The organism is Streptomyces sp. NPDC050423, assembly GCF_040655445.1.
Classification (GTDB): Bacteria; Actinomycetota; Actinomycetes; order Streptomycetales; family Streptomycetaceae; genus Streptomyces.
Map to the genome: position 1 here is coordinate 1 of NZ_JBFAJY010000015.1, position 57671 is coordinate 57671.

41 protein-coding genes, 3 pseudogenes and 1 riboswitch (1 of these 45 running past the window's edge) are annotated in these 57671 nt (G+C 71.6%); of the genes and pseudogenes, 4 read left to right on the plus strand and 40 right to left on the minus strand.

The features are described from left to right. Nucleotides 1-82 precede the first annotated feature (82 nt). From AB0I52_RS13630 to AB0I52_RS13670, 9 genes and pseudogenes are all read right to left on the minus strand, one after another. Nucleotides 83-1387, minus strand: a complete 1305-nt coding sequence (locus tag AB0I52_RS13630; protein ID WP_363072058.1) for a cyclopropane-fatty-acyl-phospholipid synthase family protein — start codon at nucleotides 1385-1387, stop codon at nucleotides 83-85. 364 nt (nucleotides 1388-1751) lie between these two features. Next, entirely contained in the window at nucleotides 1752-3140 is a 1389-nt protein-coding gene (locus tag AB0I52_RS13635) for an NAD(P)/FAD-dependent oxidoreductase (RefSeq protein ID WP_363072060.1), read from the minus strand. Nucleotides 3141-3638: 498 nt separating this feature from the next. Further along, on the minus strand, nucleotides 3639-4580 hold the full coding sequence (locus AB0I52_RS13640) for a Ppx/GppA phosphatase family protein (RefSeq protein WP_363072062.1): 942 nt from the start codon (nucleotides 4578-4580) through the stop codon (nucleotides 3639-3641). A 49-nt stretch (nucleotides 4581-4629) separates the two neighbouring features. Continuing rightward, nucleotides 4630-5169: a DUF501 domain-containing protein gene (locus AB0I52_RS13645; RefSeq protein ID WP_362954982.1), complete on the minus strand. Its 540-nt coding sequence runs from the start codon at nucleotides 5167-5169 to the stop codon at nucleotides 4630-4632. A 64-nt stretch (nucleotides 5170-5233) separates the two neighbouring features. After that, nucleotides 5234-5704: a septum formation initiator family protein gene (locus tag AB0I52_RS13650; RefSeq protein WP_363072065.1), complete on the minus strand. Its 471-nt coding sequence runs from the start codon at nucleotides 5702-5704 to the stop codon at nucleotides 5234-5236. 117 nt (nucleotides 5705-5821) lie between these two features. Then, nucleotides 5822-7108 (minus strand): phosphopyruvate hydratase, encoded by a 1287-nt coding sequence (gene eno, locus AB0I52_RS13655; protein WP_363072067.1) that lies wholly within the window; start codon nucleotides 7106-7108, stop codon nucleotides 5822-5824. Between the two features lie 274 nt (nucleotides 7109-7382). Then, nucleotides 7383-8129: a transglycosylase family protein gene (locus AB0I52_RS13660; RefSeq protein ID WP_363072069.1), complete on the minus strand. Its 747-nt coding sequence runs from the start codon at nucleotides 8127-8129 to the stop codon at nucleotides 7383-7385. Between the two features lie 4 nt (nucleotides 8130-8133). Next, a riboswitch (cyclic di-AMP (ydaO/yuaA leader) is annotated at nucleotides 8134-8305 on the minus strand. A gap of 312 nt (nucleotides 8306-8617) precedes the next feature. Then, a complete protein-coding gene (locus tag AB0I52_RS13665) occupies nucleotides 8618-9598 on the minus strand; it encodes a transglycosylase family protein (protein WP_363072071.1) in 981 nt (326 codons plus the stop codon). Between the two features lie 105 nt (nucleotides 9599-9703). Then, nucleotides 9704-10184 (minus strand): annotated as a pseudogene (locus AB0I52_RS13670) (cytochrome P450); the annotation flags it as partial. 1078 nt (nucleotides 10185-11262) lie between these two features. Between AB0I52_RS13670 and AB0I52_RS13675 the strand changes: the two are divergent. Further along, a complete protein-coding gene (locus AB0I52_RS13675) occupies nucleotides 11263-12543 on the plus strand; it encodes a cytochrome P450 (protein WP_363072073.1) in 1281 nt (426 codons plus the stop codon). Here the strand turns inward: AB0I52_RS13675 and AB0I52_RS13680 are convergent. The 11 genes from AB0I52_RS13680 to AB0I52_RS13730 all read right to left on the minus strand — a co-directional run bounded on the left by AB0I52_RS13680 (nucleotide 12518) and on the right by AB0I52_RS13730 (nucleotide 25378). After that, complete coding sequence (locus AB0I52_RS13680; protein ID WP_363072075.1) at nucleotides 12518-13504, minus strand: nucleoside triphosphate pyrophosphohydrolase; 987 nt, start codon at nucleotides 13502-13504, stop codon at nucleotides 12518-12520. The genes AB0I52_RS13675 and AB0I52_RS13680 overlap by 26 nt on opposite strands. A 31-nt stretch (nucleotides 13505-13535) precedes the next feature. Then, the gene (locus tag AB0I52_RS13685) at nucleotides 13536-14192 is read right to left on the minus strand and encodes a SurA N-terminal domain-containing protein (RefSeq protein ID WP_363072077.1); all 657 of its coding nucleotides are present in this window, start codon (nucleotides 14190-14192) and stop codon (nucleotides 13536-13538) included. Nucleotides 14193-14491: 299 nt separating this feature from the next. Beyond that, nucleotides 14492-14893: a GtrA family protein gene (locus AB0I52_RS13690; RefSeq protein WP_363072079.1), complete on the minus strand. Its 402-nt coding sequence runs from the start codon at nucleotides 14891-14893 to the stop codon at nucleotides 14492-14494. Next, nucleotides 14890-15858: a glycosyltransferase family 2 protein gene (locus tag AB0I52_RS13695; protein WP_363072081.1), complete on the minus strand. Its 969-nt coding sequence runs from the start codon at nucleotides 15856-15858 to the stop codon at nucleotides 14890-14892. The genes AB0I52_RS13690 and AB0I52_RS13695 overlap by 4 nt, the downstream gene beginning before the upstream one ends. Before the next feature lie 92 nt (nucleotides 15859-15950). Continuing rightward, entirely contained in the window at nucleotides 15951-17483 is a 1533-nt protein-coding gene (locus tag AB0I52_RS13700) for a serine/threonine-protein kinase (RefSeq protein WP_363072083.1), read from the minus strand. Then, nucleotides 17480-18103 (minus strand): hypothetical protein, encoded by a 624-nt coding sequence (locus AB0I52_RS13705; protein ID WP_363072085.1) that lies wholly within the window; start codon nucleotides 18101-18103, stop codon nucleotides 17480-17482. The genes AB0I52_RS13700 and AB0I52_RS13705 overlap by 4 nt, the downstream gene beginning before the upstream one ends. A gap of 170 nt (nucleotides 18104-18273) precedes the next feature. Next, complete coding sequence (locus AB0I52_RS13710) at nucleotides 18274-19353, minus strand: NlpC/P60 family protein (protein WP_363072087.1); 1080 nt, start codon at nucleotides 19351-19353, stop codon at nucleotides 18274-18276. 9 nt (nucleotides 19354-19362) lie between these two features. Beyond that, nucleotides 19363-19845: a poly-gamma-glutamate biosynthesis protein PgsC/CapC gene (locus AB0I52_RS13715; RefSeq protein ID WP_073738471.1), complete on the minus strand. Its 483-nt coding sequence runs from the start codon at nucleotides 19843-19845 to the stop codon at nucleotides 19363-19365. Further along, nucleotides 19842-21551, minus strand: coding sequence for a poly-gamma-glutamate synthase PgsB (gene pgsB, locus AB0I52_RS13720; RefSeq protein WP_363072089.1), 1710 nt, complete (start codon nucleotides 21549-21551; stop codon nucleotides 19842-19844). The genes AB0I52_RS13715 and pgsB overlap by 4 nt, the downstream gene beginning before the upstream one ends. Before the next feature lie 6 nt (nucleotides 21552-21557). Continuing rightward, entirely contained in the window at nucleotides 21558-23843 is a 2286-nt protein-coding gene (locus AB0I52_RS13725; RefSeq protein ID WP_363072091.1) for a cache and HAMP domain-containing protein, read from the minus strand. A gap of 401 nt (nucleotides 23844-24244) precedes the next feature. Next, the gene (locus AB0I52_RS13730) at nucleotides 24245-25378 is read right to left on the minus strand and encodes a CapA family protein (RefSeq protein WP_363072278.1); all 1134 of its coding nucleotides are present in this window, start codon (nucleotides 25376-25378) and stop codon (nucleotides 24245-24247) included. A gap of 104 nt (nucleotides 25379-25482) precedes the next feature. Between AB0I52_RS13730 and AB0I52_RS13735 the strand changes: the two genes are divergently transcribed. Further along, on the plus strand, nucleotides 25483-26484 hold the full coding sequence (locus tag AB0I52_RS13735) for a hypothetical protein (protein WP_363072093.1): 1002 nt from the start codon (nucleotides 25483-25485) through the stop codon (nucleotides 26482-26484). A gap of 172 nt (nucleotides 26485-26656) precedes the next feature. Here the strand turns inward: AB0I52_RS13735 and AB0I52_RS13740 are convergent, their stop codons facing one another. From AB0I52_RS13740 to mfd, 6 genes and pseudogenes are all read right to left on the minus strand, one after another. Beyond that, a complete protein-coding gene (locus AB0I52_RS13740) occupies nucleotides 26657-27937 on the minus strand; it encodes an MFS transporter (protein ID WP_363072095.1) in 1281 nt (426 codons plus the stop codon). Further along, nucleotides 27934-28542, minus strand: a complete 609-nt coding sequence (locus tag AB0I52_RS13745) for a helix-turn-helix domain-containing protein (protein ID WP_363072097.1) — start codon at nucleotides 28540-28542, stop codon at nucleotides 27934-27936. Before AB0I52_RS13745 ends, AB0I52_RS13740 begins: the two co-directional genes overlap by 4 nt. A gap of 140 nt (nucleotides 28543-28682) precedes the next feature. After that, nucleotides 28683-29438 carry an HNH endonuclease family protein gene (locus AB0I52_RS13750; protein ID WP_363072280.1) on the minus strand — a complete coding sequence of 252 codons (756 nt, stop codon included), beginning with the start codon at nucleotides 29436-29438 and terminating at the stop codon, nucleotides 28683-28685. A 174-nt stretch (nucleotides 29439-29612) separates the two neighbouring features. Beyond that, nucleotides 29613-29975: pseudogene (locus AB0I52_RS13755) on the minus strand (GntR family transcriptional regulator). Further along, nucleotides 29972-30361: pseudogene (locus tag AB0I52_RS13760) on the minus strand (UTRA domain-containing protein); the annotation flags it as partial. The pseudogenes AB0I52_RS13760 and AB0I52_RS13755, both read right to left, overlap by 4 nt. Before the next feature lie 179 nt (nucleotides 30362-30540). Beyond that, nucleotides 30541-34071, minus strand: coding sequence for a transcription-repair coupling factor (gene mfd / locus AB0I52_RS13765; protein WP_363072099.1), 3531 nt, complete (start codon nucleotides 34069-34071; stop codon nucleotides 30541-30543). Between the two features lie 377 nt (nucleotides 34072-34448). Between mfd and AB0I52_RS13770 the strand changes: the two genes are divergently transcribed. Beyond that, nucleotides 34449-35447: a helix-turn-helix transcriptional regulator gene (locus tag AB0I52_RS13770; RefSeq protein ID WP_363072281.1), complete on the plus strand. Its 999-nt coding sequence runs from the start codon at nucleotides 34449-34451 to the stop codon at nucleotides 35445-35447. Between the two features lie 529 nt (nucleotides 35448-35976). Here AB0I52_RS13770 and AB0I52_RS13775 read toward each other — a convergent pair. After that, nucleotides 35977-37254 (minus strand): amidohydrolase, encoded by a 1278-nt coding sequence (locus AB0I52_RS13775; RefSeq protein ID WP_363072101.1) that lies wholly within the window; start codon nucleotides 37252-37254, stop codon nucleotides 35977-35979. Nucleotides 37255-37486: 232 nt separating this feature from the next. On the opposite strand from AB0I52_RS13775, the gene AB0I52_RS13780 reads away from it, so the two are divergent. Next, the gene (locus AB0I52_RS13780; protein WP_073790073.1) at nucleotides 37487-37663 is read left to right on the plus strand and encodes a thiazolylpeptide-type bacteriocin; all 177 of its coding nucleotides are present in this window, start codon (nucleotides 37487-37489) and stop codon (nucleotides 37661-37663) included. 95 nt (nucleotides 37664-37758) lie between these two features. On the opposite strand, the gene AB0I52_RS13785 is transcribed toward AB0I52_RS13780, so the two are convergent. The 13 genes from AB0I52_RS13785 to AB0I52_RS13845 form a co-directional block, all read right to left on the minus strand. Beyond that, the gene (locus AB0I52_RS13785; protein WP_363072103.1) at nucleotides 37759-39747 is read right to left on the minus strand and encodes a TOMM precursor leader peptide-binding protein; all 1989 of its coding nucleotides are present in this window, start codon (nucleotides 39745-39747) and stop codon (nucleotides 37759-37761) included. Continuing rightward, the gene (locus AB0I52_RS13790; RefSeq protein ID WP_363072105.1) at nucleotides 39744-40499 is read right to left on the minus strand and encodes an ABC transporter permease; all 756 of its coding nucleotides are present in this window, start codon (nucleotides 40497-40499) and stop codon (nucleotides 39744-39746) included. The genes AB0I52_RS13785 and AB0I52_RS13790 overlap by 4 nt, the downstream gene beginning before the upstream one ends. 96 nt (nucleotides 40500-40595) lie before the next feature. Continuing rightward, nucleotides 40596-41576: an ABC transporter ATP-binding protein gene (locus tag AB0I52_RS13795; protein WP_363072107.1), complete on the minus strand. Its 981-nt coding sequence runs from the start codon at nucleotides 41574-41576 to the stop codon at nucleotides 40596-40598. 43 nt (nucleotides 41577-41619) lie between these two features. Further along, entirely contained in the window at nucleotides 41620-42762 is a 1143-nt protein-coding gene (locus AB0I52_RS13800) for a M50 family metallopeptidase (RefSeq protein ID WP_363072109.1), read from the minus strand. Beyond that, nucleotides 42759-43817, minus strand: coding sequence for a lantibiotic dehydratase C-terminal domain-containing protein (locus AB0I52_RS13805; protein ID WP_363072111.1), 1059 nt, complete (start codon nucleotides 43815-43817; stop codon nucleotides 42759-42761). The genes AB0I52_RS13800 and AB0I52_RS13805 overlap by 4 nt, the downstream gene beginning before the upstream one ends. After that, entirely contained in the window at nucleotides 43814-46534 is a 2721-nt protein-coding gene (locus AB0I52_RS13810) for a lantibiotic dehydratase (RefSeq protein WP_363072114.1), read from the minus strand. The genes AB0I52_RS13805 and AB0I52_RS13810 overlap by 4 nt, the downstream gene beginning before the upstream one ends. A gap of 48 nt (nucleotides 46535-46582) precedes the next feature. Further along, nucleotides 46583-48169, minus strand: a complete 1587-nt coding sequence (locus tag AB0I52_RS13815) for a SagB family peptide dehydrogenase (protein ID WP_363072116.1) — start codon at nucleotides 48167-48169, stop codon at nucleotides 46583-46585. 28 nt (nucleotides 48170-48197) lie between these two features. Continuing rightward, nucleotides 48198-50177: a TOMM precursor leader peptide-binding protein gene (locus tag AB0I52_RS13820; RefSeq protein ID WP_363072118.1), complete on the minus strand. Its 1980-nt coding sequence runs from the start codon at nucleotides 50175-50177 to the stop codon at nucleotides 48198-48200. After that, the gene (locus tag AB0I52_RS13825) at nucleotides 50167-52383 is read right to left on the minus strand and encodes a TOMM precursor leader peptide-binding protein (protein ID WP_363072120.1); all 2217 of its coding nucleotides are present in this window, start codon (nucleotides 52381-52383) and stop codon (nucleotides 50167-50169) included. Before AB0I52_RS13825 ends, AB0I52_RS13820 begins: the two co-directional genes overlap by 11 nt. Nucleotides 52384-52387: 4 nt before the next feature. Then, nucleotides 52388-54169, minus strand: a complete 1782-nt coding sequence (locus AB0I52_RS13830; protein ID WP_363072282.1) for a BTAD domain-containing putative transcriptional regulator — start codon at nucleotides 54167-54169, stop codon at nucleotides 52388-52390. Between the two features lie 9 nt (nucleotides 54170-54178). Next, nucleotides 54179-54310, minus strand: coding sequence for a hypothetical protein (locus tag AB0I52_RS13835; RefSeq protein WP_363072122.1), 132 nt, complete (start codon nucleotides 54308-54310; stop codon nucleotides 54179-54181). A 206-nt stretch (nucleotides 54311-54516) separates the two neighbouring features. After that, entirely contained in the window at nucleotides 54517-57096 is a 2580-nt protein-coding gene (locus AB0I52_RS13840) for an FtsX-like permease family protein (protein ID WP_363072124.1), read from the minus strand. Then, nucleotides 57093-57671, minus strand: partial view of an ABC transporter ATP-binding protein gene (locus AB0I52_RS13845; protein ID WP_363072126.1) — the 3' portion only. The gene runs 210 nt beyond the window's last position; the window shows 579 of its 789 coding nt (coding positions 211-789); its start codon lies off the right edge, out of view; it ends in the stop codon at nucleotides 57093-57095. The genes AB0I52_RS13840 and AB0I52_RS13845 overlap by 4 nt, the downstream gene beginning before the upstream one ends.

Here is a 57671-nt window from a genome sequence, read left to right on the forward strand (position 1 = left end):
GCGTCACCGTGCTCCGCGGCGCTCTCCCCCAGCATCTCCAGGGTGCGCGCCTGCCCCGGCCCTCTGCCGTGTCACGTCCGGCTCAGCCGGTCGCGGACGCCTTCCAGTCGCGGGCGCGCAGCGGCATCCGGGCGGTTCCGCCCGCCGCCGGCCGCACGGCCAGGATCTGGTTGACGCCGATCTTGTTGTGCTCGAAGGAGAGCGCGGAGGCGGCCATGTACAGGCGCCAGACCCTGGCCCGGCCGGGTGAGGTCATCTTCACCGCACGCGGCCACTCCTTCTCCAGGTTGGCGACCCAGCGGCGCAGGGTCAGTGCGTAGTGCTCGCGGAGCGACTCGACGTCGCGGGCCTCGAAACCGGCTTCTTCGAGGGTCGCCACGGTCCGGCCCAGCGGGGCCAGCTCACCGTCCGGGAAGACATAGGCGTCGATGAACTCGTCCACGTGGTACGCGGACTCGTCCTTCTCCGGGCGGCGGGCGATCTGGTGGTTGAGGAGGCGCCCGCCGGGCTTGAGGAGCGCGTAGACGTCGTCGGCGTACTCGCGGTAGCGGACCGAGCCGACGTGTTCCGCCATACCGATGGAGGAGATGGCGTCGTACGGGCCGTCCCTGACGTCCCGGTAGTCCTGGACCCGGATCTCGATCCGGTCGGTCAGTCCCTCTTCGGCGATGCGCTTCCTGGCGAAGGCGGCCTGTTCGGTGGAGAGGGTCACGCCGGTGACCCGGGCGCCGTACTCGCGGGCGGCGTGGATGGCCATGGAGCCCCAGCCGCAGCCGACGTCCAGGAGGCGGTCCCCCTCCTTCAGCGCGAGCTTGCGGCAGACCAGGCCGAGCTTGTCGCGCTGGGCGTCCTCAAGGTTCCCGCCGTCCTCCCAGTAGGCGCAGGAGTAGACCATGGACGGGCCGAGGACCAGTTCGTAGAAGTCATTGCCCACGTCGTAGTGGTGGCTGATGGCCTCCTTGTCACGGCGCTTGGTGTGCAGGGCGCCGGTGCGGCGGCGTACCTCCTCCGGCGGCGGAGGGGGCGGCGGCCAGGGTCCGGCCAGTTGCAGCAGCCCCTTGGCCGCGGCTCGCACCTTCGGGTCGCGGACCGGGTGGACGCGGTCCTTCGCCTCCGCACCGCTGTCCCAGATCAGCCCGGCCACCAGGTCCAGGGCCTCGTACAGATCGCCCTCGATGTCGAGCTCCCCGGCCACCCAGGCGCGGGCGAGGCCCAGTTCGCCCGGTTTCCACAGCAGCCGGCGCAGGGCGCGACGGTTCCTGATGACGAGGGCGGGAGCATCGGGCGGTCCGGATTCGCTGCCGTCCCAGGCCCGGATGCGGACCGGTAGGGGTTCTCCCAGCAACTCCTGGGCGAGAGCGGTCAGCCGCAACGCGGCGTCTGCCATGGCGCACACCTCCGTGATGGTGTTTCCCAACGTGCCCAGACATGCCCACACATGTCTCGGACCACGCCCCGGCACCCGTTGGCACCGCGGCGAGGTACACCCCCCTCAACAGTTTCCGGCGACCGGGCCATCCCGCTACTGCGCAATGGAACGGCAAAATGCCTGTACGAACCATGCATCCGCCGGGCCGCTGGCCCCGGCCCCCCTGTACCGTGCCCCGCCCCGCGCCGTACCGATACGCCGAAGGGGCCGCCCGCACCACGGATGGCGGACGGCCCCTTCGGGCGTTGTGCGACTGCTCCGCGCGGATACGGGTATCCGCGGGCGGACCGGGAGGTGTTGGGCCTCCGGTCCCGGGTGCGCGCTAGGAGGCGGCCTTGGCCTTCTCGCCCACCGGCTGGGCGGCTGCGGGGGCCGGAGCCGGCTTGGCGGCCTCGTAGAACTCCTCGCGCGGCGTCTCCATGGCGCCGAGCGAGACGACCTCGCGCTTGAGGAACATCGCGAGGGTCCAGTCGGCGAAGACCCGGATCTTGCGGTTCCAGGTCGGCATCGCCATGCCGTGGTAGCCACGGTGCATGTACCAGGCGAGGCGGCCCTTGAACTTGATCTTCATCTTGCCGACGACGATCATCGCGACGCCCTTGTGCAGGCCCAGACCGGCGACCGCGCCCTTGTTGGCGTGGCTGTAGTCGGCCTGCGGGAAGCCGCGCATCCCGGAGATGACGTTGTCGCCGAGGACCTTGGCCTGACGCAGTGCGTGCTGGGCGTTCGGCGGGCACCAGGCGTTCGGGTTGCCGGCCTTGCGGCCGACCAGGTCCGGAACCTGGGCGTTGTCGCCCGCGGCCCAGATGTAGTCGGTGCCCTGCACCTGGAGCTTCTCGGAGGTGTCCACGTGACCGCGCGGACCGAGCGGCAGGCCGAAGCGGGCCAGCGCCGGGTTCGGCTTCACGCCGGCCGTCCACACGATGGTGTTGGAGTCGACCTCCAGACCGTTCTTCAGCACCACGTGACCGTCGACGCAGGAGTCCATGGAGGTCGAGAGGAAGACCTCGACACCACGGGACTCCAGGTGCTCCCGGCCCCAGGCACCCAGCTTCGGGCCGACCTCGGGAAGGATCTTGTCGGCGGCGTCGACGAGCACGAAGCGCATGTCCTCGCGCTTCACGTTCGTGTAGTACTTCGCCGCGTCGCGGGCCATGTCCTCGACCTCGCCGATGGTCTCCGCACCGGCGAACCCGCCACCCACGAAGACGAAGGTGAGCGCCCGGCGGCGGACCTCCTCATCGGTGGTCGAGTCAGCCTTGTCGAGCTGCTCCAGAACGTGGTTGCGCAGGCCGATGGCCTCCTCGATGCCCTTCATGCCGATGCCCTGTTCGGCCAGGCCGGGGATCGGGAAGGTGCGCGAGACGGCGCCCATCGCGATGATCAGGTAGTCGAAGGGCAGCTCGTAGGCCTCGCCGACGAGCGGCGCGACCGTGGCGACCTTGCGGTCCTGGTCAATGGTCGTGACGCGGCCGGTGAGGACCTCGGCCTTCGGCAGCACGCGCCGCAGCGGGACGACGACGTGCCGGGGCGAGATGCTGCCGGCAGCAGCTTCGGGGAGGAAGGGCTGGTAGGTCATGTACGAACGGGGGTCGACGACCGTGACGGTCGCCTCTCCGTAGCGCATCTTCTTCAGAATGCGCCGAGCTGCGTACAGGCCTACGTACCCACCGCCTACTACGAGGATCCTGGGACGCTCCGTGGTGCTCATGCCATCGAGTATCCACCCCACCCGGGGGGATACCTCGTGAGCCCCTTCACAAGGTATGCCCCACCCTCTGCTACACTTCGCCGCCCACGTGACCCAGGTCATGCTCCCGGAAGGGAACCACGACACCGTGGCGAACGTTGTTCACCCCCTGTGAGCTGGCCCTTGAGCCGCCGGGCCAGGTGGACCACCCCCTCGGTTCACACTCCCGCAACACCCCCGGAACCGCCCCGTTCCGGCCGCTTGTGACCCCGCACACCCTCCCGGACGCCCGTCCGGAGGAGAAGTCCGCCCCCAGGGGCGCAATTCCTTGTGAAGAAGTTCACGAAGTTCGTCGCGACGTGCCCCGGACCGGGTCCCCCGGGCGGCCCTCAGCGACTCAAAGGTGCAGGCAGGAATGCGTATGAGCGACGTTCCCGCACCTCCCGGCACGGGGCCCCGGGAGCCCCGCGCGGGGGCCCCAGAAGGGCGCTGTGCCGCCCCGGCCCCCGAGGGGGCGCACTACGCGATGGACCAGCCGATCCCGTCGAGGATGTCGTGCTCGCTGACCACGACCTCATGGGCCCCGGTCCGCTCCATGACGGCCAGCAGGATCAGCGCGCCGGAGGCGATCACGTCGACCCGTCCCGGATGCATCGCACCGATCGCGGCACGCTCGGCGTGGGTCGACGACAGGAGCCGCCCGGCGATCGCCCGGACCTGCTCCAGGGAGAGCCGGGAGTGGTGGATCGCCGCGGAGTCGTACTCCTCCAGGCCCAGCGCGATCGCGGCCACGGTGGTGACCGTGCCGGCGAGCCCCACGAGCGTGCCCGCCCCGGTGAGCGGGACGCTCTGCCCGGCCAGGTCCAGGGCGGCGGCGACGTCCGCGCGGATCGCGTCGGCCGCGTCCGGCGTGGGCGGGTCGACGACCGCGCCGTCCCGCGAGAGATGGCGCTCCGTCATCCGGACGCAGCCGATGTCCACGGACCGGGCGGCCCGCACCCGGTCGTCCCCGAGGACGAACTCGGTGGAGCCGCCGCCGATGTCCACGACGAGATACGGCTTCGCGAGGTCGTCGCGGCCGGTGAGCTCCTTGGTGGCCCCGTCGAAGGAGAACTCCGCCTCCTGGTCACCGGTGATCACCTCGGGCTCCACGCCCAGGATGTCCAGCACCCCGCGGACGAACTCGTCCCTGTTCTCCGCGTCCCGGGAGGCGGACGTGGCGACGAAGCGGACCTTCTCGGCGCCGTGCTCCTTGATCACCGCCGCGTACTGCCGGCAGGCGGCGAACGTCCGCTCCAGCGCTTCGGGGGCGAGCCGTCCGGTCCGGTCGACGCCCTGCCCGAGCCGGACGATCTCCATCCGCCGGTCGAGCTCGGCGAACTCCCCGGTGACGGGGTCGGCATCCGCCACCAGCAGACGGATCGAGTTGGTACCGCAGTCGATGGCGGCCACGCGCGTCATGTCTTCAAGCCTCTCCGGCGATTGAGGAGCGGGGGTCCGGGGGGGAACCTCAGCTCTCGTCCCCGCCCGGCGCGCCGCAGGGCGACACGCACGGCCCCTTGCGCCACCACTGCGGCAGCATCGCGATCGCCTCGTCCCCCAGCGGGTTCACCCCAGGACCCGCGGCCAGCGAGTGCCCCACGAGCACGTGCAGGCACTTCACCCGGTCCGGCATTCCGCCCGCGCTCGGGAAGCCCTCCAGCACCTCGATGGCGTCACGCCGCGCGAGGTAGTCCTCGTGCGCCGCCCGGTAGGCGGCCGCCAGCTCGGGGTCCGTACCGAGGCGCTCGGTCATCTCCCGCATGACCCCGTTCGCCTCCAGCGTGCCGATCGCGGACGCCGCACGCGGGCACGTCAGGTAGTACGTCGTCGGGAACGGCGTGCCGTCCTCCAGCCGGGGCTGCGTCTCGACCACGTCCGGGTTTCCGCACGGACAGCGGTGCGCGATGGCCCGCAGCCCGCGCGGCGGGCGCCCCAGCTGCTGCTGGAACGCGGCGATGTCCGCGTCGGTGGGCGCGGTGGACTCGGTCTGAGGAGGGGGCGTTTCCATGCCTGCCTAGGTTCTGATCGGGCTGCTTGAACTGCGGTCGCGCAGATGAACGAGGGAGTACGGGTCAGCCGCGGTCGGCGCTGTCGACGCCGTCCCACAGGTTGGAGTGCCACGGCCGGCCGGACTCGCCCGGCTTTCCGTTGCGCTCCTTGACCGCGTCGGGGTCGACCACCGTGTAGCCGGTCTCTCCCGGAAGAAGGTAATGCAGGTGCTCGCGGGCCAGCCGCTTGACGTAGGCGTCGTCCTGGAGACGCGACTTCTCGTCGCGCAGCTCCTCGGTGCGTGCCTCGGCCTCCTGTGCGAGCCGCTCCTGGTCGGCGATCTCGTCGCGCTGCGACACGTACTGACGCATCGGGTACGCGAGGGCGACGACCAGGGAGCAGACGATCAGGGCCAGGAAGGCCGCCCGGCCGGTGAGCCGGGAGCGGTGCGCCTGACGGCGGTTCTGGGACCTGTAGACGCGGGCTGCGGTCTGCTCACCGAGCAGCCTCAGCCGGGTCGCGGTGGAGAACCGGTCCCGGTCCTTCGCGGCCATGTCTCCGCCTCCCCATTACGCACGTCCGTCCCCGCACACGGTACGGGACCGAGTGCGGGGACGGACGGAGGCCGGGGCGTCGGTCCCGGTCGAGCTTGTCAGCCCTTGCCGTGTTCGTCAGTTCGCGGAGCGGAACCGCGGGAACGCCGAGCGGCCCGCGTACACCGCGGCGTCGTCGAGGATCTCCTCGATGCGCAGCAGCTGGTTGTACTTGGCGACACGGTCCGAGCGGGCCGGGGCGCCGGTCTTGATCTGGCCGCAGTTCACGGCGACCGCGAGGTCGGCGATGGTGACGTCCTCGGTCTCGCCGGAACGGTGCGACATCATGCACTTGAAGCCGTTGCGCTGGGCCAGCTCGACGGCGTCCAGGGTCTCGGTCAGCGAGCCGATCTGGTTGACCTTGACGAGCAGGGCGTTGGCGGAGCCCTCCTCGATGCCGCGGGCCAGGCGCTCCGGGTTGGTGACGAAGAGGTCGTCGCCGACGATCTGCACCTTGGCGCCGATCTTGTCGGTGATGACCTTCCAGCCGGCCCAGTCGTCCTCGTACAGCGGGTCCTCGATGGAGACCAGCGGGTACGCGTCGACGAGCTCCTCGTAGTACTCGGTCATCTCGGCGGCCGAGCGGGACTTGCCCTCGAACTCGTACTTGCCGTCCTTGTAGAACTCGGACGCGGCGACGTCGAGCGCGAGCGCGATGTCCTTGCCCGGGGCGTAGCCGGCTTCCTTGATGGCCTCGACGATGAGGTCGAGCGCGGCGCGGTTGGACTCCAGGTTCGGCGCGAAGCCGCCCTCGTCACCGAGACCGGTGGACAGGCCCTTGGTCTTCAGGACCTTCTTCAGCGTGTGGTAGACCTCGGCGCCCCAGCGCAGGGCCTCGGAGAAGGACTCCGCGCCGATCGGGGCGATCATGAACTCCTGGATGTCCACGTTGGAGTCGGCGTGCGACCCACCGTTGAGGATGTTCATCATCGGGACGGGCAGCAGGTGCGCGTTCGGGCCACCGAGGTAGCGGAACAGCGGCAGGTCCGAGGCCTCGGACGCGGCGTGGGCGACGGCGAGCGAGACGCCGAGGATGGCGTTGGCGCCGAGCGAGCCCTTGTTCTCGGTGGCGTCCAGGTCGAACATGGCCTGGTCGATCAGCCGCTGCTCGGTCGCGTCGTAGCCGACGAGCTCCGGGCCGATCTGCTCGATCACGGCGAGGACCGCCTTCTCGACGCCCTTCCCGTGGTAGCGGTTGGGGTCACCGTCGCGAAGCTCAATGGCCTCGAACGCACCGGTGGAGGCTCCGGACGGAACAGCAGCACGACCCGTGCTGCCGTCGTCGAGGCCAACCTCGACCTCGACCGTGGGGTTGCCCCGGGAGTCGAGGATTTCCCGGGCTACGACGACGTCGATGGACGGCACGAGGCATCTCCTTCTGGGATATGACGCTGGTTGTGCAGGGTCACTTTGGCCTTGCGACAAGAGCCTAACCGGCCCGGCCGTCTCAGTCGGCCGTCCGCCCGTCCCCTGGGACGAAAAAGGACCCAAGAGCAGGCACAGCAGGGCAAACGGCCAGAAATTTACTGGCCAGTAACTACAACAGTTGAACAATCGACGCGGAAAGCGGTGAGCCCCGGCCCGGCCGCACGGGGGGAGGTGCGGCCGGGCCGGGGCGCTCAGCGAGGAGAGTGCCGAACTACTTCACCAGGTGGAGCTGCTGACCCGGGAAGATCATGTCGGCGTCCTTGACGATGTCCTTGTTCAGCTCGAACAGCTTCTCCCAGCCGCCCTTGACGTCGTGGTCGGCCGCGATCTGGCTCAGCGAGTCGCCGGTGACGACCTTGTACTCGCCGTCGCCCTTCTTGACCTTCTCGCCGGTCGGGGTGGTGACGGTCTTCTTCTGCCCGGCCTCGGGGGCGGTCGAGCGGTCCGAGCGGTTGGTGGCGGGGGCCTCGGTGCGCTCGGCCTTCTTCGGCTCGGCCTGCTGGGCCGGAGCCGACTCCTGCTTCGGAGCGGTCTCGGTCTTGGGGGCGGTGGAGCCGGTGTCGACGCCCGGGTCGACACCGTCGTTGCTCAGGTTGCCGGCGCCGGCGCAGGCCCAGGCGCCCGGTCCCTGCATGTCGAGGAGCTTCTCGGCCACAGCGATCTGCTGGGACTTGCTGGCCAGGTCGGCGCGGGCCGCGTACTGCGTACCGCCGGCGGCGGCCCAGCTGGACTGCGAGAACTGCAGACCGCCGTAGTAGCCGTTGCCGGTGTTGATGGACCAGTTGCCGCCGGACTCGCACTGGGCGACCGCGTCCCACGTGGAGACGGAGGCCGCGGAGGCGCCGGTGGCACCCATCAGGGGCACGGCGATGGCGGCACCCGTCACACCGGCGAGCGTGGCGAAACGGACGGCCTTGGACGGGCGGCGGTGCTTGTTGCCCTTGCTGTTCAGCAGCATCGAGACTTCTCCTCACCGACGCCTACGAGGTGAGCTGTCGGGTTCGGGCCAAGTGAGTTGCCCGGTCGCACGTCCTAGCGCACGACTTAACCCCAAGCCGGTCCTGATGCGTCTTGCGACGATCGGGCCCGGCACTTACCTGGGTCCCCCGCTCCTGCCTACGGCGCTTTACGCGTCTGTTCCCTTCGACCGACGGCAGGATTCGGCGTGACGATCGACGGGGCCCGCGGTGCGAGCGGTTCCGACCGTAAACACACGCAACCCCCACATTCAAAGAAGGACATACCGGATAAGCGGTCCATAATTGCATCTGAAAAACACATGTTTGCGCAGGTCGGAAGGGCTGCGGGGGGAGCTCCCGAACAAGACGCGCCAGTTCACGCGAAGAGACCCATGTCTCACTTAGTCAAAAGTGGGACATAGGCCTCTTAAGCGCCCCGGATTTGAGGCGTTTTCGGCTGTTGATCAGACCGCTTCCGCGGCCGCCCTCATCCGGCCTGCACGCCGAGATCGAGGCTCTGGCCGGGAAGGATGAGGTCCGGGTCGGAACCGACCGTCGCCTTGTTGGCCTCGTACAGCTCGGGCCAGCCGCCGGGCAGCTTCTGTGCGTCAGCAATCGCCCAGAGGTTGTCGCCCGGCCGGACGGTGTACGTACCGTCAGCAGCCGGTGCGCCCTTGTCGCGTGCGTCGCCTTCGCCCCGCGAGGCGTGCCGCCCCGAGTCCCGGTCACTGCCCGCTCCCTCCGGGGCGGGCGCGCCGCGGTGCCTGCCGCCCGCTTCCCCGTCCGAGGAGGACCCGTCCGGGGCGTCCGAGGCGTCCGGGGTGCCCGAGGGGGCGGTCGCGCCGGAGGAGCCGGATGCCGAGGGCGTGGCGGACGGGGAGGCCGAGGCGTCCGGCGTACGGTCCTTGTCGGCGGTGTCGGCCGTGGCGTCGTCCGACGGGGCCTTCGTCGCGCCCTTGGACGCGTCGTCCGAGGGGCCGGCGCTCTTTGACGGGGCGGCACTCGCGGACGGGTCCGCACTCTCGGCCGGGTCCGCGCTCTCGGCCGGGTCGGCGGACCGCGTGCTGCCCGGGTCGACGCCGGGCAGGGACCCGTCGACGGCGAGGCCGGAGATGACCGCGCAGCTGGGCCACGCCTTCGGCCCCTGGGCGTCCAGGACCTTCTCCGCCACGGCGATCTGCTGCGAGCGGCTGGCGAGGTCCGCGCGCGGGGCGTAGGACTCGCCGCCGTACGACTTCCAGACCTCCTGCGAGAACTGCAGGCCGCCGTAGTAGCCGTTGCTGAGGTCGGCACTCCACATGCCGCCGCTCTCGCACTCCGCCACCCGGTCCCAGGTCGAGGCGTCGGCGGCGTGCGCGCCGGCCGCGCCGAGCAGCGGGATGGCAATGGCCGAGCCGGTCACGCCTGCGGCGACGATGATCGCGGGTGCCTGCCGAGGGCGACGGTGTCTGCCGTTCGCGGAGCCCATGGGAATGCCTTCCGTGTGACTGACGAGTGACGGGTGAGTCGAACGGTGAACCTAGCGGGACTCGAACGTGTGTCACAAGTCGATGCAGCAGAGATCACGTAAAAGTCACAGAGTTGACAGCGTGTCACCTTCCCTGGAAGTGGGCCCGGGGGTGAACTCCACCGGAAGCGCGCGCAGTCCGCGCATGATGAGCCCGCCACGCCGGCACAAATCGCCAGGTTCCACCGCAAGCCGCAGGTCCGGAAGGCGTTTCAGCAGCGTGGCGAGCGCGGCCTGTCCCTCCAGCCTGGCGAGCGGTGCTCCCAGGCGGTAATGGATGCCGTGCCCGTAGCCGAGGTGCTGATTGTCACGCCGTGCGAGGTCCAGCGTGTCCGGAGCACCGAAGCGTCCGGGGTCCCGGTCGGCGGCCGCGAGGGACCACGAGGACGGGGTCCCCCTCGGCGACCCGCTGCCCGCCGATCGTCAGCGCCCCGTTGGCGAACCGCCAGGTCGCCAGCTCCACCGGGCCGTCGTGACGCAGCAGTTCCTCGACGCCGGTGGCGAGCAGCTCGGTCTCCCCCGCCGCCAGGGACCGCTGGAGCCGCTGGGAGGTCACGGCGTCCCCTTGTCCTTGGGAGCCTCGCTTCCACCAGAAGAGCCGGCGTTCCCACATGGGATTGATCGGGCCCCAGGCAAGGGGCATGCCGGCCCATGACAGCCCCTGCCGGAGCCTGTGGAGCATGCCGGAGAACTGCGCGCGGATGTCGTACTTCGAAGTGAAGTGATTCTTCGACTTCCCGGATGTCGAAGATTTCCTTGCGCTCCAACAGCGTCATGCTGTCGAGGGGCTGGCCGGCGTTGTGCGCGATGCCGACGAGGTTGCGGGCCTGACGCTCGTGCTCCGCGTACGCCTGCAACCACTCTTCGGCGAAGCCCAGCTGCTTGCGGTACTCGGCCGGCTCCTGCTGCATCTCCTTCAACCCCGCCTTGAGTACGAGGGGGTCGACGCCGGCCTTCATGTACGCGGGGACCTGCCGGTGGATGAGGTCCTCCTGCTTCGCGATTTTCCCGGCGAAGTCGGTGACACGCTTCTCGTACTTCTCCCTGTCCCCCGGCCGGCTGCTGACCCACTCGGACGCCCTCACCAGGAGTTGGGATTCGTCTTTCACGAGTTCGGCCAGCTCGGTCCGGACGACGCCTTCGATCTCTGCCGCGTTGGAGTACGGCTCTCCGCAGGACTCCCCCCTTCTTGGTGAGGAGCTCGGCACGCTCCTCGGACAGGATGGGCGGGACGCCGATCTTGACCTGGTCGCCGTGGACGGGGCTGCCGTCTTCTCGCACACTGGACATGATCAGTCCTCCGAGACTGTTCCGTCCCCGGGGTGTTGACGCACCGCCGGGAAGGTTCCGGCCTCATTGCGCTCTACCGAGCGCTTTGGGGCCGGTGCCGTTTTTTGGGAAGCAGCCCACAGGAGTCTTCCCTGTTACTCGTCTGAGTGTTGCGGACAGGACGAGGCGCCCGGGGCCGGGCCCAGGCCGGCCGAGGGCCGCTCAATGGTCCGGGTTACGCCTCGGCTTCCTGCCGTCCGTGTTGCTGCCGCATCCGCCGATGGGGCCCGATACCGACGGCCGGCGAGAAACGCGACGGCGCAGGCCGAACCGCGGACGCCCGATACCGTCGTCACGTGAACCACACCCCGCCGCCAGAACTCTTCACCTGGGAGTTCGCAACCGACCCGTACCCCGCCTACGCCTGGCTGAGGGAGCACAGTCCGGTACACCAGACGATATTGCCCAGCGGTGTCGAGGCGTGGCTCGTCACCCGATACGCAGACGCCCGGCAGGCCCTCGCCGACGGCCGCCTTTCGAAGAACCCCGCGCACCACGCGAAGGACGCCCAGGGAAAGAGCAAAACCGGCATCCCAGGCGAGCGCAGCGCCAACCTCATGACGCATCTGCTGAACATCGATCCGCCCGACCACACACGACTTCGCCGACTGGTCTCCAAAGCGTTCACGCCCCGGACGATCGCCGCTTTCGGACCCCGCGTGCAGGAGCTGGCTGATCGGCTCATCGACGATTTCGCGGAGAAGGGGGAGGCCGACCTGATCCACGCCTTCGCCTTCCCGCTCCCCATCTACGCCATTTGTGATCTGCTCGGCGTACCCGAGGAGGACCAGGACGACTTCCGGGACTGGGCGGGCATGATGATCCGGCACGGCGGCGGGCCGCGCGGCGGGGTCGCCCGGTCCGTGAAGAAGATCCGCGCCTACCTTGCCGAGCTGATCCACAGAAAGCGGCAGAACCCCGGCGACGACCTGATCTCCGGCCTGATCCGGGCCAGCGACCACGGCGAGCACCTCACCGAGAACGAAGCCGCGGCGATGTGTTTCGTGATCCTCTTTGCGGGTTTCGAGACCACCATCAACCTGATCGGCAACAGCGCCCACGCGTTCTTCCGTAACCCCCCGCAGCGTGCCATTTTCCAGAGCGCGGTCCAGCGAGGCGACAGGCACCTCCTGGACAGCGCCGTCGAGGAGCTGTTGCGTTTCGACGGCCCGGTGGAGCTGGCCACCTGGCGCTACGCCACGGAAGCGCTCGAAATCGGAGGACAGCGGATCCGCGAGGGTGATCCAGTGCTCGTGGTCCTCGCAGCGGCTGACCGTGATCCGGCCCGTTTCGCGGAGCCGGACACGCTGGATCTGTCCCGCCGGGACAACCAGCACCTGGGGTACGGGCACGGCATCCACTACTGCCTGGGCGCTCCCCTCGCACGCTTGGAGGGCAGCACCGCACTGGAGACCCTGTTCCGCCGTCTGCCGGACCTCCGGCTGGCTGTGGACCCCGTCGACCTGCGGTGGAGGGGCGGACTCATCATGCGTGGTCTGCGGACACTCCCGGTGGAGTTCACCCCCACGACCGTGTCCGCCGGCCCGGACGTCAGCCGTTGCCCTCCGCCGCCCTGATGGCGTCCCGGTAGGCGCGGCCCGCGGCCCGCAGGGCGGCCTCCGGGTCGATGCCGTCCTCCTGCGCGCGCACGGCCAGCTCCAGGAGCCGGTAGCCGATGCCGTCGGCCTGGCCCTCGTTCTCGCCGTGCGGCTGCGGCAGCGGGACGTCGAGTCCGGCGGTACGGGCCCGGCCGGCCAGCTTCGCCGCGAGTGCCAGGGCGGGCTGGCCGAGCGGCACCCCGTCGGTGACCGACTCGCGCTGCTTCTCGATCGCCTTGGTCCGCAGCCAGTGCGCGTGGACGTCCTCCGGGGTCTCGGCGGTCTCGTCGCCGAAGACGTGCGGATGGCGGTGGATCAGCTTCTCGACGAGCGTGGCGGCGACGTCGTCCACCGAGAACGGCTCCGTCTCGTCCTCCTCGGCGATGCGCGCGTGGAAGACGACCTGGAGCAGTACGTCGCCGAGCTCCTCGCGCAGCTCCTCGCGGTTGCCGTCCTCGATGGCCTCGACGAGTTCGTACGCCTCCTCGATGGCGTACTTGGCGAGGCCCTCGTGGGTCTTGCGCGAGGTCCAGGGGCACTCGATCCTGATCCGGTCCATGACCTGGACCAGATCCAGCAGCCGGGCACCCGGCAGGTCGTACGAGCCGGGCAGCAGCTCCAGGTTCGGCATCCGCACCCGCCCCGAGCCCGCCAGCCTCGCCAGCCCGTCGGTCAGCGGCTGGTTCCCCTCGCCGCCGCTGAGCACCACCACGGTCCGGCCGCCGGCGCAGGCGCCGACGAGCTCCTGTGCGTCGGGGACGGCCGGCTCGACCGTGATGCCCGCCTCGCGCAGATACGGCAGCTGCGGCTGGTCCGGCTCGGCGCACAGCACCCGGTCGGCGGCGTGCAGCGTCTGCCAGGCGGGCCAGGACAGCAGTCCCGGCGCGACCCGGTGGCTGGCGGTGAGCAGGACGATACGGCCGGGGTCTTCAGCGTTCACGCTGCGAATCTACCCGGCCGCCCGGCCGCTGCTACGCCCCGGCCTCCGCGGGCGCCTGGGCGGGCCTGGTGACCTGGTTGATCCAGGGGGCCTTGTAGTCCGCGAGCTGGATCTGCTTGTTGTTCCAGGTGCCGTAGCGCGGGTTGACGTCGACCTTCAGCGCCTTGGACGCCTTCGTCAGCGCGTCGCCGAGGACCTTCGTGCCGGCGGGGGTCGACGGGTCGGCGCCGAGTGCCTGGGAGAGCTTGGTCAGCTGGATCTGCTCGCGCAGGAAGGAGTCGATCTGGCCGGGGGAGATCCAGCGCTCCTGGAGCACCGCGGCCCGCAGCCCCTTCTCGCCCTTGTACTGGGCGACGGCCGACTGGCGCATCTGCTGGATCTCGGCGCGGCTGACGGTGACCCCGGCGTCCGCCGAGGCCCGGTCCAGGACCCGGTCCAGGATGATCCCGTGCAGCTTGGCGCGGGCGAGCTGGCCGGACTGGTCGGCGCCCTGGGCAGGCTGTGCGGAGCTGTCCTGTGCGTCGCGCACGTCCGCCACCTGGGCCTGCACGGTGGATACCGCGATCCGGTCCCCGCCCACGACGGCTGCCGCGCCGGGGCGGGCCTGGCTGCCGCAGGCGGAGAGAAGTGGCGCTGCGAGGAGAGCGGCGGCGGAGACGGTGAGCGCGGTGCGACTGCGGCGGTGCAAAGGAGCCTCCCGAGGAGATTGTGCGGCGGTGCACAAAGCCTTGCGGTGATCGATGCTAGAGCATCCGGCACTTGGGGGGTGGGAAAAGGAGCGGGTCCGGGTGCGTGCAGCTGCAAGGCGGAGGATTGAGGCAACGCGGAGCGTTGTTGATTGACGACAACGCGGCAGATGTGCGTGCCCGGACCCGCGACGCCGCCCCCCGAGTGCCGGATGCTCCAGGGCAGTGGAACCGGTCCGGGCCACTGCTTCGACCAACGATTCGGAAGGAGTTGGGGATGTGGTCTCCCCCGGAGCCCCGGTCAGCGCACCGGCAGGGCCGATTTCGGCGGTTCGTCCGGCCGCAGCATGATCGTGCGCGAGACCACGAAGGTGATCGGGACGGCGGCGGCGGCCGCGGCCAGCGGGGCGTACCGGCTGCTGAATCCGGCCAGGTCGACCAGCAGGTAGACCCCGCCGGTGGTGATGACGAAGTTGGCGGCGTTGGTGAGCGGGAAGAGCAGGAACTTCCGCCAGGTGGGCCGGGTCCGGTAGGTGAACCAGCAGTTGAGGAGGAACGACCCGGTCATGCTGAGCGCGAACGCGGCCACGTGCGCCGCTATGTAGGGCAGCCGGGTCAGCAGGGCGAGGTAGCAGCCGTAGTACGTGCCGGTGTTCACGACGCCCACGAGTGCGAAGCGTGCCAGCTGTGCCTTGACCGTCATCGGCGTACGGACTCCAGGGGTTCCGGCTCCGGGGCCGGCCCGCGGGGCCGGGTGTTGGTGTCCTGCACCAGGTAGTGCGGGCGGCGCTTCACCTCGTAGTAGATCCGGCCGACGTACTCCCCGACCACTGCGACCATCACCATCTGGACCCCGGCGAGGGCGGTGACGACGACGAGGAGGGTGACGTATCCGGGGGTGTCGACCCCCTTCACCAGGGCGACGCCGACGATCCATCCGGAGTGGACGAGGGCGAGGGAGAGCAGCAGCAGGCCGAGGTAGAGCGCGGCGCGCAGCGGCTTGTTGTTGAAGGAGAGCAGCCCGTCGAGTCCGTAGTTCAGCAGATTCCCGAAGGTCCAGGCGGACCGGCCCTCCTCGCGGACGGCGTTCTCGTAGCTGAACGTCGTGGTGGGGAAGCCGACCCAGGCGAAGAGCCCCTTGGAGAACCGGTTGTACTCGGTGAGTTCGAGTACGGCGTCGGCGGCCCGGCGGGAGAGCAGCCGGAAGTCGCCGACCCCGTCGACGAGTTCCACGTCGACGAGGCGGTTGATCAGCCAGTAGTAGGCGCGGGCGGTGAGCGTGCGGGTGACGCGGTCGCCCTTGCGGGTGCGGCGGGCGATCACCTGGTCGTAGCCGTGGGCGTGCTCCTCCAGCATGCGGGCGACGAGCTCGGGCGGGTGCTGGAGGTCGGCGTCCATGATGACGACGGCGTCGCCCTCGGCGTGCTGGAGGCCGGCCAGCATGGCGGCCTCCTTGCCGAAGTTGCGGCTGAAGGAGACGTAGCGGGTCCGTGGATCGGCGGCGGCCAGCTGCCGCAGGATCGGCAGGGTCCGGTCCGCGCTCCCGTCGTCGACGTAGACGAGCTGGAACGCGTGACCCAGGCGGGTCATCTCGTCCGTCACGCGTTCATGGAAGCGTTCGAGAATCTCTTCCTCGTTGAAGCAGGGCACCACCAGCGAGATCAGCACCCATGCAGATCAGCCGGTCAATGTGTCGGGAGCGGATGCCGGGTGTGACCGAGGGGCGGCCATTGGGTGAACTGGCCCGTGGCGCCCGGGATTCAGCCGCCCCGGACCTTCCGGCGGCGGTCCAGTTGGCGGCGCAGTTCGGTGGGCAGCGGGTGGTTCGGCCCGTAGCTGCGCTCGGTGTCGTAGAGCAGCGACTGGAGTCCGCCGATGGCCGCCGCGTGGTCCCCGAGCGCGAGCAGGAGGTGGCCGATGCGGTGGCGGATCTCGTAGGAGCGGGCCGGGTCGTCGCCCGTCGCGTAGCGGTTCTCGTAGTACGGGAGGACGGCGCGGTACTCCGCGAGCGCGGCGGCGGGCTCGCCCAGTTGCTCCAGGCACTGCGCGGTGTCCTGGCGGAACTGGAGCGTCTGCGGGTCGGCGGGTCCGGCCTCGGCGGCGCGGTCGTCCGCGAGGCGGCGCAGTTCGGGCAGGGCGCGGCGGTACTGGCCGTCGTCCATCAGGGTCGCCGCGTACTGCTTGCGCAGGATGCGGACGACCGGGGAGCTCTCGCCGTGCTGTTCCGCGGCGGCCGGGAGGATGCCGCCGAGCAGGTCGACGGCGTGGGTGATCCGGCCCTCGCCGAGCAGTTTCTTGACCTCGTCGACGGCGGCGGCGACATCGGGCCGCGCGGGCGCCGGTGCGGGGCTGCCGGCGGGCGGGGTGGTGACGCGGTCGGGCCACGGGGCGTGCGGGCGCAGGAAGGGGCGGGTCGGGTCGAGCGGTCCGCCGGGCAGTCCGTCGCCCCGGACGGGGAGCAGCGGGGCGAGGCTCTCGTAGACCTCCTGGACGCCGGACGGGCGGTGCTGCGGGTCCTTGGCGAGCAGCCGCAGCACGAGCGCTTCGAGCGCCTCGGGGATGTCGCGCCGGATCTGCCGGACGGGGACCGGCGCTTCGTAGAGGTGGCGGTGGAGCACGCCCAGCGCGGTGGAGCCGGCGAACGGCACGTCGCCGCTGAGGAGTTCGTGCAGCAGGACGCCGAGTGCGTACAGGTCGGTGTAGGGGCCGACGGCACCGCCCATCGCCTGCTCGGGGGCCATGTAAGCCGGGGAGCCGATGGGTGAGCCGGTGTGGGTGAGGCGGGTGGTGTCGGTGTCCAGGACGGAGGCGACCCCGAGGTCAAGGACGAGGACGGTGCCTTCGGGGCGCACCATCACGTTGCGGGGCTTCAGGTCGCGGTGGACGATCGGCACCGCGTGCACGGCGCTCAGGACGGCGCAGAGCTGGGCGGCGACGGCGACGGACCACTGCCAGGGGTACGGGGCGTGCTCGGCGAGATGGTCGGCGAGGTCGGCGCCCTCGACGTAACTCATGACGAGGAAGAGCTCGTCGCCGTCGCTGCCCGCGTCGTGGACGGTGACCAGGCCGGGGTGGTCGACCTGGGCGGTGACCCGGCACTCGCGGACGAAGCGGCGGCGCAGTTCGGCGGCCGCTTCGCTGCCCATGGGGCCGGTGACCCGGTCCGGGCGCAGCAGCTTGACGGCGACCCGGCGGTCCAGTCGCTGGTCGTAGGCCGTCCAGACCTGCCCCATGCCTCCCTGGCCGAGGATGGCCGACAGCTCGTACCGCCCGCCGATGAGGCGGCCGTTCACCGGCCTTCCTCCTTGCGCAGGTAGTCGCTCAGCTCGTCGAGTTCGGCGCGGACCTGGTCGATGCGCTGGGGCTGCGGGTGGGGCTGCTGCGGGTACGGGGTGGGCGGCGGGGCCGGCTGCTGCCCGTACTGCTGTTGCGGGAAGGGCTGCTGCGGGAAGGTCTGCGGCTGGTGCGGGGGCTTCGGGGCGGGGCCCGGCATACCGGTCACCGGGGTGGTGGTCGCGTACGGGTACCCGGGCGCCGGCGGCACGTACCCGCCCATGGCGTGCTGCTTCGCCCCGTGCGGCCCGTAGTGGCGGATGTCCGCGACGAGGTAGTACACGGGAGCGGCCACCATGCTCAGGAGCAGCAGGGGGATGAGGAGGAAGTCGATGCCGTGGGCGTCGCCCTCGTCCCGGCCGATGACCATCAGGATCGCGACGACGGCCGCAAACGCGCCGCCGGTCAGCCACCAGTCGAAGGCCCTGCGGCGCACGATCGCCAGCCGGAGCAGCGGGGCCCAGAGCAGCATCCCGATGGAGAACACCGAGAGCGCGCAGAACAGCACCCGCATCGACACGATCCAGGCCCGCCCCGGGACTCTGGGCGGAGCGGTCGGCGGATAACCCGGCGCGTACATGGCTGCTCCTGGATACCTGGTCGTGGAAGGTCCGCGCACACGGGCGTACGCGCAGCTCCGAGGGTAGAGGGCGGCACCGGCCGGCGGACCGGGGTTGTGCGGAACCGTTGTGGTTCCGCACAACCCCGCGTCCGCTTCCGGACGCTCCCTGGAGCCGCTTCGCGCTGTCCCTAGAGCCGCTTCGCGCTGCGCAGGGTCGCCGCGTAGTAGCCGTTGCCGTCGAGGCGTGAGGTGCCGCCCTTGTCGCCGATCGTCGGGCCGTTCACTTCCTCCCGGCTGGAGACGAAGATCAGGTGGCCGTCCGAGTCGTGGCCCATGTACATGCCGATGTGGTCCAGCCGCTGGCCGGTGCGCTGGTCGAGCTTGAAGAAGACCAGGTCGCCGGGTTGCAGCACGTCGATCGAGGTGGGCCGATCCGCGGGCGCGATGCCCTTGAGCGGTATGACGTCCGCGCCGAGCTTGGAGCGGGCGATGCCGTTGGCGGTGCGGGGCAGTCCGTCGCCCTGGCCGTCGAGGGGGGCGAGCGGGTAGCGGGCGCGGTAGCCGAAGATCGTGCGCATGAAGCCCGAGCAGTCGATGGCCCGGTAACGGGCCTTGTCGGGCTGGCGGGTGACACCGTTGCGGAAGGTGTACGGGATGCCCAGGTAGTCGAAGAAGTCCGACTCCTCCAGGCGCAGGTCGTTGCCCTCGCTGCCGACCGGGTTGAGGGGTCCGAACTGGGCGTCCCCGGCGTAGGAGACCCCCTCGTCGTCCTTCTTGACCGGCGCCCCCTCGACGTACTGGAAGGCGAAGGCGAACAGGTCGTCCTCCTCGCTGCCGAAGTAGGTCTTGAACCAGTCCTTGAACCACTGCTGCTTCTCGGCGCCCTTCTTCCACTTCTCCGGCATCAGCCGCACCCAGCTCTCGGTGATCACCCGGGACTTGGTGCTGGTGGGTTCGGCGAAGGTACGGGAGGGGCCGGTGAGTGTGGCGGTGCGGGCGTGGTCGGTGAAGGTGGCGATCACCTTGCCGCCGGCGTCGCGCAGGACCGTACGGGCGGGTGCGTTCAGCCGTTCCCAGGTCTGCTTCCCGGACGCCAGCGCGGCTCCCGCCGGCTTGTCCGTGATGGCCTGGACGGCGGGTGCCTTGGCCTGTTCGTCCTTGCGGAGTTCGACAGTGAAGTACGCACTGGCGGCGAGCAGTCCGACCACCGTGACGGCGTGCAGGATCTGGCGGGGGCGCTTGGACTGCTTGGTACGGGGAGCGGTCATGAGATCACCTCAGGCAGACGGAAGGGCGCCGAGCAGGATGCCGGCGGTCAGGACGACGTAGGCGAGCAGCGAGACCGAGCCGGTGGCCAGCAGCGTCGCGCCCTTCGGCTGGCGGACCAGCTGGTAGGCGATGAGACCCGGGACGATGAAGCCGAGGGTCTGGTTGGCGTACATCAGCGGGAACTCCACCTGGAGCACGATCATCACCGTCGCCTGGAGGATGACCCCGGTCAGCACCACCGCGGAGAACAGCCGCTTCCCGTAGAGGATGACGACCTTCTGGAGCAGCAGCACGGAGACGTAGGTGAGGACGGTGACGCCGACCACCATGGCCGCGCGCTGGAGGTCCTCGACGAGGGTCAGCGCGAGCCAGCCGGGGGTGATCATGCCGCCGGGTGAGAGGTTGGTCGTCAGATAGCAGACCAGGGAGAACATCAGGCCGAGCGCGATGCCGATGGCGGCGATCTCGGGCGTCAGGACGGTGGGGATCAACGGGGGTCTCCTGCGCTGTTCTGCCGGCTCTGCTGGTAGGGGTCCTGCGGCGGGTACGGGGCCGCGTACGGGCCCTGCTGCCCCGGGGGCTGCTGCCCGTGCTGGTACGGCTGTGCGGGCTGCTGGTGCTCCGGCTGGTGCTGTTGCTGCTGGTGTTCCGGCTGTTGCCGGCGTTCCGGGGGCTGGCTGTCCGGGGGCAGCGCGGGCTCGAACATGCCGCGCTGCCGGGGCTGTGCCGGCACCGGTGCCGGGGCCTGGACCGGGGTCTGGACCGGTGCCGGGGCCTGGACCTGGACCGGGGTCTGGACCGTGGGGTGCGGCTGGTAGCGGGTCTCGTACGCCTCCGGGTAGGGCGCGTACGGGTCCAGATGCGGCCGGTACTGCTGGAGCGGCAGCGTCTCGTCGTGGCGGACGTGCTGCGGGGCGGGCGGGGCCGGCTGCTCGTCCGGGGGCTGCGTGCCCCGCTCGTCCGGGATCTCCTCGGCCTGCTCGTCCGGGGCCCGGTCGAGCTGCTCGTCCGGGGTCTCGTCGGGCGGGAGTTCGCTGAGGTGCTCCAGCAGCAGTTCGCCCTGGCCGTGGATGTTGCCGATGGCGATCAGCGACGAGTCGGGCCCGAGGCCGCCGAGCAGCTCACGCATGAACTCCTCCGGGTCGCGGCGGTCACCGCCCAGGTCCACCGCGCGGCTGCGCCACTCGGAGGGGATCGCGTCGATGGCGCTCTTGGCCGGGTGGCCGATGACGAAGACCTTGTCGGGCTGGAGGTCGGGGATGATCTCGCCCATCTGGCCGTTGCGTTCGACCCGGTCCGGGCGGCAGTTGATGACGACGTTCAGCGGACGGTGGACGGCGCCCAGGTCCAGCAGCTGGTTGACGTTCATCAGCGTCGACTCGGGGTCGTTGGCCGCGAAGACGTTGGCGAAGCGCAGCTTCTTGCCGTCCGGCGTCACATACCTCTCGACGGAGAGGACGCCCGGGTCCGGCGGGGCGTCGTACATCCCCTTCAGCGCGGTCTCCCGCTCCACGCCGAGCAGTTCGGCGACCTTCAGCGCGATGGCCACGTTCTCCTTGAAGGTGAACCAGCTGAAGCCGCGCAGCTCCGCGTCGCTCACGGTCTCGGGGTCGGCGTAGATGAGCTCGCAGTCGCGGGCGTCGGCCTCCTCCTGGAGGATCGCGAACCGTTCGACCTCGGCGGTCACACAGATGCCGCCCTCCGGCATGGAGCGGCAGAGCGAGCGCGCCACGTCGTCGAGGGTCGGGCCCATCTCGGCGAGGTGGTCCTCGCGCACGTTGCAGAGCACGCCGATCGTGGAGCGGATCAGTTTGGACTGGTTGATCTCCTGGAGCGCCGGCATCACCGCCATGCACTCGATGACCAGGGCCTGCGGCTCGTACGAGGCGGCGCGGCGCACGATGCCGATCTGCTCGACGACATTGGCCAGGCCGAATTTGCGGTAGACGGGTTCCTCGGTGGCGTCCGGGTGGATGAACCGGGCCGCCGTACCGGTGGTCTTGGCGACGGTCACCAGATCGCCGCCGCGCAGGGCGCCCGCGCAGAGCCGGGTGATGGAGGACTTACCGCGGATGCCGTTCACCAGGACCCGGGCGGGTATTCGCTCCAGGTTGATGAAGTGGCGTCGCTGCTCGACGATGCCCGCTGTCAGCAGGATCGCGCAGCACACCACCAGCACGGTGTAAAGGAACAGCACGGCCGGTCAGGTCCTTTCGGCGTAGGTCGTGGGCGCCGTCGGCGCGGGCTCGCGCTTCTGCTGCGCCGGGAGCTGCTGGCGCAGCAGCTCCAGGGAGCGGGTGACGGCGCCGACCTCGTCGTGGTGGCGCGGATAGAGGACGGTGCGCCGGTCACCGCCGGCGAGCGCCTCGGCCTGGTCGGCGAGGGCGCGCAGCGGGCGTACGACGACGATGTGGAGCCAGCCCAGGCAGGCGATGGCCGCGGCCATCCCCAGCAGCCCGGCGAGCACGGTGAGGTTCTGCCGGCGGTATTCGGGGATGGCGAGGGAGCTCGCGGGCTGCCGGCTGACCACGGTCCAGCCGAGGGACTTCGCCGCCCCGCCGCCGACGAAGGGCGCGGCCGCGGCGATCTGCACCTTGCCGCCGTCGCGGTACATGATGCCGCTGGGGTGGGTGCTGACGCCGGTCTTCTGGTTGGTGCCGGCCACGAGGGTCCGCAGCCGTTCGCCGGACAGCTCCTGGAAGGCGCGGTAGCCGGAGTTGCCGCCGATGATCCGCTGCTTGTCGTCGACGATGTTGACCTGGCCGAGGCCGGGCCGCTTGAGCAGGCCGTTGACGAACTCGATACGGAACTCGCCGACGACGGTGGCGCCGTCGCGGCCGGGTATCCCGGCCTGGGCGACGATGACCGGCTTCTTGCCGGAGTCGTTGAGCACCCGGATGAGCTGGCCGGTGGATGCCTTGCCGATGGGCTGGTGCGGGGTGTCGCCCGCGTGCGCGGCGACCTTCCCGGAGGCGTCGAGGACGTACAGCGACTGGTAGCGGTCGTGCTCCTGGCGGGTGCGGTCCAGGACGCTGCGCATGTCGGCGGGTGAGGTGTCGGCGCCGATCAGTGTGGCCACGGACAGGAGGTCGGCCTGTCCCTCGTTGAGGGCCCGGCGTACCCGGTCGGTGAGGGTGTCGGTGCGCTCGCGCTGGTCGTTGACCAGCTGCTGCGGTACGACGGCGGTGGCGTCGGCCCGGTTGAGGAGCAGCAGCATCGGGGCGCACCAGGCGAGTACGAGCACCCCGCAGACGACGAGGAGTCCGCGGCTGCCGAACCGGCCGCGCCGGGGCGGCTCGGCGGACCGGGCCTCACCGAGCAACTGGCGGCGCAGCCGTTCCAGGGAGTTCCCGATCCGGGCGGCTTCGCCGTACGAGGGGGAGCTGACCGGTCGGGTGAGGTCGCCGCGGGTCAGCCGCCGGCTCTCCAGGAAGAGCCGGATCAGCGGCCGTTGGACGGTGCCCAGGAGCAGCGCGACGGCGAGTGCGCCGACGACGACCAGGCAGCCGGCGGCCACCAGGCCGAAGAAGGGGCCGGCGACCGCGGTGGGGTTCTCGGCCACCGGGACCATGGCGACGACGCTGAGGCCGAGGCCGGTGGCGACGGTGGGTTCGCCGGGCTGGGGTCCGGCGAGCGAGGCGTAGCCGGCGACGTTGCGGTCGCCCGCGTGCACGCTGCCGAGCAGGCTGCCGCTGACGCCGGGGAAGCCGCCGGAGCCGGGTTCCTTGGCGGACAGCGGGTGCTGGCGGACCTTGACGGACGCGGTCTTCGCGAAGCTCTTCAGCTGCTTGGCGGCGCGTTTGGCGTCGGCGCGCTGGGTGTCGGTGAGCAGCTGTTCGGGCTGCGGGATGCCGTCGCTGGAGAGGATGGCGGCGTCGGCGTCGATGACCGCGATGGAGCGGAACTGGCCCAGGCTGATGCCGGGGAACCGCAGATTGCTGGAGGCGACCAGGAGCTGCTGCGGGGCGCCGGGCCAGGAGAGCAGGGCGAAGGAGAGCAGCCGGGTCTCCCCGTTGGCCAGCTTCACCATGCGGGGGCCGAGCGCGTCCTTGCCGCTGAGCTTCGAGGTGTCGATCGCGGTGAGGGGGACGTTCTCGCCACGGGCGGCGAGCAGCTTGCCGGAGGAGATCTCGACGACCGCGGTGCCGGTCCACTTCTGGTAGACGCTGCTGATCTTGTCGAGCACCGCGTCGGGAGAGACCTGGTCCGCGGCGTTGAACAGGCCGGCGGTCCGCCCCAGGTCGGTGAAGCTCTCGTCGATGGAGGCGCGCAGGGCGATGGCGCCGTCCTCGGCGAACTCCTGCTGGGAGGTCAGTACGGCCTCGGGTACGCGGTCCTGCACCGTGCGGCCCAGACCGAGCGCGGTGATGGCGGCGAGCGAGAGCAGCAGGACCGAGAGGACCGCGATGGGCGGCCGTATACCACCCAGCAACGACATATCGGCCCGGCGGCGGACCTTGTGTCGCCGCTTCACAGGCGAGGCGGCCATGGTGCATCCCTTCTGGAACTTCTTGCGTCTTCTGGTACTTCGGCACTGCGGGAGCGGTCGGGATGCGGCAGGAGCGGTCGACCCTGCGGGAGTAAACGGAGCTTTCGCCCAGTGTGGAACTTCTGCGACTTCTGTCCCTTTCGGGACTCTCTGAATTTCAGGGTGCGTCGACACGCCCAAAAAATCGAACGCCCACACGGAAGATCATGACTCGTTCGCATTCCGAACGGTTGCAGTGAAAAAAGAAGTTGTGATGCAGACCACTCGAATCAGGCCACAGGGCCGGCCAGATGAACCCGGGCGACATCCTGTGTTCACCTGGCCGTCATCACCGGCGTCCGCCGCCGACCGCCATCACCGGCCGCCGTCCGACCGCGCTGACGGCGGGCCCTCGCCCGGGGTCACCCGGGCAGGCCCTGCAGCGGCTTCAGGCCGTCCTGCGCGGCCCCGCGGTTGAGCATCGTGCCCTGGGTGCGCTCGAACGCCAGCCGGTAGCGGGCCCGTTCCTCGGGCGTCAGCTCCTTGCCGTCGCGCAGCGCCGCGGCCACATCGACGAGCCGGTGGTCCTGCACCGCGTCGGACGGCACCGTCTTCGCCGCGTCCGTCTCGGTGGGCGGAATGGAGACGAGCGTCGGTACGTACCGCGCCTGCACGTCCCACGACCCGCCGCGCTTGCGGAACTCGAACCAGCCGATGATGCCTTCCTCGGTCAGTCCTGACGGCACCTCGTGCCGGGCCACCTGATTGCCCAGCCCGTACGCGATCCAGGTCCCGTTGACCTTCTCCATCGGCTGCACGACATGGGCGTGATGGCCGATCACCAGGTTGATGCCCGTCTCCCGGGCGATCCTGCGCGCCAGCTTGATCTGCCCCGAGCTGGGCTCGGGGTGGTGCTCGCGCCCCCAGTGGATGCTCAGGATGACCACATCGGCGCCGGCCGCGCGGGCGCCCTTCTCGGCTTCCTTGATCCGGGCGAAGTCGTTCTGGTTGACGACCCAGGGCGTGCCGGCCGGGACCTCGCGCCCGTTGAAGCCGAAGGCGTACGAGAGTTGCGCCACCTTGACGCCCTTGACGTCCATGATCAGCGGCTTGTCGGCCTCGGCCTTGCTGCGCGCCGAGCCGGTGTGCTTCAGCCCGGCCTTGTCGAGGGCGTCGAGGGTGCGCTTCACGCCGGCCCGGCCGTGGTCGAGCGTGTGGTTCGACGCGGTCGAGCAGGTGTCGTAGCCGACCTGCTTCACCGCGGTGGTGATCTGCGGCGGCACCAGGAAGTCCGGGAAGCTGCGGAACGGTCCGTTCGGCTTGCCCACCACCGGCTCGAAGTGGCAGATCGCCAGGTCGGCACGGGAGATGACGGGCTGCACCCCGGCCATGAGCCGGTAGAAGTCCAGCCCCTTCTTCCCCTCGGCCTTCGCGTCCTTGCGGGCCTGTTCGATCAGCGGCGGGTGGATCAGGATGTCACCGGCCGCGGCGACGGTGAACGACGGCCCTCCCCCTTTGGCCGGACCGTTTCCGCCGGACTCGGTGTCACCGCCCAGGAGGGAGCAGCCGGTGAGGGCCAGCGCGAGGAGCCCCACCAGGGCGGCGCGAGAGGTGAAGGGAACATAAAGACGTCGGGTCACCCATGTATTTTTACTTGAATATGACGAGCAAATGGGCCAAAAACTCGGCGATCTCTGCAACATTGCTGGTCACAGCCGTCGTAGCGGCTGTTGTGGTGCTCGTCACCCCCTCCGGAGGAGGGGGTTCCGACGGGGACCGGCCGCAGCGTGCCCGCCCCCGGGACGGCATCGACCTCGCCGCACGCATCGACGACTACACCCGGGAGACGATCCGCCGCAGCGGCTTCCACCCGCCGACGGCCCTGGATCGCCGCACCGTCGCCGAGGGCGTCGGCCTCTACCTCGACGGCCGCCACAAGGACGCCGCACAGCGCCTCGCCGAGATCGACTTCGGGGTGGCCACGTTCACGGACACGGCCACCGGCCGGCCCTTCGCCGAGATCGCCGACCGGGCGCGGGAATCCGCCCGCGGCTGGGGACGCGTGTACATCGACCTGTCCCGCCCCACCGCGACCTGGTCCGTCCAGGTCCCGCACCCGGTCGCCGACGCCGACAGCGAGAAGCTGGGCGTGGGCGCCTGGCGGGCCACGCCGGGCGGGGTCATGGTCCTGGCGGGCGCGAACCGCAGGGCGGGCGAGGACGGCGCGGCGGATGTCGCCCACCGCCGGGACACCGTCTTCCACGCGGTCTGCGCCGAACTGGTCACCCACCGGCTGCCCGGCATCCAGCTCCACGGCTACGCCGACTCCACCGAACCGGACTACGACGTGATCGTCTCCACCGGGAAGGGCGACCACGGCCGCGCCTGGGGCGAGGGACTGTCGGCGGCACTGCGGCAGGAGGGCTTCGAGGTCTGCCGGGTCTGGGTGCGCCGCTGCTCCCTGGAGGGCCGGACGAACGTCCAGGGACGGGACGCGGCCGATGCCGAACTCCCTTTCCTGCACGTCGAGTTCAGCCGCACCGTCCGGGCGTCGCCGCGCCGGACCGCCGACGCGGTGACGGCGATCAGGGAAGCTGCGATCAGGGAGGCGGCGGCGGACCACAACGCGCAGAGCGGCACTCCCGCGCGGGCGGAGCGCTAGGCGTGTTTCCAAAGTAGCGCCGTCCGCGCGAAGGGCGGGCCCGGCGGTGTCCGGTGCGTGCGATCGCAAGGCGGAGGGTCGCCCCGATACTGGTTGTATCGGGGCGATCCCGACAACGCGGCGAGCGTGCGTGCCAGACACCGCCGGGCAGGCGGGACTTCCGAAACACGCCCTAGGGTCTTCCGTTCGGATCAGGCCGGCTCAGGGAGCGGGTACGGGGAATCGGCGAGGGCAGCAGCCAGAGCAGTGACAGGGCCCCGCCGACAGCGGCGACGAGGAGGGTCGCCCGCAGACCCACGAAGGTGGCGAGCAGCCCGCCGACGACGGCGCCGACGGGGCGTACGCCGTAGTTGACCGTGCTGTACGCGCCTGCGACGCGACTGCGCATGCCGTCGGGGATCACCGCGGCCTGGAGGGAGTTGAGGTTGACGTCGAACAGCATGACACCGAAGCCGGACAGGAACTCGGCGGCGGCCAGGGCGCCGGCACGGAGCCAGAGCGGGCCGCCCGCGGCTGCGGCGATGGCGACCGGTGCCGGGAACAGCACCGCGCCGACGACGATGCCGCGCCCCACGCCGAACCGTCGCGAGATCCTCGGGGCGGACACCGCGCCGAGGAGGGAACCGGTCGCGCCGATCCCGAACGCGATGCCGATCGCGCCCGCCGACAGTCCGAGGCTCCGGCCGGCGAACAGGACGATCAGCCCGCTGCCCGCGACGAAGGTGAAGAAGTTGACGGTCGCCGCGCATCCGAGGGCCGCCCGCAGCACGGGGTGACGGACGACGAACGACATTCCCTCCCGGGCGCGCTGCAACAGCGACGACGCCGTCGCACCGCCGGGCGCCGCAGGCGGTTCGTCGACCGATACCCGACCGACCAGGACCGCTGACACCAGGAAGCTCAGGGCGTCCACGACGAGGGTGACGGGTGCGCTGAGCGCCTGCACCAGAACGCCGCCGATGGCCGGGCCGGCGACGTACGACACCGACCGGCCGGCGCTGAGCTTGCTGTTCGCGTCGACATAGGAAGCACGCGGTACCAGCCGTACGAAGAACGGCGGATAGGCGGTGTTGAACAGCACCCCGGCCGTGCCCATCAGCAGCGCCACCGCGTACAGCTGCACGAGCGTCACCGCCCCCAGCAGATACGCCGCCGGGACACTGAGCAGCACCGCGGCGCGCACCAGGTCGGCAAGGATCATCAGGCGGCGCTTGTCGCCCCGGTGGTCGACCCATGCCCCCAGCAGGATCGCGAGCAGATTCGGGGTCCAGATCAGCGCGGTCAGCCACGCCACCTGGTTGGCCGAGGCGTTCAGGGTGCTGACGGCGATCAGGGGCAGGGCCAGTTCGGTGATCCTGTCGCCGAACTGCGAGGCCGACTGGCCGGCCCAGAAACGGCGGAACCGTCGATCCCGCCACAGCGATATCGCGGCGGTCCCGTCCGGGCTGTTCACGGCGTCGGCCGGGCCTGCTCCCCGGCGGCTTCCGGCAGGACGTAGCGCATCAGCCGGACGCCGCGGCCGTCCGCGGGCCGCTCGGCCGCGTCGCGAGTCACGTACGGCGCGAGAACGCGCTCGATCCCCTCCTCGATGGCGGCCAGCTCCTCGGCCGAGACCACGACGCGGGTGTTGGCCAGCCCGGCCTGCCCGCGCCACGCCTGATCGAGTTCGGGCTCGACCTCGGCGGCCCACCGGGCGGGGACGTCCGCATAGCGCAGGAACATCTGCTGCGACAGCACCCGCGCGGCTGCCCGGCCCTCTTCGTCGGCCGGGTCCCGCGGTGCCTCGAACCGGAATCCGCGCGCCACGGCCTCCCAGCGCCGCCGGCGCCGGTCCGGGCCCGGCTCACTGTCGCGGACCAGCCCGAAGCCGGCCAGGTGGCGCAGGTGCCAGCTGGTCACCGACGGCGTCGCCCCCACGTCGGGCGCGAGTTCCGTCGCGGTCGCGGGCCCGTGCCGGTGGAGGTGGTCGAGGATCGCCAGCCGCACCGGATGCGCCAACGCGCGCATCGCCTGCGGATCAGTGATCTCGATATCGCCCAGGGGATTATGGGAGGTCATGACGTGAGAGCATCCTCTCACGATTTGTGAGAGTCAACTCTCACATCTGCGCAGTCGATTCAGGACCTTCTCTCCCACCGGACGAAAGGTGCGTACCCGCCCGGACGGGTACGGAGTGCCGGGCGGGTTCCGCCGCGCGGTCAGCCGCCGCACAGCTCCAGCATGACCTTCTTGTCCGCCGTCGTGACCGGGAGCTGGTACTTCAGCGACACCTGGGCGAACCGCAGCGCGTACGAGCACCGGACCGGCTTGTACGGCGGCAGCCAGGACGCGGGGCCCGAGTCGCGCTTGGCGTTGTTCGCCGGGCCGTCCACCGGGAGCAGGTTGAGCGGGTCGTTGGCGATCTGCTGCCGCTTCGCCTCGTTCCAGCGGGCGGCGCCCATCTGCCAGTCGTACGACAGCGGCATGACGTGGTCGATCTGGACCTTGGTGGCCTGCTGCTTGCGCCACTCTATGGTCGACCCGGTGTACGGGTCCTTGAGCGTCATGGCGACGACCACACAGTCGGACCCCGACCGGAGCTCGACCTTCCTGCCGTCCCGGGCCAGCAGGTCGTTGCGGGTGTCACACCCGTTGCGCGAGAGCGGTATGCCGTCGACGGTGTCCTTCCACGCATACCCGAACTTGTCCCGCGCGTACCCGGTCTTGGGACCGCGCCCCTTGGTGGCCACCTTCCCGATGACCTTCCGGGCCGCCGCCCGGTCCGCGTCGGAGGTGAGCGGCGCCAGCCCCGGCTTCGTGCCGTCGGCGTTGTCGAGCGGGCTGGCACCGAAGCCGGTGACCGACCCGCCGCCGCCGTTCGAGCCGGTGCCCGGGGACTCGGCACCGGACGTGATCTTCTCGGGGTCACAGCCGGCCAGGGCCAGCACGGCGGCCATGCCGAGGGCGGGCACCATCACTCGATAAGCGCGGGGAGATATCACTCGGAGCCGTCCTGACGGGGAGAAAGCCGAACCAACCCGGGAATCCTACGGACGTCTGCCCCGTTCGGACGCATCGATGACCGATGTCCGCCGCGGATGCGTCCCGGATCACATGGCCCGGCCGGGGCGGACACCGTCCGGCCGGGTTCACTCGGCCCTGAACTCGTACTGCAACTCGTACAGATGGCCCGCCTTGACCATGACGGTCGCCTCGATCGGACGCTCGTCGTCGCTGTACACGACGCGCAGGGTACGCAGCACCGGCAGGGAGCCGGGAAGCCGCAGCGCCTGGTACTGGTCCTGGGTGGGGACGCGTGCGGAGTTCGACCGGCTCGTCGTCCATCAGGTCGCGTTCGAGGCGTCGAAACGCTCCTTGAGGTGCACGGTGGACGGCAGGCTGGCTCCCGGAGCCAGGTCCCCGGACATGATCTCGTCCCGCAGGTCCGCCGCGATCCGCTCGTGCAGGGAGCGGCGGTCCGCAGCCTCCTCGTCCGGTCCGGTCACCGTCATCCGATCCTGATCTCGTACCGCAGCTCCTGGCCTCGCGGCGGCATCACCATCACGTCGGCCTGAATGGGCCGGTCGTCCCCGTCCAGTGTGAGCCGCGTCAGTTCGAGCACCGGCTCGCCCGCGGCCAGGGACAGTGCCGCCCGCTCGTTCCCGGACGGCATGCGGGCCACCACGCACTCCTGCGCCCGGACACCGGCGAAGCCCAGATCGGCCAGCAGCCTGATGGCCCCTCCCTGGATTTTCCCTGTTCCGGCCAGGCCCGTGCCCCGGGCGATCTCCACCGGATAGTAGGTGTCGGTCAACTCGCACGCCTCACCGTCGAGATACATGATCCGCCGGCGCTCGACCACGTGCCGTCCCCGCTCCACCTCGAAGTGCGAGACAGCGGCAGCGGCAGCGGCAGCGGCCTACCTGTGGCCGACCACCACGTCGTCGGCAAGACCGTGTGGATGACGTTCGAAAAACCTGCCGCGCCCTGACCCCGGGCACGGCACCGGCCCCGCCGGATGCCCGGCGGGGCCGGTACGGGCTACGGGCTTGCGGCGCGGCGGCCCCGCCCCCGCCGCTACGAGCCCAGGATCGTGGTGAGGAACTCCCCCGTCCACGCCAGGAGTTCGCGGCCCACCACCGGCTTGCCGCCGATCCGGCCGGCCGTGGGGCGCGGGACCAGGATCTGGTGGAGGGCCGGCTTGATGACCGTCTTGGGGTAGAGGCGCTTCAGGCGGAGTTCCTGGGACTCGCGCAGCTCCACCGGGGCGAAGCGGATGTTCGAGCCCTGGAGGACGATGTCGCCGACGCCGCAGGCGCGGGCCAGCATGCGCAGGCCGGCCACCAGGAGGAGGTTCTCAACCGGTTCCGGGAGCTTGCCGTAGCGGTCGGTGAGCTCCTCGCGGACGGCCCTGATGTCGTCCTCCGAGTTGGCCGAAGCCATGGAGCGGTACGCCTGGAGGCGGAGCCGCTCGCCGGGGGCGTAGTCGTGGGGGATGTGGGCGTCGACGGGGAGCTCGATCTTGACGTCCAGCGGCGGTTCCTCCTCCACGCCGCCCTCCAGGGAGGCCCGGTAGCCGGCGACCGCCTCGCCGACCATGCGGATGTACAGGTCGAAGCCGACGCCCGCGATGTGGCCGGACTGTTCGCCGCCCAGGAGGTTGCCCGCGCCGCGGATTTCGAGGTCCTTCATGGCCACGTACATGCCCGCGCCCATCTCGGTGTGCTGGGCGATCGTGGCGAGGCGCTCGTGGGCCGTCTCGGTGAGCGGCTTCTCCGGCGGGTAGAGGAAGTAGGCGTAACCGCGGTCGCGGCCACGGCCCACGCGGCCGCGCAACTGGTGGAGCTGGGAGAGGCCGAAGTTGTCGCCGCGCTCCACGATCAGGGTGTTGGCGTTGGAGATGTCGATGCCGGACTCGACGATCGTCGTGGAGACCAGGACGTCGAACTTCTTCTCCCAGAAGTCCACCACCACCTGTTCCAGGGCCTGTTCGGACATCTGGCCGTGGGCGGTGGCGATCCTCGCCTCGGGGACGATCTCGCGCAGCCGGGCGGCGGCGCGGTCGATGGACTCGACCCGGTTGTGGATGTAGAACGCCTGGCCCTCGCGGAGCAGTTCACGGCGGACGGCCGCGCCGATCTGCTTCTCCTCGTACGGGCCGACGAAGGTGAGGACCGGGTGGCGCTCCTCGGGCGGTGTGGTGATCGTCGACATCTCGCGGATGCCCGTCACCGCCATTTCGAGCGTACGGGGGATGGGCGTCGCGGACATGGTGAGGACGTCCACGTTGGCGCGGAGCTTCTTCAGCTGCTCCTTGTGCTCGACACCGAAGCGCTGTTCCTCGTCGACGATGACCAGACCCAGGTCCTTGAACTTCGTCTCGGACGAGAACAGGCGGTGGGTGCCGATGACCAGATCGACGGAGCCCTCGCGGAGCCCTTCGAGCGTCGACTTGGACTGGGACTCGGACTGGAAGCGGCTCAGCGCCCGTACGTTGACGGGGAATTGGGCGTACCGCTCGGTGAAGGTGCCGAAGTGCTGCTGGACGAGGAGGGTGGTCGGGACGAGCACAGCCACCTGCTTGCCGTCCTGGACCGCCTTGAAGGCCGCCCGGACCGCGATCTCCGTCTTGCCGTAACCGACGTCGCCGCAGATCAGCCGGTCCATGGGGACGGACTTCTCCATGTCCTCCTTGACCTCGGCGATGGTGGTGAGCTGGTCGGGCGTCTCCGCGTGCGGGAAGGCGTCCTCCAGTTCGCGCTGCCAGGGCGTGTCCGGGCCGAAGACATGGCCGGGGGCCGCCATCCGGGCCGCGTAGAGCTTGATCAGGTCGCCGGCGATCTCCTTGACGGCCTTCTTGGCGCGCGCCTTCGTCTTGGTCCAGTCCGCGCCGCCGAGCCGGTGCAGGGTGGGCGCCTCGCCGCCGACGTACTTGGTGACCTGCTCCAGCTGGTCGGTCGGGATGTAGAGCCGGTCGCCGGGCTGGCCGCGCTTGGCGGGGGCGTACTCCACGAGGAGGTACTCGCGGGTGGCGCCCTGCACCGTGCGCTGCACCATCTCGATGTAGCGGCCCACGCCGTGCTGCTCGTGGACGATGTAGTCGCCCGTCTCCAGCGTCAGCGGGTCGATGGTCTTGCGGCGGCGGGCCGGCATCCGGCCCAGGCCATTGATGGCGGTACGCTGGCCGGTCAGGTCCGTCTCGGTCAGGACGGCGATCTTGAGTTCCGCGTCGACGAACCCGAAGTCGATGGCGCCGCAGGAGACGTGGACCAGGGACGGCGAGATTTCCGCCAGGTCCGCGTCGAGGCGGGCCGGGATGCCTTCGCCGCCCAGCACCTCGACGGTGCGGGAGGCGAGGCCCTGGCCCTCGGTGACGTACACCGTGCGCCAGCCGTCGGCCAGCCAGCCCTTGGTGTCGGCGAGCGCGCGGGCGGTGTCGCCGCGGTACGCCTCCGGGGCGTGCATCCGGAGCTTGAGGGTGTCATCGTCAAGCTCCTCGTCGGCGGCGAACGGGGAGACCGACCACCACATCATCTCCAGCTCGCGGGCCCGGTCGCGGACGTCCGCGATGCCCCGCAGCGAGGCCGCGCCGACATCGATCGGGGCCACGCCGCCGCCCGCGGTGGCCGCCCACGACGCCTCCAGGAACTCCTGGCTGGTGGCGACCAGGTCGGCGGCCCGGGTCCGGACCCGCTCCGGGTCGCAGACCACGGCCATCGAGCCCCGGGGCAGCACGTCGATCAAGAGCTCCATGTCGTCGACGAGGACCGGTGCGAGGGACTCCATGCCCTCCACCGCGATGCCCTCGGCGATCTTGTTGAGCAGTTCGCCCAGCTCGGGGTGTTGTTCCGCGAGCGCGGCGGCCCGCTCGCGGACCTCGTCGGTCAGCAGCAGCTCGCGGCAGGGGGGCGCCCACAGCCCGTGGTCGGCGATCTCCAGCGAGCGCTGGTCGGCGATCTTGAAGTAGCGGATCTCCTCGACGTCGTCGCCCCAGAACTCCACCCGAAGGGGGTGCTCCTCGGTCGGCGGGAAGACGTCCAGGATGCCGCCGCGCACCGCGAACTCACCGCGCTTCTCGACCAGCTCGACCCGGGAGTACGCGGCAGCCGCGAGCGCCTCGACCGTCTCGCCCAGATCGGCGCTCTGCCCGATCCGCAGCGCCACGGGTTCCAGGTCCCCGAGCCCCTTGACCTGCGGCTGGAGCACGGAGCGCACCGGCGCGACGACGACGGAGACCGGCCCGGTCTCCGGGTCGTCCTGCCTCGGGTGCGCGAGGCGGCGCAGCACGGCCAGCCGGCGGCCCACGGTGTCGGAGCGGGGCGAGAGCCGCTCGTGCGGCAGCGTCTCCCAGGACGGGTACTCCGCGACCGTGTCCGGCGGGAGCAGCGTGCGCAGCGCCGCCGCCAGGTCCTCGGCCTCGCGTCCGGTCGCGGTGACGGCGAGCACGGTCCGCCCGGCGTCCCTGGCCAGCGCCGCCACGGCGAAGGGCCGGGCGGCGGGCGGGCCCACCAGGTCGATGTGCATCCGGCGGCCGTCCCCGGCGGCCTTCACCGCTTCGGACAGTGCCGGGTCACGTACGACGACATCCAGCAGACCGTGCAGGCTCATGAAGGGCTTCCGTCCGGGTAATGAGGGCGAGATCTGGCAGCCGGCTGCTGACAGGGGCAACGCGAAGGGCCCGACACGTGTTTGGGGGCGGTTTCCGGCCTGATCCGGAAAGCACCCCCCGGGCGGGCCGGGTGTTGTCCAGCGTACGACTCCGGTCGGACAGCCGCTCCCGCGATCGGGAACGGGCGGGGCCGTACGGCGGGAATACGCCACCCGTGGACGGGCACGATCACTGACGCGGCGCACATGGCAGCGGGTACGCTACCGAGCCCGCGAGCCGTTGCCAGGACGGCGGCGGACGGCATCGTCGACCTGCACTTATTCAACGGCAATACCCGAAATTTCGGCTGCACACAGACCAGGCAGTGGGGGTATACGTGGGCAAGAACGAGATGTCCGTACTCGGGGTCTCGGAGGCCGAGGAGGACGTCTACCGGCACTTCCTGCGCAACCCCGGCGCCGGTACCGACGGCCTGCATCTGCTGCTGCACACCGACGCACAGGCGTTACGCGCCTGCGTCGCCCGGCTCCGGGAGCTCGGGCTGCTCCACCCCGAGAGCACTGATCCGGGGATCTTCCCGGCAGACCCGGACATCGCGCTGGCCCGGCTGGTCGACCTGCGGCTGAATATCCTCCACCAGGAGCTGCAGCGGGTCACCCGATCACGCCACCTCATTGATGGTCTACGCGCGGAGCAGGGTGGCCGAAGACCTCCGCCGGTGGGCATCGAACAGTTGGAGGGGGTGGACCGGATACGCGACCGGATCGACGACCTCGCGTTCTTCGCGCGGGACGAGATCCTCTCCGTGGAGCCGTACACCAGGCTCTCCCCCGAGAGCATCGCCCGCTCCCGCCCCATGGACCTGCGATGTCTGCGCCGCGGCGTACGCATCCGGTCCGTCGTCGCGCGGGCCGCACTGGAGGATCCGGCGACGGCCGCCCACCTGCGGGAGCTGGCCGCGCACGGCGCCGCGATCCGGGTCACTTCCGACACCACCGAACGGCTGCTCGTGTACGACCGCCGGACCGCCCTCGTCCCGCTGGACCCGCGCGACCCCTCGCGCGGCGTGCTGCTCGCCCATCGCAGCGGCCTGGTCTCCAACATCGTCGCGCTCTTCGAGAAGATCTGGGACCAGTGCGTGGACCTCGCACACGCCGATGACGAGGGCGGCGGGCCGGCGGACGCGGCTCTGTCCGGGGCGGAGCGGCGGGTGCTCGTGTCGATGTGCACCGTGGGCAAGGACGAGGCGGGCGCCCGTGAGCTGGGCGTCTCGGTACGGACGTACCGGCGTCATGTCGCCGAGCTGATACAGATGCTCGGCGCCTCCAGCCGGGCCCAGGCGGCGCTGCTGGCTCGGGAGCGCGGGTGGGTGTGACACGGGAGGGCAGCCGGTGACCGGCGCCGGCCCCGCGCGGGGCGGTCATGGCGGTGCCGCGCGACGGCCGTCACCGCTCCCGCGCACCGTCTGCCCGGTCCTCCTCCACCCAGTCCCCCTCCGTCCGGCCGTCCCCCGTCCGGCTCCCCCACCGCCCAGCCCGCCAACGCCCGGTCGGCCAGGACTCCGCGTACGGCGCGGCGGACCGTGCCCAGGTCCGCCGACGGCCCCGGGGCGATCCGCAGCATGATCCGGTCGGACGCCACGGAACGCGGTGCGCAGTCCCAGTGGGGCGGCAGCAGGCTCAGCAGGCGTAAGAGGGTGGTCCCGCCGGCCGGGGCGGTGCGGTCGACGCGCACGGCCGCCAGGTCGACATGGGCGGAGACCTGGCCGGGGGCGTCAACGGGGACGGAGCCGGGAGCATGTCCGGGGACGTGGCCGCGGAGACGGACGGGGACATGGGCGGGGGCGTCCGCGGGGACATGGCCGTGGGCCGGGTCCGCGCCGTGCTCCCGCCCGGCCCCGCTCATCACCGGCCGTCCCCCTCGCCGTCCAGGATCTGCCGGGCCGCCGCCGCCATCGCCGCGATCCCGGTCGGCAGCGCGGTACGCAGGTCGGGGGCGAACTCCGGTGCGTGGTTGGCCGGTACGGGCGGGCCTCCGGCTCTGGCCGCGCGCCACGGCCCGGCCCCGGTGACACCGAGCATCCAGTACACCGTCGCCACCCCCTGTTCACCGAACCACGCGAAGTCCTCGGTGGCCGTGAGGGGCCCGCAGTCCGTGACCCGGTCCGGCCCGAACAGGGCCTCGTGCGCCCCGCGTACGGCGGCGGTGGCGGCGGGGTCCGGCAGCAGCGCGGGCGACCGCGAGGTGACGGTGAGGTCGGGTTCGCGCACACAGCCGGACGCGGCGCACTCGGCCCGCACGATCCGCTCCGCGGCCGCCGCCATCCGGTGGATCACCGGGTCGGACAACGCTCTTATGCACAGCGAGAGTTCAGCGGTGTCCGGGATCACGTTGCCGCGTTCGCCGGCATGGATCGAACCGACGGTCAGCACCGCGTGCTCGGCCGGGGACGTCTCCCGGGAGACCACCGACTGGAGCCGCATGACGGTGGCGGCCGCCGCCAGTACCGGATCGACGGCGAGGTGCGGGGTGCCCGCGTGACCGCCCCTGCCGTACAGCGTGACGTCCAGCGCCGTACTGGCCGCCAGCAGCGGGGTGCGGAAGTCCGCCGCGTGCGCCAGGGTGCCGGCCGGGGCGGGCGAGGTGTGCTGGGCGAGGACGGCGTCCGGGGTGCCGAACCGTTCGTACAGCCCGTCCGCCAGCATCGCCCGCGCACCGCACAGGGTCTCCTCGGCAGGCTGGCCCACCACCAGGACGGTGCCGCGCCACGCGGAGCGCGTACGGGCCAGCCCGGCCACCGCACCGTCGGCCGCCGCGAGATGGACGTCGTGGCCGCAGGCGTGCATCACACCGGGCACGGTGCTCGCGTAGGCCAGGCCGGTCCGCTCGGTCACCGGGAGGGCGTCGAGCTCGGCGCGGATCATCACGGTGGGACCCTCGCCGTTGCGCAGCACGCCGACGACACCGTGGCCGCCGCCGACCCCTCGGGTGACGGTGCAGCCGCTCGCCTCCAGCCGGGCCGCGAACCGGTCCGCGGTACGCCGCTCGGCCCCGGAGAGCTCGGGGTGGGCGTGCACGTCGAGACAGAACTCCAGCGCGGGGCGCAGCACCTCCCGGGAGACGGCCGGGGGCCGGGGCGAGGCGGGGTTCTCCGGCCCGTGGGCAGGCACACTGGCTCGCATCTGGCCTGGCGCACGGGCTGGCATATGGGCTCGCCTCTTCCGTTCGGTGGGTCTCGGTACCGAGCCTGCGCCGCCCCCGCGGCGTGAGTACGGCGTTCCGCTGTCACCGGGTGCCAGCGGGGTGACAGCGAAACCGCGGCCGATCTGACAGCGGCCGGGGCTGGAATGCCATCAGCGCAGGGGAACGGTGCCGGAACAGCCGGTCCGCCCCCGTGAACCCGAGGAGAACACCATGGCCCCCAAGACCGAGCTCGCCACCCTCGCCGACGAGATCCTGGAGCTGGAGTCGGAGACCTTCGAGATCTCGGACTACTCGGACGCCGCGGAGGTCGTGCTCGCCGGCTCCACGTCCTGCTCCTCGACGTCGACCTGTTCCAGCACCACCAGCACCACCTCCTGCTGCGCCTGATCCACGCCCGGCCGGTACGCACGGCAGCCCCCTCGCGAACTGTGCGCGAGGGGGCTGTCGCATGCCGTGCCGGCACCGTCCCGCCGCCCCTGATGTCACGGGAAGGGGTGCGGCACGCGCTTGACCTCGGTCTCCGGCAGTTCGTCCGTGCGCCGGCCGGCCGCCCGCAGCGCGGTCCGCAGCCGGGGCATCAGCAACGCCCGCTGCCGCGTCCAGCCGAAGTCGAGCGGCAGCAGGCCGGGCACGATCGTGGCGACGGTGTGCAGACCCATCCGGCGCTGCTCGGGGGTGGTCTGATCGACGGCGATGACGTCGTGCCCGGCGGCGACGAGCCCGTCCCGCAGCAGGTTCAGATCGTCCAGCAGGTCCCCGGTGCGCGGCCGCCGCGCCTGCCAGTCGGCGAAGGTCGCCTCCAGTGTCCGTACGCCGACGGGCTCCAGGTACTCCCTGGCGTGCACGGCCATCGCGGGCAGCCCGTACAGCTGGGCGTGGTCCTTCAGCTGACGCACCCTGGTGAAGTCGCCGGACATGGCGGTGAGTTCGTCGTACCGCTCGGCCACCTGGTAGGGCAGGTGCGGGATGTACGTGAGCACTTCGGACAGGGCCGACTCGACGGTTCCCTCCGGGTCGAATCCGGCCGCCGCGGCGAACGACAGCGTTCCCGGGCCGCCGTCCCGGCGCACGGCGAGCGCCGTGACGACGGGGATGTCGAGGTCCATGCGGGTGTCGAAGGCGTGGACGTCGTAGCCCTGGAGCCCGGCCCGGTCGATCATGCTGCGGACGGCGGCGGAGCGGCAGGTGGTGAGGTCGATCGCGGTCAGCGGGGTGCGGCCGTACCAGGCGAGGAGGAAGGCGTCCCGCTCGATGAGTTCGAGGAGGCCGAACAGGATCGCCTCCTGCGGACTGCCGCCAGTGGCACAGCCGTTGGAGCACTCGAAGACGAAGTTGTCGGCCTCGACGCCGGCGCTGTAGTGGGCCAGTCTGGCGGGTACGAGGACGGGGCGGTCCGTACGCAGGGAGTGGGCCCACACCCAGGGGATGGGCCGGTCCGGGTCGAACGGGGAGACCATCGGGTCGCTCGCGTAGGTGTCCGGGGCGTAGAAGCCGCAGTCGGCGGGGTTCAGCGCCCGGTCCGCGAGGTTGGTCCAGCTGTCGGTCACCGGTGAGGTGCCGCGTCGGCGCGTGGTGCCCGCGTACCGTTCGAGGCCCTCCAGGTGCGCGAGGACGCGGCTGGTGGCGTAGCTGTTGGCCTGGCCGCTCCACGTCACGTCGTTGAGTCCGGCGTAGCCGCGCACGAAGTGCGTACCGGCGACCGGGGCGGTGGTGGTGGACGTCGGGTTGATCCAGGTGTCGGCGCCGAGGGCGCCGCACACCGGGTTGGCGAGCGCGGCCGTCGGCAGCGCGTAGGAGGAGAGGGAGCGCAGCCGGTAGCCGCCCGGGTCGGGTTTGGGCGCCGGGCCCAGGGTCATCCGGGCCGCCTCCGCGGTGTCGGGGACCTCGTGGACGCAGTGGGGGCACAGGGGTTCGGGCAACAGCGGGAAGGTCGCGGTGGCCAGGGTCGCCAGGTCGACGCGGGTGACGCGGGGCAGCGCCCGGTCGGCGGGGGCCGCCTCGGGGGTGTCGTGGCCGCCGCCCAGGACCGCGCGGTAGACGGCCCAGGCCGCGTCGACGGTGTACCCGGTGAGCACCGGCCAGTGGGTGGCGCCGTGCGGTGCGCGGCCGAGTTCCAGCGCCTCGCGCTCGGAGCGGCTGCGCAGCCGCTGCCAGCGCATGGCGAGGCACTGCCCGCAGGCGGTCGCGGTGCCGTCGCCGCCCCAGGGGCCGATGAGCACGGCCCGCGAGGTGAGCTGGACGTTGGCGGCCGGGCGGCTGTCCGCGTACGGGTCGGGGAGGCCGTGCCCGAGGGTGTCGGCGGCGCCCAGCGGGACGACGAGAGGTGCGGGGAGCGTTCCGGGAGTGGCCAACCGCCCGTATCTGGTGGCCAGTTCGTGCTGAAGTCCGGTACGGGCCGACTCCAGTGGGCTCTCCCCGGGCAGCGGGCGGGTGGTGGCCGCGGCCGTGGCGGTAGCGGTGGCTGTGTTCATGACTTGTCGCTCCAGCGGAAGGTCCTCGCCGCGATCACGCACAGGACGACGGCGAATCCGGCCAGCACCGCGCAGGACAGTGCGATGTGTCCGGTGGTGCCGTTGCCGGTGAGCGCTCCGGAGATCCCGTCGTTGAGGTAGCGCAGCGGCAGGACGTACGACAGGTTCTGCATCCAGGTCGGCATGGAGTCCAGCGGGAAGAACGAGCCCGACAGGAACGCCATCGGAACCATCAGGCAGTTGGCCACGGCGGCGACCGCCTCCGGTGTGTTCGCGCTGCTGCCGACGATGACCCCTATCGCGAGGAAGGCCGTGATGCCGATGACCAGCACCGGCAGGACGAGCGGCCAGCGGCCGGCCGGCTGGAGGCCGAACACCGGCAGCAGGGAGACCGAGACGAAGAGCACGGCCTGCACGGCCCCGATGCCGACCGCCAGGACGTAGCGGGAGGCGAGGATGGCGGAGAGCGGGGTCGGGGTCATCCGGATGAGGCGCAGGACGTCGTCGCGCCGCCACTGCATGAGGGTGAAGCCGACGCTGAAGACGGCCGCGTTCCCGATGCCCCAGGACAGCACGCCGGGGGCGATGTAGTTGATGTACGGCCTGCCGCTCTCCTCGACCGTCTGGCCGTGGAAGATCAGGCCGAAGACCACCAGGAAGACGAGCGGGAAGGCGAACGTGAAGAACAGGGTGGTCTTGTCGCGTGTGCAGGCCCGGTATCCGGCCGTGGTCAGCGCCGCGTATGCGCTCATCGGGGTCTCCGTATCGCTGAAAGCGGGGTGGTGGGGACGGGGGTGGCGGAAGCCGGGCGGGACCCCGCGCGCCAGACGGGACTTCGCGGACACTGCCTAGGGCTGGGGCTGGGGCTGGGGCGGGCCGCTGTTCGCGCCCGTGAGCGTCAGATAGACGTCCTCAAGACTCGCCGTGCGTGTCTGTACGCCCTGGAGACCGGTCAGCCGGTCGATCTCGGACAGCACCCGGCCCGATTCGAGGGTCTCCAGGACGAGTGCGTCGGGTTCCTCGGTGACCCGGTCGACGCCGTCGATCTCGCGCGCCCGTGCGGCGTCCAGCCGGCCCGGCGGGACCAGCAGCCGGGTGGTGGGGTTCGAGCCGGCGATGAGCCGGGCCGGGCTGTCCAGGGCGGCGATGGAACCGTCGACGATGATGGCGACGCGGTCGCAGAGTGCCTCGGCCTCGTCCAGGTGGTGGGTGGTGTAGATGATGGTGCGGCCCGCCCCCTTGAGCTCGCGCAGCACGTGCCACAGATCCCGTCGGGCCTGCGGGTCGAGGGCGGCGGTCGGCTCGTCGAGGAAGATCAGTTCCGGTTCGTGGACCAGTGCGGAGGCGATGGCGAGCCGCTGGCGCCGGCCGCCGGAGAGGTCACCGACCCGGGTGTCGCCGTGTTCGGTGAGGCCGACGGAGGCCAGGGCGCGTTCGGCCGCCGCGTCGTCCGTCCGGTACAGCGCCGCCACCGTGCGCAGGTGCTCCCGGGCGGTGAGCCTGACGAAGAACGCCGAGCTCTGGGTCTGTACGCCGAGCCGGGGCAGCAGCGCGGCGTTGCGTGGCCAGGGGCTGCCGCCGAGGACGGTCACGGTCCCGGAGTCGGCCCTGCGCTGACCCTCCATGATCTCCACGAGGGTGGTCTTGCCCGCCCCGTTGGGTCCGAGCAGGCCGAAGAACTCGCCGCGCGGCACGGTGAGCGACACCCCGTCGACGGCACGGGTGTCGCCGTACCGCTTGTGCACACCGTCGAGGACGACGGCGGCCGGGTGGTCGCGGTCCGGGCCGGCCTGGGCTCCGGAGGCGGCGGACGGGGCGGTGGGGGTCATGGGCTTCTCCTTGTCCGCCACTGATCGGCGGGTCGGGCGGCGGTCAGGCGGGGAGCAGGTGGACAACGGCCGCGACGACGGCGGCGACGACCAGGACGAGGGCGAGCACCGCGCACGTTCCGTAGCCGAGATACGCGGTCCGGGCGCGCCGCGGGTAGTCGGCGGCGGCCGGGTCGCGGCGTGCGGCCAGGCGCAGATACGTGGTGGTCGAGGCGGCCAGTTCGGTGGCCCCGCACAGCTGTCCGGCGATCCGGTAGCCGTCGAGCGGCGGAAGGGGCACCAGCATGGCGAGTGCCTGGACGCTGCCGAGGAGCAGCAGCGCGCCGAGCGCGTCGTGTGTGGGGTCGTCGAGCGGGGCGAACAGCCACAGAGCGCAGAACGGCAGCAGGAACAGCAGGTTCATCACCGCGCCGGCGAGCGCGGTGTTGATGCGTTGCCTGCGGGAGCCCAGGTACAGGTAGTTGTCCACCGTGCAGTACATGATGAGCACGGGGAACCGCCAGCGCAGGCCGATCTCGGCGACCTTGCCGCCGTTGTGCCGGGCGACGACGGCGTGGGCCAGTTCGTGCAGGGCGGTGCTGAACCAGAGCAGCGTGGCCAGGCCGGTCAGCAGCACCGGATTGGTGAAGACCTCGCGGGTGTCCTGGAGGACCTCGCCCGCCCGCAGGGCGATCACCGCCTCCATCGCCACGACGGCCGTCAGCAGCGGCACCATCCATCCCGGGGCGAGGAGGAAGCCCACGGCCCGGTGCAGCCGGGCCGCGGTGGCGTCCGCGTCGGCGACCAGCCGGATGCTGCCGCGCAGGACGCCCCGTCGCGGCGGTGCGGGCGCGGCGGGTCCGGGGCCGCCCGCGGCTTCGGCGGGCGTCCGGGCGGGCCCCCCGGCCAGCAGGCCGCGGGTGCCGAGCATCCGGAGGATCTGCTGCCAGCGGGCGTGGTCGAGCCGGCGTCCGTAGGCCTGCGCGTATGCCTCGCCGATCTCTCCGAGGGTGTGCTCGCCGTCCATCCGGGCGATGAGGAAGTGCTCCTTGGTACCGACCTTGAAGGAGTTGTCGCTGTCGGTGTCCTTGATCAGGTGCACCGTCGCGGCGCCGTGCAGCAGCGCCTCGCTGAGCAGGACTCCGGGCCGCAGCGCGGGACGGTAGGCGGCGAGAGCCTCGGCGGAGCCGGGCGCGACGGCGCTCATCCGGACTCCCGCAGGGCGCGGCCGAGCACGTGCGAGAGGTAGGCCTCGTCCCTGATCGTCACATGCAGCCGATTGTTGGTCATGTGCATGTACGGGGAGAGGAGCATCGGCAGCGCGGCCGACGGGGCGGTGACCGGCTCCTCGCCGTCGCCGTCGCGGGACGGGAACACCAGATCGCCGTCGCGGGCCAGCGTGACCACCCGCTCCCGGAGTTCGGCGCAGTGCTCGGCCCATCCCGCGAGGAAGCCGGGCAGCCGGGCGGCGCCGCCCTCGCCCGCCGTTGCGGCGCGGACGCGGTCGAAGCGGGAGGCGAGGCCGGCGGCCATCGAGGCGTAGTTGCTGTCGTACTCGTCGCTGCCGATGAAGCCGGTCCCGGGGAACGCCCGGTGCCAGAACTCGTAGTAGCTGTCGAGGTAGTCGGCCAGCTTCTGCCGGTCGGGCAGGAAGGTCGCCGACATCACCATCATCAACTGGGCGGAGGTGCCCAGCAGTACGGTCCGCAGGTGCAGGTTCTTCGACCGGAAGGCGTCGATGACCAGGTCGCTGGAGTGCCGGAAGTGCCATTCGGCCAGCTCGATCCCGGCCGGGCCGCCGTACTTGGCGTACTCCGGATCGTAACTCTCGTCGCTGCGCGAGTTGTTGGGGCGCAGATTCATCCGGCCCCGGTCGTCCATGTACGGGCCGCGTTCGGCGCCGGGGAACTCGATGTCGAACAGGGCGTTGTAGAACTCGTTGAGGAACCCCGAGTCCACTTCGTACAGGGCGGGGCGTTCGGTCAGGAACGCGTCGAGGGCCTCCTCCGTGCGGCGCCGGACCTCTGCCTCGGCCTCCGGGCCGGAGGGCCTGATCCGCAGCCTCACATGCGGACCCTCCAGCCAGTAGTTGATGAAGAAGTACCCCGCGAGCAGCCCGTCGGCCTCCAGCGCGGCGATCAGGGGGCGGATGCAGTGCGTGAGCATGGGGCGGGGGTTGGCGGCGTAGAAGATGTGGGTGGCCTGCCAGGCTCCCGCCCGGCGGGTGTCCGCGGGGGCGGGGCCGGTGAGGGCTGAGCTCATGGGTGGTTCCTCTCTCGGACGGGGGCGAGGGTCTCCAGCGCGAGCTCGGCGACGTGGTGGCCGTGGGCGGAGACGGTGTGCAGGGAGTCCTCGTCGGGCAGCATTTCCCGGAACACGACCCGCGCCCCGGGGCTCCTGACCAGCGCCTCGAAGGCCGCCAGCGAGAGCGGGCTGTCGAAGTCGAGGTAGCTCGGCTTGGCCCCGGTCGCCCCGCGCGCCCCGCCGTCCGAGACGGTGACGAACACCCGGTCCGGCAGGGCGTGGGCGCGGCGGAACGCGTGCCAGTCCAGGAACCACGCGTCGTCCGCCGTCCCGGGACCGCGCAGCGGCAGGGCCGGGGCGAGCGCGGTCCAGCTGCGCCGGCTGAGCACCACGCTGCCGTGCCGGACACGCGGCCTGCTGGTCACCCCGTTGACGGGGGCGCCCTCGGGGACGCCGCCCCAGACGTGGAGCGGGGACATCGAGGTCGGTGAGAGCAGCAGCAGGGTGCGGGGCAGTTCGGGCAGCGCGAGCGGGACGAGGTAGCCGAGGTAGACCGGGATGACCTCCTTGTCCAGGCGGGTGGAGCGCAGCGTGAGCCGGTCGGAGTCCGGGTCGTGGACGAGGTACAGGTCGTCCAGGTGGATGCGGCGGTCCGGGGGCAGGGTGCCGCGCTCACCGGGGCAGACGATCTCGTACCCGGTGAGCCGGCCGTGCAGGTTGAGGTTGCTGGTGACGGGTCCCCCGGTGACCTCGGCGAGGACGGCGCCCTCGGGCACGAGAGGTGTGGTGGCGTCGAGGAGTTGCTCGTCCAGGCCGTCGAAGAGATGGGTGAACCGGCTGAACGGGAAGGACACCCCGCCGTAGGAACGGTTCAGGACGACCAGCGGATCGACGGGCCGGTCCACGATCTGCACATGGTGCGTGAGCGGGGTGAAGTCCGTTGCCAGCGGTTCGAGTTCGGCGGCGACCTCGGCGAGGAAGCCGTCGTCGATCCGGATCTCGTCCGGGACCGGGCCCGGGGCCGACGTGGTGGCCGTCCACAGGGCGCGCATCCGCTCGACGAAGGCCAGCCGGGCCGTGTCGAGGGCCTTGAGCTGCGGCAGGGAGAGCCAGTTCTCCTCGGGTACGTAGTTCCCGTCCTCGTCGAACGTGGTGTGCTTCGAGGTGAACGAGATGTACTGGTCGAAGAAGTCCTCGTGGAAGTCGTGGACCAGCTTCAGCAGGTCGTCGCAGCGCCCGCCCTGCCCGTACCGGGCGAGGAAGAACCCCTTGAACGTCACGCGCTGCGGCAGCGTGAGGTCGAACGCGGGCAGGACGCGCTCCACGGCGCCGAGCGGACCGGCCGCCAGCCGCTCCCAGTCCGGGGCGGACAGCCGGGCCGTGTGCCCGGCCGCCGCGTCCTCGTAGAGCAGGGTCTGCGGAATCTTCGCCGCGGCGACGCCGAGCTCCTCCTCCTGGAGGGTGCGCAGCGAGCCGCGCACCTCGTCGAGCAGCGCCCGCCGCCCGGCCGGGTCCGCGTCCGCGAACCGGTCGATGCAGGACATCGGGGTGTCCAGGCGGGCGGCCAGCCGGTCGGCCCAGGGCCGGCCGAGGCCTCGCAGGGAGGACTGGAAGGCACCCAGCGGGTCGGTGTCGTGGACCTCGGTGCGCAGGCACGGGACCTGCACCATGCCGAGGTCCAGGAGTGCCTTGAGGTACTGGGCGCACTCCTCCTCGCCCGCTCCCCGGTCCTCGGCCAGCCAGCTCACCAGCTCGCCGTAGCGCAGGGTGCCGTGCTCCTCGAACATGGCGAGGAGCCGTTCCAGGGTGCCGCTGCGGTGGAGGAAGAACAGCCGGTCCTTCACCGCGTCGAAGGTGACGGCGGTGTCCTCGTCGCCCTGGGTGACCCAGCGACGCACATAGCGGACCCGGTCGTCGTCGCGGCCCCAGCCGGAGGCCGGGGCGACCGGCAGGTCGGCGCGGCGCACCGGATCGGCGATCACCGCTTCGGCGAGCCGGCCGACGGCCACCACGTTGAGCCGGATGCGCCCGCTCCAGTCGTCGTCGACCCGGACACCGAGCCCGCCGCCGCCCTCGTCCGGTTCGCCGAGGGTGCCCAGTGCCACCCCGGTGAACGTGGAGAAGGGGCTGGTCTTGCAGGCCGTGCGGTACACGTAGGAGAGCAGCGAGCGTTCGATCTTGCGCTGCTTGCGGTCGGGGTTCGGGCCGCCGCCGTTTCGCGTGTACGCGTCGAGCTGGGCGTCCAGCGTGGGTGATGCCAGCAGCAGCCCGTTGCGCAGCCGTTCCTCGCCCGCGGTCCGGCGCAGCGCCTCGCGGGCCCGGCCGGTCTCCTCGGCGAGCAGCCCGGCGCCGGCGGCCCGGTGCTCGTCCAGCCGGCGCCTGGCGGTCAGCCAGCCGGCCAGTGCCGCACCCGTTGCCGGGTCGAGGCCCCGCACCAGGGCGAGGGACCGCTCGGCGGCGTCGGGGCGGGGCAGCCGGTTGTTGAAGACGTCGCGGCGCAGCTTGAGCAGCGTCCGGCGCAGCGCCTCGTCCTCGCTGCCGCCGACCAGACCGTGGATCAGGTCGCCGAGCGCCTGCCCCTCGGCCCTCGACCGCTCGGTCGAGTCGAGGAGTTCATCGGTCCAGCGGCGGCTCTCCGGGCAGCGCAGCGCCTGCACGCTCTCCACCGGCAGCCCGGCGACCCGCAGCATGAAGCGGGGCCGGGTGACGGCGGTGGGCGGGTTGTCCGAGGTCATTTCGGGGCTTCCCCTTCCGGTTACGGGCATCGTCGACGGTGGTGGGGCTCAGGCGATCTCGTACCGGAAGTCGGCCGGGGCGGGCCGCTCGCTGCCGATCATCATGATCAGCAGCGGTGCCTCGCCCGTCCCTTCGAGGCCGAGCTCCTCGACGTAACTGAGGTTGTCGAAGCCGAGTGCCACCCCGCATCCGGTGTGCACGGCGGACGCGGCGGTGTACACGGTCTGGGCGATCGCCCCGATGGTGGCGTTGACCAGGCGGTATCCCCGGTCGCCGACGGCGTCGAGCACGGCGTGGGTACGGACGGTGGGCACCAGGACGGCGCCCGCCTGTTCCAGGTTGTAGTTCGTCAGGAAGTAGTTGCGCTGGAGGAACTCGCCGGGCCGGCCCGCCTTCACCAGTCGCAGGCTGTGCGCCTCGGGGTCGTATTCGTAGGCCCCCGGGGTGAGCGACTCGACATGGCTGACGAACGCGTACAGCTTCGCCAGCCGCTGCCCGCCGCTGTCCCCGCCGATCCGCGAACCGGCCGCGGCGGCTGCCAGGCAGGACGCCAGCTGCTCGGCGGTCAGCGGGTGCTGGGCGTCGAAGCGGCCGAAGCTGCTGCGCCGGTCGCGCAGCGCGGTGCGTACGTCGGTTCCGATCGGCCCGGCAGGCGGCAGCGCCACCTCGGGGCGGGCCCGGTCCACGGGGTGCGCCGCCGCGGGGGCGAGATCCGCGGGGCCCGGCCGGTCCGCGGCGTGCCCGGCGGTGACCGCCTGCATCCGGCGCAGCGCGTCGAAGGTGAGCACGGTGCGCGAACGCTCCTGGTCCCGGTGGCGTACGGAGACCTCGGCCGGCGGGGCGGGGGCCGGCTCCGGGCGGGGGCCGGTGCCCGCCCACTTCAGCGGGACGACGGCGAAGAGGCCCTCCTCCTCGGTGTCCACGCCGAGCAGCCGCCCGAGCCGCTCCTCGTCGAACCAGAGCGCGGGTTCGACGGACAGCCCCCTGGCGCCCGCCCACATCCGCCAGGTCTGGAGGCAGGCGCCGAGGTCCATGGACACGGCGTGGAAGGAGAAGTTGTTGTACTTGAAGGCGTTCTGCCAGTACTTGATGCCCAGGACCAGGTACTGGTCGGTGTCCGGCCCCGGCGCCCCGTCCCCGAGCGCCGCCCGCACCTCGTGCGACACCTCGCCGGTCAGCAGCCGCTGCATGGCGTGGTGGCGGGTGGAGTAGTAGTGCACGCCCGGCGGTACGGGCCCGCTCGCCCCGGACACCCAGTACACGCTGACCGGGTAGAGGCCGCCGCCGGAGGCGGAGCCCCGGGACCAGTTGGCGAGCGGGTAGTGCGGCAGGGCGCTCAGATCGGTGTTGGCCTGGACGCCGAGCCTGCGGCCGGTCAGGCCGTAGGAGTCACGGAGCATTCCGGAGAGCGCCGGAAGGTCGAACTCCCCGTCCCTGACGGCGTCCTGGTCCAGGCCGCGGTCGAGCGAGGCGTCGGCCGGGTAACCGGACGCGGGCAGCGGCATGCTGTCGACACCCGGGTAGTGCTTGCCCTTGCGCGGGCCGTCCACCCAGTTCGGCACGTAGTCCGCCGGCTCCATCGGGACCCGGTTTCGCGCGAGGATCGCGTCGGCGTATTCATGGGCGTACCCCATGGCAGGCTCCTTGGTCACGGGTGACGGATCACGGGAAGGGGTGGGGGGCGAGGTTCAGTTCGGCGTCGGTGAGTTCGCCCGGACGCAGACCGGCCGCACCCAGCGCGGTACGCAGCCTCGGCATGTCCAGCGCCCGCTGCCGCGTCCAGCCGAAGTCGATCGGCAGCAGCCCGGGCACGATGACGGAGACCGTGGTCAGGCCCAGTTCACGCTGTTCCGGCATGGTCTGGTCGACGACGATCACGTCGAAGCCGGCGGCGGTGACCGCGTCCACGCAACTCGCCAGGTCCTCCCGCAGGTCGTCGGAGACGGGGGGTACGGAGCCGTCCCCGTACAGCTCGGCGAAGGACCGGGCGGGCGGGCGCGGCGCTCCCGGTTCGCCGATCAGGAAGTGGGCGTGGCTGCCCATCTCGGGGATTCCGTAGGCCAGCGGGTGGTCGTGCAGCGCCTCGACCCGTCCGAAGTCGTCGGCCATGGCGCGCAGCCGGGTCAGATCGCGCTCGGTGCGGCGCCGGAGGTTCACCGCGTCGGTGGCGATCTCGCAGAGCGCACCGGCCAGGGCCGCCTCCGGGTCGAGTCCGGCGCCCGCGCCGAAGCACATCCGGCCCAGACCCCCGTCGGGCCGCACCGCGACGCCGGTGACGACGGGGACGGGGAAGGAGATCCGGGTGTCGAAGAAGCGGGCCTCGTAGCCGTACATCTCCAGCCGGTCGACCATCTGCCGGGTGGCCGGGCGGCGGCTGGTGCGCGGATCGATCTCGGGCAGGGCGGCCCGCCCGTACCAGGTCAGCAGGAACGCGTCGCGTTCGATGACCTCCATCAGGCCGAAGTAGACCGCCTCCTCCAGGCAGCCGCCCGAGGCACAGCCGTTGGAGCTCTCCTGCACGAAGCGGTTCTCCAGGCCGGGCGCGTGGTAGTACGTGAGGACTTCCGGGACCAGGACCGGATGGTTGTCGCGCAGCGAGTAGCCGTGCACCCAGGGGATCTCGCGGTCCGGGGAGAACGGCGGGACGCGGGGGTTGGCGCGGTGGAAGGCGTCGGAGTACAGCCCGCAGACGCGCGGGTCGAGGGCCCGCTCACCACGGCCGCGCAGCGCGTCCAGCGAACCGCGGGTCTGCGCGCGCTTGGCCCGGGAGCGCATGCCCGCGTACCGCTCCAGGCCTTCGAGCACCCCGATCCGCATGCTCTCGGCGAAGGTGTCGGCGTGACCGCCCCAGTACGTCTCGCGGAGGTATTCGCCCGAACGCATGGAGAAGCAGCCGATGGTGGCCGAGGTCGACGTCGAGGAGACGTCCTGCACGACGGAGGGGCCGAGCGAGCCGCAGACGGGGTTGGCGTACGGCTCGACGGGCAGTTCGTACGTCTCGATGTCCCGGACCCGGAAGGTGCCGGGCCTGGCCTTGGGCGCGGGCCGCAGGGTGAGCACCGCGGCCTCGGCGGTGTCCGGTTCGACGTGTCCGCAGCGCGGGCACTCCGGGTCGGGTACGAGCGGGTAGTGCCGGACCGTCAGGGTCTCCAGGTCCACCAGGTGCACGGCGGGGAAGGCGCCGGTGTCCGGTCCGTCCCCGGCGGTTCTGGCGGCGACGAGGCCGGCGAGGGTGTGGGCCGTGAACGGTGTGACGTAGGGGGATTCCCCGGCCGCCCTGGTACCGGAGCCGAGCTCCAGGGCCTCGCGCAGCGCGACGGACCGCACGGCCTGCCAGCGCCGTTCGAGGCAGTGGGCACAGGGCTGCGGGCCGCTCCCGCGTGAGGCCGTGAAGGGGCCGACGACGGCGTGCCGGCCGTAGAAGCGGACGGGCACGGCGGTGGTGCTGTTGCCGGGGGCGGCCGCGGGGCCGGCCGGGGCGTCCACGGGTGCGGGCGCGAACGCGTCGCGTACGCCCAGCGGCGCCACGTCCAGCGGCGGCGGTGTGCCGTGCCGGCTCAGCGCCTCGTGCAGGAGGTCCGTCAGCAGGTGCGCGGACTCCTGTACCGGGCCGGCGGCACGCACGGGCGTGTCAACGGACATCGGGGGCACCCGCACCGTCCACCGTGAGCAGCACCCTGGCCGTGGCGATGCCGGCCGTCGCCAGGTCCGCCGGGGTGGTGTCCACGTACAGCGCGTCGCGTCCGGTGCGCCGCAGCCGCTCCAGCACCGCGTCGAACGTGGTCGCCGGCCCGCCCGCCGTGACCGGGGCGCCGGTCACCGCGACGGCCGCGGCGGCGAGATCGTGGACCAGCGGGTCGCCCAGGTCCACGACGCCCGCCGGGTCCTCGGCGGCCAGCTGCGCCTGCCCCAGGAGATCCCGCAGCGCCGCGCAGACCGCCGCCCGCCGCGAGAGGCCCGCGCCGATCGCCCAACGGCCGTTCCCCGAGGGCCCGTCGGCCTCACGGGCCAGCACCGCGTGGGCACAGGTGCGCTCCGCCTCACCGAGGTCGAGCAGCTCCACCGCAAGGTCCAGGTTGGCCGCGGACTTCAGCAGGAACACCAGCTCCGGGTCGTCCCCGTCGGCGGCGACCGGGCTGACGGCCGTGGTGCCGCGGACCGCCCGCAGCAGCGCGTCGTGCGCCAGGGCCGACATCAGGCCGGTGCCCGCGGCCTCCCGCGCACCGGGGCCCGCGCCCGATCCGGCGGAGGTCGCGAGGTGCACCCGGTGGTGGTTGCGCGCCCCGAAGGTCCGCACCGCCTCGGCGGGCACCCGCACGGGCTCCTTGGTGAGCAGCGAGGTCGCGACGGTCCAGGCGGCCGGGGACGCGCCGCTGCCGCCGAAGGTGGTGAACGCCTCGGCGCCCAGCACCCGGTCCGCCCCGGCCCCCGCCCCGGCCGGCGGGACCACGTGCTCGACGTACGCGGTCGCGGCGGCGTACAGCGCCCGCATCCGCGCACCGGCCAGATGGTGCACGTCGAAGGCGGCGACCAGCCGCCGCACCCCCGCACCGAGCGCCACCTCGACCCGGCTGACCTTCAGCGGGGTCTGGGTCAGCGCCTCGTCGTCGTACCGGCTGAAGACCCCGGTGTACGGGCGGACCAGCGCCGTGCTGATCCGGTTCAGCTCCTCGACCATCGCCTCCGCGTCCCGGGCCGTCTCCACGGTCGCGGTGACCGGCAGCGCCAGTCCGTCCGGCAGCGCGGCGGGCGGCTGCCCGTCGTCGAGCGCGGCGCAGCGGCCGCAGCGCGGGTGGGGCCGCACGGGTTCGGCCCGTACGTCCAGCGAGGCCAGGTCCTGGACCAGTACCTGGCCGTCGGTCTCGGCGGGCAGCGCGCCGGTGGTGAGGCGGAAGATCTCGTAGCCGATGAGGTTGCCGACCATCGCGGCGACCGGACCGGACACCCTGTCACCGGACTCCGGGGTGACTCCCGCGGCCTCGCCCCACAGCGCGGCGGCGTCGGCGGCGGACACGTTGCCGCCCAGCCGCAGCACCGCGCAGGACCAGCAGCCCGTGGAGTCGGTGGTGGCGAGCGGGCCGACGACCACGCGCTCGCCGAACATCCAGGCGGGTATCAGGGTGCGGCCCCCGGGTATCCCGGCGGCCAGCAGCCGGTGGGTGCGCGCCCCGGCCCCGGTGCCGGTCACCACGACGACGTCGTACCCGTCGAGCGCGTCCCAGCCCGCTCCGGCTCCGGTGCCGATGCGGTCGGCCCGCGCACCGGCCCGCGCCGCCTCGGCCGTGATCTCGTCGGACTCCGTCACCGTGCCGATCCGCGCACACCCGTTGCGCAGCAGGCTCAGCGCGCACCAGTGGGCGATCTCGTCGTCGCCGAGCACGGCGACCCGGGTGGCGCGGAAGCGTGCGAAGCGCTCGGGTGCGCCGTCGGCGTAGTGGTCGACGTACGCGATCTGCGCGGCGAACCGTTCCGCGGCGGCCTCGTCCGGCACCGGGTCCGCCGCGCTCGGCGGCTCGGGCACGTCACGGGCGAAGCCACGCTCGTACAACGTCTTGACCAGCTCGGCGGCCATCGCGCGCTGGGCCGGTCCGAACCCGGCGCAGAGTTCGGCGAGCCGGTGGTGGCCGGTCAGGTGCGGGACGACGAGGGAGGCGAAGCGGTAGGCGGTGCGGCCGGTCAGGTGGAAGCCGCCGTCGGCGTTGTGGAAGAGCACCCCGCCGGGGGTCTCGGTGAACAGCACGTCGCGTCGGATGCGCGGCCGGGTCGCGGCGAGCGCGTCGAACGTACCGGTCCCGGCCGGGGCGGCAGCGGCGTTCGAGGGTGCGGCAATCGGGGTGTTCGCGGCCATGGGGTCACACCTTCTCTGTACGGCGGATGTGTTCCGGGGCGGTTCTGCGTACGTAGCTGCGGAGCAGTTCATGGACCCGGTAGGGGCCCGGCGGGCCGTCCTCGAGCAGTCCGGCGTCGGCCAGCTGTTCCAGGACCGCCTCGGTCACGGCCGGGCTGTCCTCGGCTGCGAAGGTGTCCCCCGGCGCCGCAGCGACCCGCTGGAACGCCTCGGACAGCCGGGGTCCGAGCCGGTTCAGCGCACCGTCGAGCAGGGCCCGCACGGAGATGTCCGGCGAGTCCGTCAGGGTGAGCCGGGCCAGTGGGTCCTCACCCAGCCAGCCGACGGCGTCGGCGAGCCGCAGCCCCGGCCGGGTCAGCAGCCGGGCCGTCAGGATCCGCAGGGCGAAGGGGAAGTGCCCGCACAGCCGGGCGAGGCGGTGCCCCGCGTCCGGCTCCGCCTCGACCCGCTCGGCACCGAGCACCGACAGCAGCAGGGCGTACGACTCCGCCTCGGTGAAGGCGGTGAGCCGGTGCACCCATCCGCCGTGGGTGGCGATGAGCCCGGCGAGCCCCATCCGGCTGGTCGTGATCACGGCCCCCTGCGCGCCGGCGATCGCGGGCAGCAGCGGGCGCACCTGATCGGCGTCCACCACATCGTCCAGGACCAGCAGGACGCGTTCGCCGTCCGGCCCCGCCCGCAACGCGTCGGCCACCTCCGCGGCGATGTCGCCGGACCGGCGCGCCCCGCCGTCCGGACGGGTCATCGGCACCAGCCACCGGCCGCCGGGGAAGGCGTCCCGCACGAGGTGGGCGACGTGGTGGGCGAGGGCCGACTTGCCGATGCCGGGCGGCCCCGACACCAGGACGGTGAGCGGGTGCGGGGCCTCTTCGCCGGGTTCGGCGGGGGCGGTGAGCCGGGCCACCATGGCGGCGGTCTCGGCCTCCCGGCCGGTGAAGTTGGGCACGACGGGCACCGGACGGGCACCGCGGTCGGCGGCTGCCCCGGCCTCGGCGGTGCGCACCGGGGCGGCGGCCGGCAGCGCGGCCGGGCCGCGCCCCGTACCGAGGTCCTCGCCCCGCAGGATCGCCAGTTCCAGCTGCTGGAGGGCGGGCGAGGGATCGACACCGAGTTCGTCCAGCAGGAACGCCTTGACCCTGCGGTACTCGGCAAGGGCCTGGGTCTGCCTGCCCGTCCGGTACAGGGCCTCGATCAACTGCTCGTGGAGCCGCTCGTTCTCCGGGTACGTCCGGGTGGCGGACCAGAGTTCCACCAGTGCCTCACCGCAGCGCCCCAGCCCGAGCAGCAGATCGCAGACCCGCTCCACGCTGCGCAGCCGCTCCTCGGCCAGCCGCGGGACCTCGTCCCGGTGCAGCACGTCGGAGCGCACGTTGGCCAGCAGCGAGCCCTGCCAGAGCGCCAGCGCGTCCTTGAGGGTGCTGAGCTCCGCGTCCGGGTCGCCCGACAGGGTCACCGCCCGGCGCACCTGGTCGCGGAAGCCGAGCAGGTCCAGCGTGTGCGGTGCGGCGGTGATCCGGTAGCCGCCGGGCACGGCCTCGATCACCGTCCCGGTCACCCCGTGCCGGGTGAAGAGCCTGCGCAGCCGGAGCACACACGTCTGTAGAGCGGCCCTGGCGGTGACGGGCTGCTCCTCCCCCCACACGGCCCGCTGGAGGTACTCGGCGGACACCACGGTGTTGGCGTGCAGCAGCAGCGCGGCCAGCAGGATGGTCGGCTTCGACGGCTGGAGCACCACGGCCTCGTGGCCGTCCGCGAGGGTCAGCGGCCCGAGCAGCTGGAACCGCATCACGGCCGCCTACTCCCAGCCGTTGACCGGCTCGCGCTCCCGGCCGGGGGCGGCGGGAACGGGCGCCACGGGAGAGGGCGTTGCGGCGGCCGCGGGGTGCGCGACACCGTCCGGCTGCTGCGGGAGCGAGGACCTGGACACGATTCCCTCCGGCGGTTGCGTGCTGCCGGGGGTTCCCGGCAGGACGACCATGCCAGCGGGGAGCGGAAAGGGGTCCGTGCCGCCGTGTCAGCTTGCTGCACGGCGGCGGCAGCTTCGTGCAGCACGCCCGCGGAAGCACGAATCCGGCCCCGGGCGTTTGGAGGAACGCCCGGGGCCGGAACCGTCAGTCTACGTGGAGTGCCGCCTCACCCGTCCGTGGCGATGGCGTTCAGCACGTTCATCCGTCCCGCCCGGAAGGCCGGGACCAGGGCCGCGAACAGTCCGACGAAGGCCGAGGCGACGAAGACCGAGATGATGGTCGGCCACGGGATCTCCAGGACGCCGAGGCCCTCCAGGGCCAGCAGCTTCTGGGCCGAGGTGCCCCAGCCCATGCCCAGGCCGAGGCCGAGCAGGGCGCCGAACAGGGCGATGACCACGGACTCCAGCCGGATCATCCGGCGCAGCTGGCGGCGGGAGAGGCCGATGGCGCGCATCAGGCCGATCTCGCGGGTCCGCTCGACGACCGAGAGGGCCAGGGTGTTCACCACACCGAGCACCGCGACGATGATCGCCAGGGCGAGCAGGCCGTACACGATGTTCAGGAGCTGGCCGATCTGGTCCTTCAGGTCCTGCTTGAAGTCGGCCTGGTTCTGCACCTTGTACTGCGGGTACTCGGCGAGCGAGCTCTTGAGGGCGGCGTACGCCTCCTTCTCCTTGCCGTCCTGCGCCTTGGCGAACATGATCACGTTCTTGGGCATCTTGTCGGCGGGGACGTACCGCTCGGCGGTCGCGGTGCTCAGGTACATCGCGCCCTGATCCACGGTCGTGTCGTCCGAGGTGATCGCGGCGACCTTCAGCTTCGCCGTTTCGCCGGCCTTGAACGCGACCGTGATCGTCTCGCCGACCTTGATCCCGTGCGCGGTGGCGTACTCCTCCCCGACCGACATGGCGTTCTTGCCGTAGGCCGCGGGCAGGTCACCGGCGACGGTCTCGCGCCGCAGGTCCTGCGGGTACGTCGGGTCGGCGGCGGTGACCCGCTCGTCCGTCGTCGAGCCGTCGGGGTTGGTGAGCTTCGCGCTGATGGCCTTGTAGTTCGTGACGTGCTCGATGCCGGGCGCGCTCTCCAGCGCCTTCGCGGCCTGCGGCACGATCAGCTGGCCGGTGGACGACTGCACGATGAAGTCCGCGCCCACCGACTTGTCCAGCTCGTCGGTGGCCGAGGCGACCATGGAGGAGCCCACCACCGAGAGGCAGGCCACCAGTGCGAGGCCGATCATCAGGGCCGCACCGGTGGCGCCGGTGCGCCGGGGGTTGCGCAGCGCGTTGCGCTCCGCCAGCCGGCCGACCGGGCCGAACAGGCGCAGGACGACGACGCTGAGCGCCCGCACCACGACACCGGCGAGCAGCGGGCCGATCACGATGAAGCCGATGAGGGTGAGGACCACGCCCAGGCCGAGGTAGAGCGATCCGTCGCTCGACTTGTCGGCCTGCGTGGTCGCCCACAGCGCCGCCGTGCCCGCGCCGGTGAGGACCAGGCCGATTCCGGCCCTGATCCAGCCGGACCTGGCGTCCGCCGGGGTGCCGGAGTCACGCAGGGCGGCCATCGGAGAGACCTTGCCCGCCCGGCGGGCCGGGATGTACGCGGCGAACACGGTCACGATGATGCCGAGTGCGAGCCCGGTCACCGGAGTCGTCCAGGCGACGGTGAGGTCCTGGGTGGACAGCTCCATCCCGACGGCGCCCATGACCTTCATCAGCCCGACCGCGAGGCCGACCCCGGCGGCGACGCCGAGGACCGATCCGACGATGCCGAGGAGTACCGCCTCCAGCAGCACGGACCGGTTGACCTGCTTGCGGCTGGAGCCGATGGCCCGCATCAGGCCGATCTCGCGGGTGCGCTGGGCGACCAGCATCGAGAAGGTGTTGACGATGAGGAAGATGCCGACGAGGAAGGCGATCCCGGCGAAGCCGAGCATCGCGTACTTCATGACGTCGAGGAACGAGCCCATGGAGTCCTTGTTGGCCTCCGCGGCCTCCTTCTGGGTCTGGAGCTTGTACGCGGCCGAGCCGTCCAGCGCGGTGGCGACGTTCCGCTTCAACTGAGTGTCGTCCACGCCGGGTTCGGCGGTGACGGAGATCTGGGTGAAGACGTCGGGGGCGCCGAGCAGCTTCTGCTGGGCGGTGGCGGTGTCGAGGTAGACGATCGCCGCACCGGGGTTGGTGACCTTGAAGGCGGCGATGCCGCTGATCCTCGCCCGGACGTCGCCGGTGACGGCGATGGTGCGCAGCTCGTCACCGATCTTCAGGTGGTGCCGGTCCGCGGTGTCGGCGTCGACCATCACCTCGGTGGGACCGCGCGGTGCGTGGCCGGAGGTGATCTCCATGGAACGGAGTTCGTTCTGCGTCCAGTTGCCGGCGATCGTGGGGGCGCCCGTCTCGGAGCCCATGTTCTTGTTGTGGCTGTCGACGACCGTGACGGCCATGCTGGAGACGGTGCCCTCGGCCTTCTTCACCCCGTCGGCCTTCTCGACCTGTGCGACGACGGAGGCGGGCAGCGACTCGGGCCTGCCGCTCTCGGGGTTGTCCTCCAGCTTCGCGGACTTCGGGCTGACGGTGACGTCGGCCGAGGTCGCGGCGAAGAGCTTGTCGAACGTGGTGTTCATCGTGTCGGTGAAGACGAGCGTGCCGCAGACGAACGCCACGGACAGCAGGACGGCGACGGCGGAGAGCGCCATGCGCCCCTTGTGCGCGAAGAAGTTGCGCATCGAGGTCTTCCAGACGGTCATGAGGTCCGCCCGCGTGCGTCGAAGTCCTTCATCCGGTCCAGCACCTGGTCGGCGGTCGGGTTGAGCATCTCGTCGACGATGCGCCCGTCCGCGAGGTACAGCACCCGGTCCGCGTAGGAGGCGGCGACCGGGTCGTGGGTGACCATGACGATGGTCTGGCCCAGGTCGTCGACGGACTTGCGCAGGAAGTCCAGCACCTCGGCGCCGGCCCGCGAGTCCAGGTTCCCGGTCGGCTCGTCACCGAAGATGATCTCCGGCTGGGCGGCGAGCGCCCGTGCCACCGCGACCCGCTGCTGCTGGCCGCCGGAGAGCTCGGTCGGCCGGTGCTTGAGCCGCTCGGAGAGGCCCACGGTCTCCACGACCTGCCGCAGCCAGGCGGCGTCCGGCCTGCGGCCGGCGATGTCCATCGGCAGCGTGATGTTCTCCAGCGCGTTGAGCGTCGGCAGGAGGTTGAACGCCTGGAAGATGAACCCGATGCGGTCGCGGCGGAGCTGGGTCAGCTTCTTGTCCTTGAGACCGGTGATCTCGGTCTCGGCGAGGTGGATCTGACCGGACGTCACGGTGTCCAGCCCGGC

Coding starts and splice junctions, on each gene's coding strand:
- AB0I52_RS13630 (WP_363072058.1), bottom strand. CDS start 1,387: ATGGCAGACGCCGCGTTGCGGCTGACCGCTCTCGCCCAGGAGTTGCTG.
- AB0I52_RS13635 (WP_363072060.1), bottom strand. CDS start 3,140: ATGAGCACCACGGAGCGTCCCAGGATCCTCGTAGTAGGCGGTGGGTAC.
- AB0I52_RS13640 (WP_363072062.1), bottom strand. CDS start 4,580: ATGACGCGCGTGGCCGCCATCGACTGCGGTACCAACTCGATCCGTCTG.
- AB0I52_RS13645 (WP_362954982.1), bottom strand. CDS start 5,169: ATGGAAACGCCCCCTCCTCAGACCGAGTCCACCGCGCCCACCGACGCG.
- AB0I52_RS13650 (WP_363072065.1), bottom strand. CDS start 5,704: ATGGCCGCGAAGGACCGGGACCGGTTCTCCACCGCGACCCGGCTGAGG.
- AB0I52_RS13660 (WP_363072069.1), bottom strand. CDS start 8,129: ATGCTGCTGAACAGCAAGGGCAACAAGCACCGCCGCCCGTCCAAGGCC.
- AB0I52_RS13665 (WP_363072071.1), bottom strand. CDS start 9,598: ATGGGCTCCGCGAACGGCAGACACCGTCGCCCTCGGCAGGCACCCGCG.
- AB0I52_RS13690 (WP_363072079.1), bottom strand. CDS start 14,893: ATGACGGTCAAGGCACAGCTGGCACGCTTCGCACTCGTGGGCGTCGTG.
- AB0I52_RS13705 (WP_363072085.1), bottom strand. CDS start 18,103: ATGTACGCGCCGGGTTATCCGCCGACCGCTCCGCCCAGAGTCCCGGGG.
- AB0I52_RS13710 (WP_363072087.1), bottom strand. CDS start 19,353: ATGACCGCTCCCCGTACCAAGCAGTCCAAGCGCCCCCGCCAGATCCTG.
- AB0I52_RS13725 (WP_363072091.1), bottom strand. CDS start 23,843: ATGGCCGCCTCGCCTGTGAAGCGGCGACACAAGGTCCGCCGCCGGGCC.
- AB0I52_RS13735 (WP_363072093.1), top strand. CDS start 25,483: ATGACGAGCAAATGGGCCAAAAACTCGGCGATCTCTGCAACATTGCTG.
- AB0I52_RS13745 (WP_363072097.1), bottom strand. CDS start 28,542: ATGACCTCCCATAATCCCCTGGGCGATATCGAGATCACTGATCCGCAG.
- AB0I52_RS13750 (WP_363072280.1), bottom strand. CDS start 29,438: ATGGTGCCCGCCCTCGGCATGGCCGCCGTGCTGGCCCTGGCCGGCTGT.
- mfd (WP_363072099.1), bottom strand. CDS start 34,071: ATGAGCCTGCACGGTCTGCTGGATGTCGTCGTACGTGACCCGGCACTG.
- AB0I52_RS13775 (WP_363072101.1), bottom strand. CDS start 37,254: ATGCGAGCCAGTGTGCCTGCCCACGGGCCGGAGAACCCCGCCTCGCCC.
- AB0I52_RS13780 (WP_073790073.1), top strand. CDS start 37,487: ATGGCCCCCAAGACCGAGCTCGCCACCCTCGCCGACGAGATCCTGGAG.
- AB0I52_RS13785 (WP_363072103.1), bottom strand. CDS start 39,747: ATGAACACAGCCACCGCTACCGCCACGGCCGCGGCCACCACCCGCCCG.
- AB0I52_RS13790 (WP_363072105.1), bottom strand. CDS start 40,499: ATGAGCGCATACGCGGCGCTGACCACGGCCGGATACCGGGCCTGCACA.
- AB0I52_RS13795 (WP_363072107.1), bottom strand. CDS start 41,576: ATGACCCCCACCGCCCCGTCCGCCGCCTCCGGAGCCCAGGCCGGCCCG.
- AB0I52_RS13800 (WP_363072109.1), bottom strand. CDS start 42,762: ATGAGCGCCGTCGCGCCCGGCTCCGCCGAGGCTCTCGCCGCCTACCGT.
- AB0I52_RS13805 (WP_363072111.1), bottom strand. CDS start 43,817: ATGAGCTCAGCCCTCACCGGCCCCGCCCCCGCGGACACCCGCCGGGCG.
- AB0I52_RS13810 (WP_363072114.1), bottom strand. CDS start 46,534: ATGACCTCGGACAACCCGCCCACCGCCGTCACCCGGCCCCGCTTCATG.
- AB0I52_RS13815 (WP_363072116.1), bottom strand. CDS start 48,169: ATGGGGTACGCCCATGAATACGCCGACGCGATCCTCGCGCGAAACCGG.
- AB0I52_RS13820 (WP_363072118.1), bottom strand. CDS start 50,177: ATGTCCGTTGACACGCCCGTGCGTGCCGCCGGCCCGGTACAGGAGTCC.
- AB0I52_RS13825 (WP_363072120.1), bottom strand. CDS start 52,383: ATGGCCGCGAACACCCCGATTGCCGCACCCTCGAACGCCGCTGCCGCC.
- AB0I52_RS13830 (WP_363072282.1), bottom strand. CDS start 54,169: ATGCGGTTCCAGCTGCTCGGGCCGCTGACCCTCGCGGACGGCCACGAG.
- AB0I52_RS13840 (WP_363072124.1), bottom strand. CDS start 57,096: ATGACCGTCTGGAAGACCTCGATGCGCAACTTCTTCGCGCACAAGGGG.